We start from the raw sequence: 55,184 nt of genomic DNA, 5'->3' as shown, positions 1-55,184 counted from the left end.
CTTTTTGCCCGCCGACGCCGCGACGAACGTCGTCGAACCCTAGTCGCCGATCCAGTCCGCGAAGCTCCCCTCGAGTAGCGTCTCGGACTGCCGTGTCACGTACTCCTGTTGCATCGCAGCGATCGCGTCGGCGAGATCGGTCTCGTCCTCGAGTTCGGCCCGGACCTGCTCGCGTTTCCAGCTCGCCGGCGTCACGCCCTGGCGGACGCGCCGCCGGAGCGGGTAGAGGTACTTCGCGGCGTCCTCCTCGCTCAGCCCGCGGTTGGTCAGGCCGTCCTCGGCGTGGGCCAGCAGATCCTCGTAGAGCGCGAGGCCATCGGTCGTCTCCTTGCCGTCGTTGGTGATCCAGGTCAGGTCGGCCCCGAGACCGTCGACCATCGCGGCGTAGAAGTTCTCGCGGGCGATCTGCCAGTCGAGCTCGACGACGGGATGCTCGAGCCGGGTCAGACTCTCCATCAGGCCGGCGAAGGCGGCGAGGAACGAGATCGAGTCACGGACAGTCGGCTGGGCGGGGATCGGCCGGAACTCGATGCGGGCGTTGGCGGCCGAGCGGGTCGGGCCCCCGAAGACCGGGCGGATCCACCGCCAGTAGGTGCCGTGTTTGCGGCTGAAGTGGGGGAACTGATCGTCGAACCGATCGCCGGAGCCGACCGGCATCGGGACGATCGTATCGTCGGCAGCGATCCGATCGATGGCTTCCTCGACGGTCTCGAGGTCGTGTGGGAACCGGACCTTTCCCTCCCCCGTAGTTGGGTCGTTGAGGGCGGTCTCGAAGACGCTGATTCGGTGTTCCATCCAGCCGTCACGAAGGATCTCGTCGGCGGTCGCGTCCTCGTCGTACAGGTCGGCAGGGAAGAACGGGGAGTTGACCCCCAGTGCCAACAGCGGCCCCGCGACTCGCAGGGCGTAGTTAAAGTACTCGGGGAGGTCGGGTGCGTGAGCCACCTGATAATGGGGCTGGATCGAGGTGATGAGGCTCTCGGGCATGACGGTGTCGGCCTGCAGCGAGACGTGGGGCGCCTCGATGCGCATTCCCGCGGAGTCGGCCTGATCGGTGTTGGCCATCGCGTGGTAGCGCGCTGAGTCGCTCATGTTCGTCGCGATGCGAAATCGGCGCTCGGTTCCGTCCGGTGCGACCGCGGTTCGCTCGACGCTGTCGGTGAGGTAGGTACCGGCCTCCTCGCCCTCGGGCGGAATCGTCCAGAGCGCGTCGCTCACCAGCCGCATCCGTTCGGACTGGGTCACGTCAAGCGCCGTCTGCAGGCGCGCTTTCACTTCCGATTCCTGCGCGGCCAGCCCGGGGGCGTTCAGCGGCTGCGGACTGGTCACCATCTCCGCGTTGTGCAGGCCGAGTTCCTTCTCGAAGCCGATTAGTTCGAGCAGTCGGCGCGGAACCCGCCGGAGCGTGCAGTCGTCGGCCTTGACGGCGTAAAACTCGTACTCGAAGCCGACGATCGCCTGCGGGTTGTCGAAGACGCCCTCCTCGACGGCGTCTTTGATCACCTCGGCGTCCGCCTCGGCCCGCTCGCGGAAGTCGTCGGCGTCGACCGCCAGCACGTCCGCGACCCGCGCGGCGAGTTCCTCCTCTGGCATACCTCCCTGTGGGGACGCGAGGGCCTTTAAACGCGTCCCTCTGCGCCGGCTCGATCGCGTCTCAGAATCGTTTTACTCCCCGCGGCGATAGAGTCGGCCGATGGAGTTCGCCACGTTCGCCGACCGCGCCGGGACGATCGAAGCCGAGCCCGCCGACCTCGAGATCGTCGCCCACGTTCGGGACCTGCTCGTGGACGCGAGTGACGAGGGCGAGGAGCGACGGTCCTCTGATGACGCGGTGGAACCGCAGACGCTCGAGATCGTCGCCCGCTTCGTTCAGGGACGGGTGTTCCCGGCCTGGGACTCGACGACGCTCGATATCGGCCCGAGCGCGTGTTACGAGGCGATCGCTCGCGCGGCGGGGACGAACGTCAGCGCCGACGACGTCGAGGACCGACTCGCGGAGATCGGCGAAATCGGCGACGTGGCGGCGAGCTACGAGTTCGGCGGCCAGCAGGGGCTGGGTGCCTTCGCGGGCGGCGGATCGGGGAGCGAGGGCGGCGGTGGCGACGACCTGACCGTCCGCGAGGTCGCGGACACGCTCGAGGAACTCGCCCACGCCGAGGGCTCGGGCAGCCAGGACCGCAAGGTCGACCTGCTGTTCGGCCTGTTCAACCGCTGTGCGAGCGAGGAGGCCCGATACCTCGCCCGGCTCGTCCTCTCGGAGATGCGCATCGGCGTCGGCGAGGGGACCGTCCGCGACGCGATCGCCGAGGCGTTCGAGGTGCCCGAGGATCGGGTCGAGCGCGCCCTGCAGGTCTCGAACGATTACGGGCAGGTCGCACGGATTGCGCGCGACGAGGGGGTCGACGGGCTGGACGGGATGGATCTCGCGGTCGGGCGCCCGATCCAGGCGATGCTCGCCCAGGCGGGGACGGTCACCGACGCGCTCGAGGAGTGGGCGGAAGCCGCGGTGGAGTGGAAGTACGACGGGGCCAGAATACAACTCCACCACGAGCCCGGCGATCCGGGAGCGGCCGACGGATCGGTGGCGGAGACGCGCGTCTTCTCGAGAAACATGGAGGACGTGACCGACGCGCTCCCCGAGGTGGTCGAGTTCGCGGAAGAGACGCTCGCGGAACCCGCGATTCTCGACGGCGAAGTCGTCGCGGTCGACGGCGACGGGAGCCCGCTCCCGTTCCAGGAGGTGCTCAAGCGCTTTCGGCGGAAACACGACGTGGCGAAGGCCCGCGAGAACGTGACGGTGCGTCCGGTCTTCTTCGACTGCCTGCACGCGGACGGTGAGGACTTGCTCGCGGAGCCGCTGACGACGCGTCACGAACGGCTGCGGTCGGTACTGGCCGATTCCGGGGCCGGTAGCGACACGGACGACGCAGTCGCAGACGAAGACGTCGAGGGCCTCTCGCTGCTCTGGCACACCGACGATCCCGACGAGATCGAGTCGATCGACGCCGACGCTCTCGAGGCGGGCCACGAGGGGATCATGCTCAAAGACCCCGAATCGGCCTACTCACCGGGCCGGCGCGGGAAACACTGGCGCAAGCGCAAGCCCGACGTGGAGACGCTCGACTGCGTCGTGACCGGCGCTGAGTGGGGCGAGGGCCGGCGCGCGACGTTCCTCGGCACGTTCGAGCTGTCCGTGCAGGCCGACGACCGCTTGGAGACGGTCGGCAAGGTTGCAACCGGGATCACCGACGAGAAACTCGCGGAACTGACCGAACTGCTCGAGCCCCACATCGCTGCCGAGGAGGGCCAAGCGGTCGACCTCGAGCCCGCGGTCGTCTTCGAGGTCGGCTACGAGGAGATCCAGTCCTCGCCGACCTACTCGTCGGGCTATGCGCTACGGTTCCCGCGGTTTCAGGGTGTGCGGTCGGACAAGGATCCCGAGGACGCGGACACGCTGGAACGGCTCGAGCGGCTCCGAGGGGAGTGATACGCGGGGGTCCGCTCGAAGCGCCACGGTTTTGTTCATACGAGACAATATAGTGTCGATGAGTGGTATCCGTCCGGACGAATTGGCCGAGCGGCTCGACTCGGGAGACGACCCGTTTCTGCTGGATATCCGCCCGCGCTCGGCCTTTCAGTCGAACGCGATCGAGAACAGCCACAACGTGCCGGTCTACGGAGCACTGCGACGGGGCGACGAGGAGGCGCTACGCGATCGACTCGACGAGATTCCGGCCGACGAGGAGGTGGTCGTGGTGTGCAAGATGGGCGTGGTCGCCAAGCGGGCGACCGCTCTGCTGGTCGACGAGGGGTACGACGCGGCGACGCTCGCCGGCGGGATGAGCGGGTGGACCGGCTATCAGCGCGGCTCGTTGGGATACAAACTCCGGTCGTTGCTCTGGAGGCTCCGGTAGGCTCAGCGTGACTGTCGAGACGGGAGCATCGTGACGACCGCTCGCGACGGCTCCGCTGGGCTCGAGTCCGTCCCTGAGTGTGATAGCCGAACGCGAGCGACTCACCACATGTAAGCACCCTTAAGAGCCACGGGAAACAGGATTCGCGTATGCAACCGCGCGACCTGTCCGACCACGTCGCCTACGAGGCGGGTCGAGGCATCGAGGAGGTCGCCCGCGAACTCGGGCGCGATCCCTCCGAATTCGTCAAACTCGCCTCGAACGAGAACCCGCACGGGCCTTCGCCGGCCGCCGCCGTGGCCATCCGCGAGACGGCCGCGAGCGTGAGTTCCTATCCCAAAGCCGCCCACGCCGACCTCACGAGCGCCGTCGCCGACCGCTGGAACGTCGCCGACGATCAGGTCTGGCTGGCAAACGGCGGCGACGGAGCCATCGACTACCTCCACCGGGCGACCATAGAGCCCGGCGACGACGTCCTCGTTCCGTCGCCCGGCTTCGCCTACTACGGGATGAGCTCCCGGTTCCACCACGGCGACGTTCGGGAGTACGAACTCTCGAGAGCCGACGACTTCGCCCAGACGGCCGACGCCGTGCTCGAGGCCTCCGACGGCGAACGGGTGATCTGGATTACCAGCCCGCACAACCCGACCGGCTCGACGATGCCGCTCGCCGAAATCGAGCGGCTCGCCGACGAGACCGACGACGAGACGCTGATCGTCGTCGACGAGGCCTACGGCGAGTTCGCCGATCGGGACAGCGCCGTCGCCCTCATCGAGGGCCGGAACGGCTTCGCAGCCCGCGACGACGTGGCCGTCCTCCGGACGTTCTCGAAAGCCTACGGACTGGCCGGTATCCGGCTCGGCTACGCCGTCGTCCCCGCGGAGTGGGCCGACGCCTACGCCCGCGTGAATACGCCGTTCGCGGCGAGCGAACTCGCCTGCCGGGCCGGACTGGCCGCGATCGAGGACGAGGAACACGTCGAACGGACCGTCGAGACGGCCCGCGACTCACGCGCGTATATGCGCGAACACGTCGATACACACGTCTGGGACAGCGAGGGGAACTTCGTTCTCGTCGCCGTCGGCGACGCCACCGCTGTCGCCGAAGAGATGCAAGAGCGCGGCGTCATCGTTCGTGATTGCTCGAGCTTCGGCCTCCCGGGCTGTATCCGAATCACCTGCGGTACCGACGCGGAGACCGAGCGAGCCGTCGAGACGCTCAACGGGGTGCTGGCCGATCTCGGCCTCGAGCCCGAATCCACCGACCCCGACGCGGAGGTGGCCGACACGTGAGAGTCGCCGTCACCGGTACGCCCGGCACCGGGAAGACGACCGCGACGGAACTGCTCGAGGCCCGACTGGCCGACGGATCGGCCGACGCCGACGGGGACGATCAGGCCTCCGGCCTCGAGGTGATCCACCTCAATCGCGTCCTCGAAGACGAGGAACTGTACACCGAGGTCGACGCCGACCGCGACAGCAAAATAGCCGACATCGACGCGTTGCGCGAGTGGGTCGCCGGACGCGATAACGTGGTGATCGAATCACACCTCGCCCACCACGTCGACGCAGATCGGGTCGCCGTCCTGCGGTGTCAGCCCGAGGCGCTCGAGGAGCGCCTGCTCGAGCGCGGTGAATCCGAGGCGAAAGCCGTCGAGAACGCGGAGAGTGAGGCCCTCGACGTGATCCTCTCGGAGGCCGTCGAGGAACACGGCCTCGAGTCGGTCTACGAGATCGACACGACCGACCGCGATCCCGAAAGTGTCGCCGACGCCCTCGCAGCGGTCGCGGCGGGCGAGCGCGAACCGAGCGCCGGCGAGGTCGACTTCGTGGGGTATCTGACGTGACGCTCGACAAGTTCCGCCCCTACGTCTCGCGGTTCCTCGACCCGTTCGTCACGGGGTTCGACCGCATCGGCATGACGCCGAACGGCGTGAGCGTGATCGCGTTCGGGATGGCGATCCTGGCGGCGGTAGCCTTCGCCCTCGGCGGCCTCGAGGATCCGATGTGGTACGCCGTGGCGGCGGCGCTGGTCTTCCTCAACGGCTGGCTGGACATCGTCGACGGGGCGCTCGCGCGCGAACAGGAGGTCGCCTCGGCCGGCGGCGACCTGCTGGATCACGTCCTCGACCGCTACGCCGACATCGTCGTCATCGCCGGGCTGGCAGCGGGGCTCGAGAACTACCTCCTCGGCTTTGCTGCGGTGACCGGCGTCGTGATGACCTCCTACCTCGGGACGCAGGCCCAGGCCGTGGGCCTCGACCGGGTCTACGGCGGGCTCGTCGGTCGAGCCGACCGGCTGGCTATCATCGGGATCGTCGGCTTCCTCGCGTACCCGTTCCCGGGAGAGCTCTTCGCAGACCTCACGCTCGTGGGCTGGCTGCTGGTCTTCCTCGCGGTGGTCGGCCATCTGACAGCGGTCCAGCGCTTCTACTACTCCTGGGTCGCGCTCGAGTGAGCGACCGTTCGCCGGCGCTTTGACGGTTTTCTCCGATCGGGACCGCGCCGCATGCTTTATCCCTCGCCACGATATAGAATCCCACATGGTTCAGTGCGAGATGTGTGGCGCCGAGACGTCGTCCCCGAAGACCATCAAAGTCGAGGGCGCCAAGCTCGACGTGTGTTCGAACTGTACCGATTTCGGCACGGAGGTCAAACAGACCTCGACCTCGAGCACGTCGACGAAGTACTCGACCGGCTCGAGCTCGTCCTCGTCGGGAGGGGGTGGACAGTCCTCCAGTTCGAGCGCGGGGTCTACGAGTTCGGGCGGCTCGAGCCAGCGCCGCCGCTCCGACATGTTCGACGACATGGACGAGTTGGCGACCGACTACGACGACCGAGTCCGCAACGCCCGCGAGAGCAAGGGACTCAGCCAGTCCGATCTCGCGAACGAACTCAACGAGAAGGCGAGCCTGATCCGCAAGATCGAACGCGGCGACACGCTCCCGAGCGACCGCGTCCAGTCCAAACTCGAGAACTATCTCGAGATCGAACTGAGCGCGGAGGGCAGTTCCGGCGGCGACTCCGAATGGTCCGGCGGCTCCTCGACGGGGAGCTACACGCTGGGCGACGTGGTCAAGCGAAAGGACTGACGCCCGACTCGAACGCGCCGTCCCGGACTCGCAAGCTATTTCTTTCGTGCGGGTGCGGATGTCGATATGTTCGTCCTCGTTAACCTGAAGACCTATCCGTGTGATCCGGTCGCCGTCGCGGAAGCCGTCCGCGACGTCGACGAGACCACCGACGCTCGTCTGGTCGTCGCACCGCAGGCAGCCCACCTCGAGCGCGTCGCGGCGACGGGCGTCGAGACGTGGGCCCAGCACGTCGATCCGATCGAGCACGGAAGCAACACCGGCCACACGCTGGCCGAGTCCGTCGCCGACGCGGGCGCGGACGGGACACTGATCAACCACTCCGAGCGACGGCTCAAACTGGCCGACATCGACGGTTCGGTCCGGGCGGCCGAACGAGCGGGGCTCGAGACGGTCGTCTGCGCGAACAATCCGGCCCAGATCGGCGCGGCCGCGGCGCTGGGACCGGACGCCGTCGCCGTCGAGCCCCCCGAACTCATCGGTACCGGAACGCCGGTCAGCCAGGCCGACCCCGATATCGTCGAAGACGCGGTCGAGGCCGCCGAGCGCGTCGATCCTGACGTTTCGGTCCTCTGTGGCGCGGGTATCAGCACGGGCGACGACGTCGTCGCCGCCGGCGACCTCGGTGCCGAGGGCGTCCTGCTCGCCAGCGGCGTCGCGAAGGCCGACGATCCGACGGCCGCGCTCGAAGATCTCGTCGATCCGCTCTGAAGACGGCTCGCCGAGCGGCGGGGACCGCATCGCCGCATCACCGCGGCGACGGCGTGTCTGCCGACCGGCTTTTCTTTGTTCCTGTCGAACCGATTCGTATGGTCGACGAAGGCTCCGGCGACGCGGAACCAGAATCCGGCGAACCGCCCCTACCCGTGGCGCTCGAGAATCGGCTGATGGGCCAGGGCGTCTACGTAACCGGGTTCGCGTGGATGGACGGCCCGGCGGCCGACGAGAGCGCGGAGACGGCCGACTATCGACCGGGCGAGTCACCGATCCAAGACCGGGCCGGAATCGAACTCGAGTACGAAGTCGTCACCGACTCGCCGCGAGTCTCGAACGACGAGGTCGGTACTGTCATCCGGACGCTCCGGTCGGTCGCCGAGGAGCGGGCGTGGACGCCGGGCCGGCTCGAGGCCACGTCGCTGTCGACCGACGGGGCGGTCCGCGGTCGCTGGCACGTCGAAGGCGAGTGGTTCGAACGGCTCGGAACGGGGCTCTCGGAGCTCGAGTTCTCCGAGCGCGTACTACGGACGATCACCGATCGCCCGACGGGACGTGACACTGATTAAACGCGTCTGGGAGATAGATTAATAGGGGTTGCATCACCTCGTAGTCGTAGGTGGGTTCATGACAGGGGAACAGGTGTACGTGTCGCACGCGCCCGGAGATCTCGAACTCGTTCAGGACCTGTTCTCGACGGTCAAGAACTTCCCATTCGGCGTCCACATCGCGCTCGAGGAGATCGAATCCGGCCGTTCGCGGAAGCGACTCGAGGGTCGCCTTGCGAACAGCGACGTTGTAGTCGCCGTGTTGACGGAGTCGGCGGTCGAAAATACGTGGATCAACCAGGAGATCGGATACGCGGTGGCCAAAGGCATCCCTGTCCTCCCGTTGCGTGACGAGGGGATCACCCACCACGGGTTCGTCAGCGACGTCGAGGGGGTGACGATCGATCGGAGCAACCTCTCGTTTACGATCTTTAATCTCCTCTGTCGGTTGCGAAGCGAACTCGCGCCGCTGGGCGCGCTGTCGGTTCCCAACTGGTACATTCGCTTTCCGTGCACCGTCCCCGACTGCGGTCACCCCGTGACGCTGGAACTCGAGCAGGGACAGACGAAGCTCTGGAAACTCCACAGCCACGGCAAACTGCTCTCGACGTCGTGTGAGGGCTGTGGATCGACGTACTACTTCAACCCGGGGACGATCGGCTTCGTCCGCCGCGAGGACGGGAGCGACCGTCAGTCGCCCTCTCGAAGTCGTTCGTAGGCTTCGTTGACGAGCGCGAACGCCGATTTGCTGCCGGTTTTCCGGTCGGGGTGTGCGCGTTTCACCTGTTCGTGATACGCCGTGCGGAGTTCGTCCTCGGTCGCGGTCGCGTCGACGCCGAGCACCTCGCGCGCCCGTCGCTTTCGCATGGCGACTGCAGCGATGATACCGTTCTCCTCGGCGTCGGCCTTGCAGCCGGAACACAGCCGTTCGGTGCGCTCGTCGATCGTCGTAACGCGATACAGTTCCTCGGAAACGTCCTCGCGGCACTGCGTACAGCGCCCTCGCTCGTCCACGTCGTTCGCGGTTGCACGACCGGAACCGCTGGCGGCGTCCGGCTCGGCGGTTCGAGCGCCGCCGACATCATCCGAGCTACGGGTCGGTGCCTCGGCCGCACACGACGGACAACACGTTACCACGGTCCCGTCGTCGAGCACCACATCCTCGAGTTCCGCAACGGGGACGGTGGCGGTACAGCCGTCACACGCGTCGCGGCGCTGGTCGAGTGACCCGCCCTTCCGGGCGGCCGCTCTGGCGTACGGTTCACAGTCCGGACAGCAGACGACTTGATCGCCGTCCGGCATACGTACGGTCGTTGCGTCCTCGAGCGCAACCGTTCGGCCGCACCCGTCACAGCCGGGCCGGCGGTCGCCGACGACAGCCATCACGTGGCCGGTTTGGCGTCGTCCCTCATTAGTATTTCTGCTGACAGTCGGCGCTCCGAACAGTTCAGAACGGTGGTGACCGACGCCCGATTCCGGAACCGCGGTCGGCGTATGATCTGCTTACCGGCTGCTGGTATCTCGGTTGGAAATCGGTCATCCCTGAACGCAATCGATAACAAAGTGGTCGCCCGCCGACCGAGCGGTCGTGCGAGGCGACCCTCGCACGCGGACGCGCTGTCCGTTGGACGGCACTCGGCGACGACTGTCGCCGGGTTCCTCCTCTCCTGTCAGGTCGTTCCGACGGTCGATCCGAACCGGGACACCGATGGTCTCTCGACCGTGAGGTTCGCGTATGGATACGGCAGTACGGACCGGCACTCGCGACGGCTCGGTCGACCGAGAGCGGCTCGCGACAGCGACCGTTGACACCGTTCTCGTTGTCGGGCTAGTCCTCCTCGGAAACGTCGAACACGGCGGCAATCCGATCGCCGACCCGCTGGCATCGCTCGAGACCGTCGCACCCTTCGCGATCGGCTGGGCCGCCGTCTCACTGCTCGCGGGCCTCTACACGCGCGATGGGCTCGAGCCGGTTCGCGACTACCGGTTGCTGGCAATCACCTGGATTGCAGCGGCGAACGTCGGCCTCATGCTTCGAGCATCGTCGCTGTTCGAGGGCGGAGCGACCTGGCCGTTTCCGCTCGTGATAACCGGGTTCGGTCTGCTCGCGTTGCTCGGCTGGCGCGTCGGCTACGCCCTCTTCCGGTCGGCGACGACGTAAGTCGTCGTCGCATCCACGTCCTCGCGTATGTGAACCAGATATTACCTATCCCTTTTCGTAACCCCGGCCCGTCGACGCAGCGAATATTCCCCTTCCGAGGGCTGAAAACGACGACACTGTGCTACCAGTCTCTAGATCATACGTAACTGTAAAGTAACATGATGATATATTGGGGGCTAGATAACACTCCTGTAAGTTATAGGTGGGATTTTCGATGGATCTCTGTCGGAAAGCCATCGCCCACGAGCTAATTATGGGAAATACTTATATACCTATTCCTCCTAGTATAGGACAGATTATGACTGGATATTACGACATTGTTCTCGGCCTCATCCCAGTCGCACTGCTCGGTATCACCGCAGCCCTCACGACCGTCGGGGTGTCGTTGACTGCGGCGGTGCCGCTCGGCGCGCTGGTCGCGATGGCGATCATCGGACACGCGATGTTCGTCAACACGCCCGCAGACGTCTCCGACGAGGCCCGGTCCGCGCGTCCCCCGATGAACGCGGACTGATCGTCTCAGTTCTCGTCTCTATCCCCGCTTTCGATTCCTTTTCCCTGCTTCGTTCCGTTGTGTCGGCCATGACCGACACGCTGTTCCTGACCAGTTCGGACGTCGCAGACCTCGCAACGCCCGCCGAGTACGTCGACGCCGTCCGTGAAGGGTATCGCCAGCGCGGCGACGGTGCACCGGCACAGCCCCGATCGAAGTTCTTCCGTGACGATCCACAGGGGATGCTCACGACGTACGCCGCCGTCCTCCCTGAAACGGGCGCGATGGGCGGCTACATGTACAGCTCCGGATTCGGCGCAGTCGACGCCTGGTTCATGACGCCGCTGTTCGACGCCGAGAGCGGCGCGCCGCTGGCCCTACTCGACGGTGCGAGCATGAACCCCCACAAGACCGGTGCCGCCGGTGCCGTCGCCGTCGACGCCCTCGCCCGCGACGACGCCGACACCCTCGCTGTCATCGGCAGCGGTGCGCAAGCCCGCGGCCAGCTCCACGCGACCGCGACGGTTCGGGACTTCGCCGAGGTCCGGGTCTACTCACCGACGCCCGAGAGCCGCGAAGACTTCGCTGCGGACTTCGACGAATCGCTCGAGGCCTCGGTTCGCGCGGTCGACTCGAGCACGGCCGCCCTCTCGGGCGCCGACGTGGTGATCACCGCCACGCGGGCCAGCGACCCCGTCTTCGACGGCGACGACTTGGAGCCCGGTACCCACGTCACCGCGATGGGCCAGTACTCGCCGGACAAGCGCGAACTGGATACGAAAACGATCGCCAACGCGACCTACGTCCCCGATCTCCGTGAGCGGGCGACGTTCGACGCCGGCTCGTTCATCCAGGCGCTCGAGGAGGGCGCGATCGACGAGGACCACGTCCACGCGGAATTGGGCGAGGTCGTCGCCGGGAACGCGCCCGGTCGGACGAGCGACGACGAGATCACGGTCTTCGACAGCGGCGGGACCGGTATCGAGACGGTCGCCGCGGCGTACCTGCTCTACGAGCGCGCGACGGAGGAAGGGCTCGGCCAGACGATCGAGTTCGCGCCGGCGAGCGAGGCGCTGACGGGGAACTGACCCCTCGAGCGGGATACTGTCGGCTCGAGACGGCTCACGCGATCGCGGCCGCGCCGCCCAGCAGCCCCATCGTCACCACGAGCCGGCCGAGGCTTCCGATAAACGTGGCCACGGCGAATTTCGTCTGGTTCTCCTCGAGGACGGCGAACGCGTAGATCGAGAGCGTATCGGGGAAGAACGGAACGCAGAGCGCGAGCGCCAGTCCGCCGTAACCGTACCGCTGTGCGAGCGTTACCGTTCGCCGTTCCGACCACGCGACGATATCGAACCGGGAGCGGCGAAGCCGTCGGACGATCGGCCCGGCCTGTTTCGCCTCTTGACCGAGACGGAACGCAAAGAGGCTCCCGAGGGTCTTTCCCGTCGCGCTGACGCCCATTATGAGGGCGAAGTGGACCCAGAGCGGGATGCCGAGGTCGAGTGGCGTCGCGAGGACGATCTCGCTGGGGCCGGGGAGCGCGAACGCGATCAGAAACGAGTAGACGAAGACGATGCTCAGCCCCGGCCAGCCTGTCGCTCCGTCGACGACGACATGTGCGCTTTCGATGACACGTGGCAGGAACTCGAGCCCGAGCGAGAGACCAGCCATGCCGCCTATTATCACAGTTGAACGGCGTTTGAACGGCTGTAAGTACTTTCTGTTTCGGAGCCGCAATCGTCGCCAGAAGGCGCTCTTCGAGATGTATGATTACTCGACATTTCGTGAACAGAAGCGCTCTGCTACCGTCGCTGTACTGAGTGGTCACATCTCGTTAACAGTTCGAACGAATTGCGGTTTTTTGGCTATGAAAACCCCCATCTAGAGAGAGGTAGTTGTGGTCGAAGAGTAACCGCGATTACACCACTGCGGATCTCCATAACGGATCCAAACTCTCGGTTGACATATTTGTTATCATTTCATGGGAATGGACAGTAGAGAAGCAGCTCTACGAATCCCTCCTATTGACTAAATCAAATAGCGCAATTCAGTTCTGACTCTCAACGACTCGACCTCGAGCCCGCTACTCGCTCGCGGGCCGGATCTTGAAGCCGTACCGGGTGACGCCCTCCTGCGTGTAGATGCGGCGGATCGTCGTCTCGATCCGGTCGCCGACCGCGAAGTCGGCGGGGTCCGCGTCGGTGCCCATCGCCGGAGCGCTGACGGTTTCGTCGCCGCCATCTGTTTCGAGCGCGACGATCGCGGCCGCGTAGTCGCCGGACTTGGCCTGCTGTTCGGCGAACTCCGGCGGCGCGCCGCCCTGCGAGATGGTCGTGACGGCTTCGATCGTCCCCTCGCCGGCGAGTTCGACGGGCTCGTACTCGGCGAGCGCGCCGCAGTCGTCGCAGGCCCCTTCCGGCGGGAAGGAGAGCGCGTCGCACTCCGAGCAGCGGCCGGCCTCGAGCCGGTAGCGCTGCGGGATCGAGCGCCGCCAGGACGGAACGCTGACGTAGGCGCCGCCGCCCGACGGCGGGCCGGTGGTCACGACGCCGCGCTGGCGCAGGTACTCCGCGTACGAGAGCGGATCGTCGCCCTCGAGTGCGGTGACGGCCGGGACGGCACCGTCGGTCTCGACGACGAAGGCGTCCGCGCCCGCACCGCTGCCCTGGGAGACGGCGAGGACGGACTCGTAGCCGTCCTCGAGGGCTCGCGCGAGCGACAGCGGAACGCTCGCGGCGCCGAGGTCGCCCAGTTCGTGGACCGTCGCTGCGGCCTGGATCTCGTCGGTTCCGACGCCGGCCGCGCCCGCGGCGCGGTAGGGAAGTTTGCCGTCGGGGGCCTGGATTGCGGCCGCTTCGGGCTCGGGATCGACCTCGAGGCCGGAGACCGCGCCGCCGATCGTCTCGGTGAACGCGCTCCGGTCGTACTGAGTGACGCCGAGCCCCTGGGTCTCGTCCTCGCCGGAATTCCGGAACCGGGTCCCGGGATAGGGTGCGGCGTACTCCGCGCGGTCGACGATCTCGGCCGGCCCGTCGCGCTCTACGACGAACGCAGCCCCGCCGGCACCTGCGGCGTGGTCCACGCCGTCGTCGGGATCGCCTTTGGGCGCATCGGCGGCGACGACGAGCGCGGTCGTCGCGTCGGCCTCGAGGGCGTCACCGCCGGCCCAGAGCGCCCGCGTGCCGGCTCGCGTACTGCCGGTGAAGGTCTGTCTGGTCGCCGACGCCGGGAGGGCGAGCATCGCACCCAGCCGGGCGGTCAGGTCTTCCTCGGCCTCCGGCGGCCGCGAGGCGGCGAAGCCGAGCCAGTCGATCTCGGCGGGGTCCGTGTCGGTCGCCTCGAGGGCCCGCGTGGCGGCCTCGTAGGCCATCGTCAGGGCGTCCTCGTCGGCCGAGGGGACGGCCTTCTCGCTCACGCCGGCGGCGTGGAACTGGCCCCAGGCCTCTTCGAAGGCCTCGCTGCTGATGCGGAACCGCGGTGCGTACGCGCCGACGCCGGTGATCGCGCTCATGCTTTCACCTCCTGTTCTTTCTCGAACACGTGGACGACGGCGGCACCACCGCTGCCGCCGACGTTGTGGGTCAGCCCGCGCGTCGGGTTCTCGACCTGTCGCTCGCCGGCCTTGCCGGAGAGCTGTTTGTACGCCTCGACGACCTGTCCGGCACCCGTCGCGCCGATCGGGTGGCCCTTGGACTTGAGGCCGCCGGAGGTGTTGACGGGGAGGTCGCCGCCGATCTCGGTCGCGCCGGAGTCGACGAGCTGGCCGGCCTCGCCCTTCTCACAGAAGCCAAGATCCTCGTACGCGAGCAGCTCCGCGATGGCGAAGCAGTCGTGGACCTCCGCGAAGTCCAGATCGTCGGGCGTCACGTCGGCCATCTCGTAGGCCTGTTCGCCGGCTCGCTGGCTCGCGGGGACGCCGGTGTAGGAGTCGCGCTGGAAGAGCCCGACGGTGTCGCTGCCGGCGCCGACGCCGGCGACGCGGATCGGGTCGTCCGTGTACTCGTCGACCACGTCTTCACTGACGATCAGGGCGCAGGCCGCGCCGTCCGAGGTCGGACAGCAGTGATAGAGGTTCAGTGGATCCGCGACGACCGGCGCGGACTGGGCGTCCTCGAGCGAGCACTCGAAGCCCAGCTGTGCGTGGGGGTTTTTCGCGCCGTTGGCGTGGTTCTTGACGGCGACCTGCGAGAGGTGTTCGCGCGTGGTGCCGTACTGTTCCATGTGGACGCTGGCCATCTGAGCGTAGACGCCGGAGAACGTGGTGCCAGAGAGCCGCTCCCACTCGGTTTCACCGGAGACGCCGAGCCAGTACTTCGTCGCGTCCGAGCTCATGTCGGACATGATCTCGAAGCCGCCCGCGAGGACGACGTCGGCCATCCCAGACTTGACGGCCTGAACGGCCTGTCGAACGGCGAAGCCGCTGGCCGCGCAGGCGTTCTCGACTCGCGTCGTCGGGACGCCATCGAGGCCGACGTGTTCGGTCACCGCCGGCCCGGAGAGGCCGAGCTGGCGGCCGCCGACGCCGAGGTTGCCGACGAACGCCTCGTCGACGTCGTCGGCCTCGATTCCCTTCGGTACGCTGTCGGTCGCCGCGTCGAACGCGGTCCGGAACAGCGACCGGTAGCTCTCCGAGGGGAACGCCCCGTAGTCCGACTGTCCCGCACCGACGAGATATGCGTCGCGCATACTGGCCGTTCGGGTATCCGGGTGAAATAAGTGTGCGTTCTCCGGCTGTGGCACGTCTCAACCAGCTGAAACCGCCTGGAACCTCCGATTCCAGTTCGACCCGGTCGGGAGCGAAATCAACCGCGATCGTCTCAGTAGTCGCGACTTTCCACACTCCCAATTCGTTGTTCTCACTGAGACGCGACGCGGGATTCAAGCTTCTCGTCGCCGTATCACCGGTATGTCTCGCGCGGACGAGCTCGTGTCCGTCCTCGAGGCGACCGAGTCGCTGGCGATCGTCTGTCACGACAATCCGGATCCGGACTGTCTCGCCAGCGCGCTCGCGCTCGAGGCGATCGCGCTCGACCACGACGTCGGGGACGTGACGATCACGTACGGTGGCGAGATCTCTCACCAGCAGAACCGCGCGTTCGTCAACATGCTCGACATCAGTCTCCGGACGCTCTCGGATACCGATATCGACGAGTACGATCGCATCGGTTTCGTCGACCACGCCAGACCGGGCGCGAACACCGAGGCACCGGAGAGCGTCACCCCCGACGTCGTCGTCGACCACCACCCCGGCGACTCGAGCGGCGCCACCTTCGAGGACGTGCGTACTGACTACGGCGCGACGGCGACGATCTTCGTCGAGTACCTGCAGGATCTCGAGGTCGAGCCGACGACGCGACTCGCCTCAGCGCTGCTGTTCGCGCTCCACCGAGAACGACTGGACTTCGTCCGCGAACCCACGCGACGCGAGTACGTGGCTGCCCTCGCGGTCTACCCCGACGCGGACCTCGAGATTCTGGAACAGCTGTACGGCAGCGCGTTCACTCCGGGCACGCTCGACGCCATCGGCCGGGCGATCGCCAGTCGTGAACGTCGGGGATCGTCGCTGGTCGCGAGCGTCGGCAAGACGACCGAGACCGATTCGCTTCCGCAGGCGGCGGACTACCTGCTCAATCTCGAGGGCGTCGATACGGTCCTCGCGTACGGCATCGTCGGCGACGCGATCCGGCTAAGCGGCCGTTCGATCGATCCACGGGTCAACATGGGAGAGACGCTCGAGTCGGCGTTCGACGAGCTAGGCGCAGTAGGCGGCCACCACGACATGGCCGGCGGCCGGATCGAACTCGGGCTGTTCGCGGACGTGGAAGATGACGCCGAAGAACTGCTCGAGTTCGTCGGCAGCCGTCTCAGCCGACGGTTCTTCGACGCGCTGAACCTCGACGACTGACGCCGACGACGCGCGGTCTGCCCGAGCCCGGGGCTGCGGTCACTCGATCTCGATGGAGCGCGACTCCTCGCTCGGCTCTATCTTCGGCAGTCGAACGGTCAGCACACCGTTGTTGACGCTGGCCCGGATCCCGTCGGCGTCGACCGGCTCCGGCAGCCGGACCTGTCGGCTGAACGATTGGGTCTTGCGTTCGCGTCGGATGTAGTTCTCCTCCTCGCCGCCGACTTCCTGGGTGTGCTCGCGGTTGCCCGAAATGGCGAGGGTCTCACCGGTGAGACGCAACTCGAGGTCGTCGCTCTCGTAGCCCGGCACGTCGGCGGTGACGACGAACTCGTCGCCCTCGTCGGCGAGGTCGATGCTCGTCTTCGATCCCCCCATCGAGAGGTCGAGCTGGCTCCGGTTGTCCATCTGCGTTTCCCACGACTGTGTCGCCGTCTCGATCTGACGGTTCAGCCTGTCGAGTAGTTCTTCGATGCCGTCGAACGGACCTGATCGCCGTGACATGCTATCACCTCTCGTAACTAGGCGGTCGACGGCGAAAAAAGCCACTCCCGGGCGCAGTGACGGTACGCGAAGCCGACATGTCCGCGAGTGGACTTGCGGCAGAACCGACGGGTGGGCTGGCCGTTTTTAGGCTGCCGATCGTACGTCGAGATATGACGGAAGCACTGTTCGTCGTTAGCGAGGAAGGCTACTGGGGAGAGGAGTGCGTCGAACCCCTCGAGACGCTCTCGGACGCGGGCGTCGAGATCACCGTCGCGACGCCGTCGGGCGACCCGCCAGTCGTCGACGAGCGTTCGGTCGATCCCGACCAGGTCGGCGAGGAGACCGCCGAACACGTCAAAGAGGTCGCCGAGAACGACGAGCGGCTGAACGACCCGATCCCGATCGCACAGGCCGACGCGGCGGGGTACGACGCCGTCGTCTTCCCCGGCGGCCACGGCACCGAGTGGGACATCAACCAGGACAAACACGCCCGCGAACTCCTCCGCGATATCGTCGAGGGCGACGGCAAGGCGCTGGTCGTCTGCCACGCCGTCGGCATGCTCGGCTTCGCCCGCGACAGCCACGGCGCGTTCATCGTCAACGGCCGCGACGTGACCGGCTTCCCCAACGAGTGGGAGGAAGGCATCGTCGACGAACAGGACCGGATGCCCGACGGCCGCAAACTGCCCTACTGGGTCGAAGACGAGGTGGAGGCGGCCGGCGGCAACTGGGACGCCGAACTCGACGCCGACACCAGCGTCACCGTCGACGGCGATCTCATCACCGCTCGCGGCCCCGGCTCCTCGCACGCAGCGGCCGAAACCCTGCTCGAGGAACTCGGCGTCGAACTCGAGGCCTGATCGGCCCCGGACCGCGATTCGACTATCGAAGCGGGCCGCTGATCCCGAGACCCTGACGGCAAAATCAGTCCCTTTTTACACGCCGCCGGGGAATCACCGGCTATGAGCTTCGAGGAAGACGACCGCGTGGTCCTCCACGACGAGCACAGCGAGTTCGACGGCGAAACCGGCACCGTCACCCAGACGATGGAGTCGATGTTCGGCGACGTCACCTACACGATCAGCTTCGACGACGGCCAGGAGGCCGGCGTCCCCGAGGACGACCTCGAGGCGGCCGACGAAGACGAAGAGTAACGCCGTTCCGGACCGGCCGCGCTCGCCCGAGGCGACCGCAGTCCCGTCACCCCGGTCCGACGACCACACCGACTTTCGACCCGTAGATGCCCCAGATCCCGCTTCACTACGTCGACTTGCGAACGTTTTGCTACGCCACCGAGGACGAAAAGCGCGTCGAGGAGGCGCTCCGTACCTTCCTCCCGGACGGCGACGACGAGCCGTTCGAGATCGAGCGTACCGAGAGCGAGGGCCACTACGGCGACCGCATCCTCGTCCTCTCGGCCCGCGTCGAGAACGCCGACGACGTGCGCCACGTCCTCTCGCGGCTGGCCGACCTCGAGTCCTTCGACGGCCTGATCGACGAGCTCGACGAGCGGGTCACCGAGAACACCGAACTGTTCCTGCGTCTCGACAAGCAGGCCGCCTTCCAGGGCGACGTGCGCCTCGGCGACGGCATCACCTTCCGCGGGAAGGTCGAGGCCTACCCGGCGAAGAAGGAAAAAGCGGTCGAGAACGCCGAGGAAGTCCTCGAGCGGTTGCGCGATCGCGACTGATCGCGCTCGCCCTCGATATCGACCGCTTTCCACATCCAGTCGATCTCGTCAAGCCGTCCGTGAGCATCCGGTTACGAAGCGCTTTTGACTGACCAGTCAGTAAGTCTTCGTAGTACCTTCCTGCATGACGGACGAGACCATCGACGAACTGATGCAGGCGACGTACCAGGCGCTCTGCAAGCACGGCTACGCAGAGCTGACGATGCAGGACATCGCGGCTGAATCGGACAAGAGCAAAGGAACGCTCCACTACCACTTCGAGGGCAAGCAGGACCTCCTCGAGTCGTTTCTGGAGTATCTGCTCGCCAGGTTCGAGGAGCGAACCGAGACGGTCCCGGGTGAGACGCCGGCCGAGCAGCTCCACGAGTTTCTCGACGAACTGTTGACGCCGGCCGACGAGGAGTCCGCCGAGGAGTTCCGAACGGCGATCCTCGAGATCAAGGCCCAATCGCCGTACAACGAGGCCTACCGGGAGCAACTGAGCGAGTTCGACCGAGCGCTCCGCGATCGGATCGCCGGGTTCGTCGCGGACGGCATCGAGGTAGGGGAGTTCCACGACGACGTCGACCCGGACGAAACGGCGGACTTCCTCGTGACGCTGTTCCAGGGGGCGCAGACGCGAGCGGCCGCTGTCGATCGGTCGCCCGAGCGGACGAAGCGGTACGTCCACGAATACATCGACGAGACGCTTCGGACGGACGGCTCGAGCGGTCCGGAGTCGACGTACGCTGACGGCGGGGCGGAGGCCGACAGATGAGCCTGCTGGACCGACTTTCCGCGCTGTTCAAAGGTCGGGAGGAGTTCGACCTCACGTCGGGTGACATCGCACGGCCGCTGTTCTACCTCTCGCTGCCGATCATCGTGACGAATCTGTTGCAGACGGCGTACAACCTCATCGACACGTTCTGGCTCGGGCAGTACAGCACGAACGCGCTGGCGGCGATCAGCTTCGCGTTCCCGATGGTGTTCTTGCTGATCTCGGTCGGGCTGGGACTATCGACCGCCGGGAGCGTTCTCGTCGCCCAGCACGTCGGTGCGGACGAGGAGAGCGAGGCGGAGTACGCCGCCTCCCAGACCGTGGCGCTATCGCTGCTCGGCGCGATGGTCCTCGGCCTCGTCGGCTACGCCTCGGTCGACGAACTGCTCGGCCTCCTCGGTGCGTCAGAGAACGTACAGCTGCTTGCGACCGACTACATGCAGGTCATCTCGCTCGGGATGCCCTTCATGTTCGGCTTCTTCGTCTTCATCGCGCTAATGAGAGGCTACGGGGACACGGTCACGCCGATGCTGGTGATGTTCGGCTCGGTCCTCCTCAACGTCGTCCTCGACCCGTTCTTGATCTTCGGTTGGGGGCCGTTCCCCAGACTCGGGATCGAGGGCGCGGCCATCGCGACGGTCTTCGCTCGAGCCCTCGCGATCGTCGTGGGCCTCGCGATCATGTTCCGCGGGACGAGGGGCGTCCGGATTCGGCTCCGCCAGATGCGCCCGGACCTCGAATTCGCGAAGAAGCTCGTCAGGATCGGGTTTCCCGCGTCGATCGAGGGGATGGGACGGGCGCTGTCGATCAACCTGCTGCTGGTGATCGTCGGCTTCTTCCCGACGTACGTCGTCGCCGCCTACGGGATCGGCACGCGCGTGTTCTCGGTCATCTTCCTGCCGGCGATCGCGGTCGCCCGCGGCGTCGAGACGATGACCGGACAGAACGTGGGGGCCGGCAAGCCGGATCGCGCGAAGGCCGCCGCCGACTTCGCCGCCCGCACCATGTTCGTGGTCCTCGGGGCGCTCGGCGTCGTGGCGTGGATCGGCGCTCGGCCCATCACCGCGGCGTTTACCGACGATTCAGCAGTCATCGAAGTCGGCGTTACGTTCCTCCGGTACGTCGCGCCCTCCTTTGGATTCATCGGGGTGATGCGGGCCTACAACGGCAGCTTCCGGGGGACCGGGAAGACGCTTACCGCGGCCGCGATCGTCCTCGTGATCTACGGCCTCATTCGGCTTCCGGCCGCTTACGGCCTCTCGCAGACGGCCCTGGAGTACCGCGGCATCTGGCTCGCCTTCGCCGTCTCGAACGCCGTCGGCGCTACCCTCGCGTACGGCTGGTATCGCAGAGGCACCTGGCGGAACGTCGACGTCACCGAGGGACCGGCCGGTCCGCCGGTCGGCGACGACATCGAGCCGAGCACCGACGACTGACAGCCCACCTCTCCTCGCTGTGCCGCCAGCGATCGCGACTCGAGCGGGGCGTTTTTGCCCCCCGCCACGGAGGAATGGGGTATGCAGGTATCCGTCGTGGCCGACGACCCGGTCCGCGAGGCGGTCGTCGCCGCGCTCGGCGATGTCGATATCGACGTTCGTGACGCCGACCCGGGGTCGCTCGCCGACGCACGCTTTGCGGTCGTCGGTGATGTCGTGGGGTCGACGACGTTCGATCGGGCGAACGAGGCCACACTCGAGGGCGGGACGCCGTGGATCGCCCTCGAAATCGGCGGCGTCGGCGGCTTCCCGATTCCGACCGTCGACGCGGCCGTGACCGGCTTCGCGCCCGCCACCGGCTGTTTCGACTGTCTCCGCGCACGCGTCGCGTCGAATCTCGAGGAACAGGGCGACGCTCCGCAGGCCGACCGCAGCGCGGCCCGACTCGCTGGCGCGGTCGCCGGCCGGGAGTGCGTCCGCGTTCTCTCGGGCGACGAGCGGTCGATCGTCGGCTCGGTCCGCGAAGTGCCACACGCCCGACGGCCGCTCTTACCGGTGCCGGGCTGTACGTGCGCCGACGCGAGTCGGGATCGGACGCTCGACCGGGACGCCGAGACGCTCGACCTCGAGGCAGCGGTCGAGCACGCGGAGGGGGCTATCGACGACCGTGTCGGCCCCGTCGCGAGCATCGCCGAGGTGGAGTCCTTCCCGGCGCCGTACTATCTGGCGACGGTGGCGGACACGACCGCCTACAGCGACGCGAGCGCGCCGCGACAGGCCGCCGGCGTCGCCGACGACTGGAACGCCGCGCTGATGAAGGCCGTCGGTGAGGGCCTCGAGCGCTACTGCGCCGGGGTCTACCACGACGACGACTTCGTCCGCGCGAGTGAGAGCGACCTCGAGAACGCGGTCGCTCCGACGGCCCTCGTTCGGCCGGACGATGCACCCGCGTACGATGCGAACGACGAGCACTGCTGGGTGCCGGGCGAAAATCTGGCGACCGGCGATCCGGTGTATCTGCCGGCTGCAGCGGTCCAGTTCCCCCAGCCCGGCGACGAACTGGTCCCGGCGATCACGACCGGGCTCGGACTCGGGTCGTCGACGGTCGACGCCCTCGTATCGGGGCTGACCGAGACCATCGAGCGCGACGCGACGATGCTCGCGTGGTACTCGACGTTCGACCCGCTCGGCCTGTCGGTCGATACTGACGCGTTCGACCGACTCGAGCGCCGCGCCCGCAGTGAGAGGTTATCCGTGACGCCGCTACTCGTCACGCAGGACGTCGACGTACCCGTGGTGGCCGTGGCGGTCCACCGCGATCCGGACGCGATGGGCGGTGGGGAGATCTCGCCGACCGACGACGCGTGGCCCGCCTTCGCGGTCGGCTCGGCCGCCGGCCTCGACGCCGCGGCCGCGGCCACGTCGGCGCTCGAGGAGGCGCTGCAGAACTGGACCGAGCTCCGAAGCCTCGGCCCCGACGAGGCCGACGACGCGGGCGGTGCGATCGGCGAATACGCGTCTTTCCCCGAGCGTGCCCGGGAGTTCGTCGACACTGACCGGACAGTTCACGCGGCGAGCGTTGGGCCGGATCCCGTTCCAACGGGTGTCGACCGGCTCGAGACGCTCTGTGAGCGAACGGCCGACGCGGGGTTGACGCCGTACGCGGCGCGATTGACGACGCGCGACGTCGAACAGATCGGCTTCGAGGCGGTTCGGGTCCTCGTCCCCGGCGCGCAACCGCTGTTCACCGGCGAGCCGTTCTTCGGCGAGCGGGCGCGGACGGTGCCGGACGACCTCGGGTTCGAGGCGCGACTCGAGCGTCCGTTCCACCCCTATCCCTGATCGGTCGCGAAAAAGAGCGCTCAGGCGATGTCGTTCGCGTCACTTCCGCCCGTCTCGGCACCGCTCGACTCCTGTCCGGCGGTTGGTCCCGTCTCGTTGTCGTCCCCTCGCTTGATCTCCAGGATTAGATCGTCGTTCGTGACCCGGACGAGGACGAGGCTCGTATTCGGCGTAATCGTTCCGTCTTTGACTGCGAGCGGTTCGCTTCCCTCTCCGAACTTCGTCGCACGGAAGTGCTGTTCGGCCGCGTCGAGATGCGGTGCCGTGGCCCGCTGGCCCGACGTGACGGTGTAACTCTCTTCGTACGTCTGCCGGTCTCCGTCCGCGGCGTAGGCCTCGAGTCGGAGGTCGTAATGCTGATCCGCTTCGTTGTAGAGTTCGACCGGAACCAGCCCTCGAAAACTCCCCTGATAGTGCTCCTGCAGCGCCTCGACGCAGCCCGAGAGACTGACGGTGGCTGCGACCCCGGCGGATCGGAGTACCGTGCGGCGGTTCACGTCCGGGACTCGGGGTCGCACGACCGTAGGCGTTACTCTTCGCACCCCACAACGTGGTAGTTATCCTCAATCACGAGACTTTTGGGGCGGGAGACGAAGGCCAATTTATGGAGAAAGTCGCAATCGACGACGTTGATATCGAAGTCAACCCGATGGACGTCCACTCCGTCAGGCGGCCGGTCTCGGACGCGCTCGGCTTTTCGGACTTCGCGATGAACTACTTCGAACTCGAGCCCGGCGAGTCGTTCTCCGGCGGGCTGCACACCCACCACGACCAGGAGGAGGTCTTCTACGTCCAGGAGGGGACCGCGACCTTCGAGACGAAGGACGACGAGTTGCTCGTCGACGAAGGGGAAGTGATCCGATTCGCGCCGGGGGACTTCCAGCACGGCTACAACGACACCGACGAGATGGTCGTCGGCTTCGCCTTCGGCGCGCCCAAGTCCAAACACGACTGGGACGAGATCGAGTCGATGATTTACTGTCAGACCTGCGAGGACGAGATCGGGCACGGCCTCGAGCTCACCGACGAGGGGAACTTCCGACTGACGTGTACCGAGTGCGGCAGCTCGTTCGTCCCCTGAGTCCCGCTCGGCCCGATTCGCGCCATTCGTTACCGAACGTACTGCTCACGGGTTCGATCGCCGAATCCGAGCCGGAACCTTTTCACGGGGGACCGAGTGGATCAACGTATGGGCACACAAGACAGTTCGACCGAGGGGATCGACACGACGCTTTTCATCACCGTCTCAGGCCCGCCGGGCTGTGGGGCGACGACGCTGTGCGAACGCCTCGCGGACGCGATGGGCTGTCCGTACGTCTCCGGCGGCGATATCTTTCGCGAACTCGCCGAGGACCGCGATATGAGCCTCAATCAGCTCACCGCGAAGGCCGACGAGTCCGACGAGATCGACCGCGCGTTGGACCAGCGCCTCCAGCAGATCGCCGAGAAGTGGGGAATGGCAAACAAGCCGTTCATCCTCGAGTCCCGTCTGGCGGGCTGGCTGGCCGGCGAGCGCGCGGACCTGCGGATCTGGCTCGACGCCCCCGAAGACGTCCGGCTTGAGCGCATCGACGATCGCATCGAAACCGAAGCCGAGATGCGCGTCCGAGAGGTCAGCGAGGCCGGCCGATATCAGTCGTATTACGAGATCGACATCGACAACCGCACGTTCTACGACCTCTACGTCAATACGGCGCGGTGGAGTAAACAGGGCGTGTTCACGGTCGTCCGAGCGGCCATCGAGGAGTACGATCCCGAACTGGACGAGGGCGCGTTCTCGACGCCGACCCTCGATCCCTGAGCGACTCGAGACGGTTTTCGTGCTGCTCGACGAACGGCGACGCGTAGCAACGAACGGGAACGCGGTGGCGAAAGAGACGATTCAGCGGCCGAATCGCACGCCCCGTTACTCGCTATCGGGCGAGTAGTTCGGCGCTTCGTCGGTGATGACGACGTCGTGGGCGTGGCTCTCGGCCTGGCCGGCCGAGGAGACGCGGACGAACTCCGATCGCTCCTTGAACTCGGGAATCGTCTCCGCGCCGACGTAGCCCATGCCCGACTGCATGCCGCCCGCGAGCTGGTGGAGTTCGGACTGCAGCGAGCCCTTGTACGGCGTCGCCGCCTCGACGCCTTCGGGGACGTACTCGTCGTCTTCGTCGGGTTCCTCTTTCAGGTATCGGTCGCTGTCGCCGGATTTCATCGCGCCGACCGATCCCATGCCGCGGTACTGCTTGTACTTCTTGCCGTTCATCGTGACGACGCGGCCGGGCGCCTCGTCGGTTCCGGCGAAGTAGGAGCCGAGCATGACCGCGTCCGCGCCGGCGGCGACCGCCTTGATCGCGTCCCCGGAGTAGCGGATGCCGCCGTCGGCGATCACGGGCACGTCGTGTTCGGCGGCCACGTCTGCGACCTGCGCGACGGCCGTGATCTGGGGCATGCCCGAACCGGAGACGACGCGGGTGGTACAGATCGAGCCGGGACCGATGCCGACCTTCAGACCGTCCGCGAACTCGACCAGGTCTGCGGCCGCCTCGCGGGTACCGATGTTGCCGACGACGACGTCTGCGTCGACGGACTCCTTGATCTCTCGAGCGCCGTCGATCACGTTCAGGTTGTGCGCGTGCGCGGTATCGATGAACAGGATGTCCGCACCCGCCTCGTCCGCGGCGAGCGCACGGTCGGTCTCGAACGGACTGACGGCGACGCCACACCGGAGGCGACCGTCCTCGTCGCGGACGGCCTCTTTGTACTCTCGGCGCTGGAGGATGCCCTGCATGGTGACGAGGCCGACGAGCAGGTTCTCGTCGTCGACGACGGGGACGCGCTCGATCTTGTGGTCGTACATCAGTTCGAACGCATCGCGGGCGTCGATGTCCTCGTGGGCCGTGATGACCTCGTCGGTCATCGCCTCGGTGACCGGGTCGTCCTCGTTGACCTCGAGGTGGGGCCGGATGTCCGTGCTCGAGATGATACCCAGAACCTCGCCGTTGGTGTTGACGACGGGTGCCCCGCCGACGCCCTGGCGGGCCATCAGTTCGTCGACCTCGCGGACGGACATTTCGGGGTCTGCGGTGACGACCTGGTCCAGCGGGATGATGAGTTCGTCGGCGCTCTTGACGCGGCCGATCTCCTCGACCATCTCGTCGATGTTCATGTTTCGGTGGAGAACTCCGAGGCCGCCGTGGCGGGCCATCGCGATCGCCATGTCGCTCTCGGTGACGGTGTCCATCGCCGCCGAGAGGATGGGGACCGAAACCTCGACGTTCTTCGAGACGTTCGAGGTGAGGTCCGCGTCGTCGGGTTCGACGCGACTCTCCTTGGGGCGGAGAAGAACGTCGTCGAACGTTAACGCTTCCGGTACCTGCAGTTTCGAGGAATAGGGCTCGTGCTCGGGAACGTCGTTCGCCATGTAAACCGTCCGGACCCCCGGGCCAAAAGCGTTGCGAGATGAATGCGGTTGTGAACCGTTGTCGAGGCCGTCAACGGCCGATGCCGCTCGTCACTCGACGGTCTATCGTGTCGCCTCGCCGTCTGCACGCGATTCCGACCGGTCAGTTCTCCATCGGTCCTCCTCCGCCGGAGTGACGGTTGGTCACCTTCGGACCAGATCTGGACATTTCTGTACGACTCTATCCGATTCCGTCGAACTTCTACCGACCCGTGAAAGCTCGTCCCACGCAATGTTTATTGACCGGCCATCCGTTTGTTGGGGTATGTACGCTGTGAGTGCAGCCGCAGCCCGAACCGATGGTCGGACGAGCTTCGACTCCGTCGCCACCCAGTTCGGGAATTTTACACAGAAACTCACAGCGCGAGGCCCCAATCCCAATGCGATCTCCCGGTGTGCGGACCGGTCGGTACGGGACTGCCCGTCATATCGCCCACAGGCCTCGGGTCACGGCCATCGGCCCTGACCGATGAGTACGTCACAGCACCCGGTTGCGCTCCGCATGGAGCGCATCGTCGGCGGTGACGCCAGGCTACTCGCACTGGTGATGATGCTCCCGTTAGTCGACGGCGTCTTTCCCGCGCTGATCCTCGCGGGCGCGCTCAACGAACCCCTGGGCGCGATCCAGGTCGGCCTGCTGATCTTCGGCGGGAGCGCCACCGTCGCCGTCATCCTCGCGGACATGGATGGCACGCCCGGCGAGCAGGCGGCGGTCGTCATGCTCATCGGCCTCCCGCTGATCCTGCTCGCGGCGCTCGAGGCGGCACTCGCGCCCACGATCGAAAGCGTCCTCGACATCGTCGTCTTCGAGCGCTTCGCGGCGCTGGTCATCGCCGCCATCGCGGCCAAAACCGCCAGCGCGACCATCGGCGACTACCTCCCTAACCCGGTCGTCGTCATCGGGCTCGGGCTGGTCGCCAGCGTCGACCCTTCGGGCCTGACGGTCCGGGTGATGACCGATCCCGTCCTCGTGGCCCACGCGACGCTGGCGGCGGCCGTCGGGGTCGCCTTCGCGCTGGCGGTCGCGCTGACCGGCCCCTACCTCCGGGAGTACATGGACATCGACCGATTCCGATTCGGCAGCGCGGTCGCACTGGGTCTGCTCCCCCTGTCCCTGCTCGGAATGGCCTTCGGACAGGCACCGCTGGCCGCGCTGGTCGTCGCCGCCCTGTTCGCGATCGACCTTCCGATCGGCGGCGGCACGGACTCAAGTTCCAGCGCCGACGCGAACGACGCGGCCGCCCAGATGGGGGCGGTGACCGACGGCGGCGGCGTGGCCGACTCGAGCGAGCCGGCAGTCGCAAAGAGCGAGGACGATTCGAGTGCGTATCCGAACGACGACGGCACGGAGACGGCGGGTCGGGCCCCGTGGCTGTAGTGCGGTTCTGTACCGAATCGAAACCACTTTAGGGTGGATGGCCCAACTGAGACTCGAGGGGTCGTGGCCAAGCCAGGCATGGCGGCTGACTCCAGAGGCAACGCGCCCGGGACGACACTCCAGACTGATATACTGATCGGGCACCTGATCAGTGTCCGTGTGATGACCCTCTGGAGTTCCGAGGCGCACCGGAGATATCAGTAGATCGGGGGTTCAAATCCCTCCGACCCCATTCACTTCGTGAGGGCTCCAAAACCCGCAGACGGCGGGCCATTCCTTATATACCGTATCAGATTACCGATACGGGAACCCAGTCAATCACCGAACGGTGACCACCACGTATGCCGGTTATCTGCCGGTACCGCAGTGGAAGTGATAAAAATTCCGGTAGGTCAGTCAAAACACTGGAACGAAGCGGGGGCGGGTAAGCGTAGGGGGATACGTGTCTTCTCCATGGTCAGCCGCTTGCTATACGCTCATGTGAATCTACTGTCTTTCGTTATTGAACTCCCTATCCGTTTCAAAGGGGTAGTTCTGGAATCCGGTCTGCTGTGTCGTGTTCTCCGTTATATGGTAGGTGACTGAGTACGTGAACTCCTCCGATTCGGAATAAGTATACTCCCCCGATTCAGACCACGGCGATTCGACGACGGGAATCCCACCCCGACACGCTAAACCGACACGGAACTCATCTGTACTGACGTTCGAGACTGAGATAGCGGTACAGTTGGCTATCACTCTTTCATCGGAATAGAAACTGTAGTTACGGCTCGCAAGGAGATCGTTATAGAACAAGCGCTCTTCGTATTCTGTAGTGTAGTCCACGACATTCGAGGAATTCAAAGGGATCGGTTTCTCGGGACCAAATGGATAGCTATCAATATGCACACCTCCTGTCTGCCCATCTGGTACTACATGAAATACTATGAATATGCCAAGTCCAACAAGAAGTACGAAGGCGAGAAACCCGAGTGGGATAACCGCCCAGTCTGAATCCATTGGATCAAAATCATGCTTCTAACGCAATAGGTGTTATCCACTTGAAAATCGTTATACCGGGTGTTACGTCTATCGCCTGTACTAAGCGGGAGTATCCAGAAGGCACTTATCCTCCTCCCCTCACCTCTTCCCAATGAAACGACGAACACTTCTCACTGTACTCTCTATGGGGACAGTCACAACTGCTGGATGTATAACTGGGCTAAACAGAGGGACCAGTACAAATAACGGAGGAGCCGATCAGAGGGAGTATGAGCGATGTGGTAAGTATATCATTGATGTGAATTCGTTACCGGACACCGCTAAAGATGAAGCGAGAACTGCTATTGAGGACGATCACTACGAGACTGCGGGAGAACTTCTTCTCCCCGAAGTAGTCGATATCAACGGATCATATATTTCACGCCGTAAGGACGGTGAGCGTGTGTATTATGAACTGAGTGTCGAACCTGGCGGAGAGGTCACACGTCTGCGTGCTGAGGAAATGTTACCCAAAACGAGTGCCGTACAAGTTGAAAATGCCACTGAGAGAAATTTGACAGCTAATGTTCGTATTGAACATGAGGGTGATCTGCTTGTTGAGAAGACAGTAGATATTGGCGTGGGTGGAGATGTGGATCTCGATGAGGAGGCAGAGTATAAGTACGGGAGCTATCGTGCCGAAGTCAACGTGCCCAATGAAAAGAAGCTCAAGGCTACAGAATTAACGTGGGGAGTGAATAGTTGGAGTTTCCAAGCGGATATCGTTATTACCTCAGATAGAATTCGCCTAAGGCAAGCCGTGGCCGAGAGTGAATCATGCAAATGGAATCGTGATGGTGAACTTGTCAGCGGCCTCAAGGACACATAACACTACCCTGAGCGATATTCTCAGGCCGAAGGACACCAATCATGTCGTTTTGAGTGGGCCGAACCGACTGCCGGACCCATACATGAGAACGGCAAAGATACCCACTACGCTTGCGAAAGCGAGGTAATCGTTCGCGAACTCTTCCGTTGGAACCACAGGAAGAACCATTACTCGGCCTTCTCCACCGTCTCCTGGCACTTCTCCTTGATCGCGACGCTCGAGGCAACCATCTTCCGGCAACCTCGGGAAGCCCCAGCCCGATCGCCGTACCCAGCACAAGACTCGTCGGTTCAATCAGTACGTTCTAACACTGGTCTCCATACGCCGGAGTTATTCTAACCTGAGTCAATTTTCTGCGCGGTCGGTGTCTATTTTCCCAGATTACAGACGGGAACCCCCGCCGCCGCCATCTTCCGCCTCATCCATCACAAGCGTTTCAGCGTAAGCTTCTCGAAACTGTCGCCGCCACTCCTGTTTTTCTTTAAACCACGCTTCTACATCGTCCCGTGCCCCATCAGCGGCTTCTTCCCACGACGCCGCGTCAACGCCATGAGGGGAGCCCTGTGCGCTTTCAGTAGTTTCTTGGAACTCTGCCGTCGCTTGTGCTACACGCTCTTCACGGCGATCCTGGCGGCGCTGTTCGAACCGGTCAAAAGTTCGCCTTTCGAAGTCGTCGAGGAAGTCGCGCACCGATTCGCCGTCTTTGCTGTATGGGTTGTTCTTTCCACTCATGGAAATGCCCCCGCCGCGTTCTGACTCGCGGTTACACCCTGTTGGGTCGGGGGAAGTCTTTCAGCCAATACCTTCCAAGTGAGCCTCCGGGTCACGAATCCGGGAAATGGAGAGATATTACCCCCGTAAGGGGGATTCCTGTTCCGTAGTGTGATCTACGGTTACACACTATATTTGACAGATCCCTTATTAGGTTCTCAAATCAGAAAATTTCTGAGACGAACCTACGGTACCCTGAAGAGAGTGAACGGTCCAATGTCACAACTGTCACCCCCTCAATGGCTATCAAATAGTGTAACAGGCAGTATAAGCACTCGAAACCAGTAGAGAACGGTTCACTGTTCCTATTTCACAGAGAAAATACCAGAAGCCTCGAGATACTACCCTTATTCTCAACCCCTCCTGAGAATATTTTCTCTGAGGAAGTATTACAGGAGGCGGTTGTTCTACAAGAGAGTAGTCTACTTGATCATGAGCACTTTCGGTAAGACGTTAATCTCGCGCCTTCCGGTGGATTCACAGCAAGTAAGAATACGTAGAGTTGTCTGACTGGTTACTCTGGTAGAGTTACCATCGGTTATTTACAATTCCGAAGAACGATCCTTAGACAGCTCCCGCGCTGGGAACGTTCTCCACCTCAGCCGGCCTGCTTCGGACCTACCTAAGAGGTGTTAGTCGCCATATGCGGTCATCAGTCTCGCCGGGTTGTGTTCCCCAGTCCGACCTGCTCGCACATGGCCCCTCACCATCCGACACAGGGACCGAGACGAGTACCCGATGGATACCCGCCTTGACCTCAATCGTGGAGTTTTGCGTATCCCACTCCCGACGTTCCGCCGGGTGATCCCGTGAGGGCTGAGTGCCGTGGGCGAACACTCTTGAGAAGCCAGTCGCTCGACTCTCTCACTAATATGTTATACTCGGAAGTATATACATCTATCCATTTGTCTCCCGTTTAGGGAGTAGTCAATGGTTCTACCGGCCCTCTACGAAATCAGGGGGAGAGTACTATCAGAATCGTCTCTTTTCCTTGACATAGATGTTTGAGCCTGAGTGCCGACCGATTTGACCTCCCTCACTTAACAGTAATACACAACGGTATATGTACCCTATCGTAAACAAGCTCCTCAGGGCTCCAATCCGCCAAATTCGGGGAATCTACCTTCTATATAAGCGTATCCCTGCCAGTAACACGGTTGTCTGGTCTCAAGCCTCGAGCGGCCAGCCGGTTCAACCTCCCTCACTTAATAGTATAGACAACGGTATATATACCGTGTCGTAAACAAGGTTTTCAGGGCCTCTCCCTGCCGAATTTGAGAAAGCCAACCTCTATATAATTGTTTCTACTTGACTAACACGGTTTGCTAATCTATTCCTTGATAGAGGCTTAGGGACTCTGCGGCCTGATCTACGTCCGTAGTTCGTGGGCGGTCGGTTGTCGCAGGTATGTGGTGCTCGCCTTCCGGTATATTCCCTGAGTCCGTGTCTGGTTCTGAGGCTCTACGTGAGCCGTCAGCCGTGTTCTGGTAGTCAATGGGCGGAACGCCGTAGTACTCACAAAAGGCTGTCCACGAGAAGCACCGTGGCTCCTCTGGCTGTACGACGACTGGTTGTCTAAGCTGATCACTGGTCATGTGTGAGATCGGGTGTGGATGGGGAGATCGGGGTCGGGGGCTTCTCGTTATTACTCGACCTGAGTTGCGCCGAACGGCTAATCCAAGTGGACCTCAGAAATAATAGAAGTAATTCGGTGTCCGTCCTCTTGCTGTTACCTGAGGACCGTTTTAGACCTCATCGTCGAGATTTTGAACATCGTCGAGCCTATTCATGCGCTTCTCAGCGTCCGTCCGAACGTCGTAGTGACGATCGAGTATATCGACAGAGACGTTCGCTCGCTCGGAGACATGTTCTTTCCGCATACCCGTGTTCAGGTGCTCGGTGATTGCAGAGCGCCGCATTGGGTGTGGGCTAACTGAGGACGGGCAACCCCCGGCTTTGGGATAGCGGTAGGCGTCGCACTCAGTCTCTTCGCGACCGTGCGGGCACTCCTTCCCGATATAGCACGGTCGGGTGACCCCGTACATGTTCTTCCGAATCGTTGTCGTGCTGATCCGCCCTTGTCGGGTGGTGAACAGCGGCTCCCGCCCGTATTCGTCGGTCGTGTCGTGGCGCTGTGCGTCAATGTAGTCGTCGAGAAGATCGCACATTCCGTCGAGCAAAGTGATCTGGCGCTCGCCGTCCTTCTTGTTTTTGAGAGGTGTTTCTGTCTCTGGCCGGTGGTGGATCTCGATGTACTGGTGCCGTGGGTGGTAGTCCGTTAGGTCGATCGCTCGGACGGTTCCCATGCGTGTCCCCGTGTGCCAGATGAACGCGAACAGGGTGTGCCGGAGCGTCGCATATTCGTACTTCCGCAGGTACCCGAGTATTTCTTTGGTGCGGTCGCGGGGGAGGCTAACGTCGCTTACTTCGTCTTCTCGTGTGAGGTCTGGGTCCTCGATCTTCTCGTGCATGTGGGTTTCGACCAGCCCGGCGTTTTCGCACCACCGGATGAACACGCGAAGCGAGGAGAGATTGTTCTGTAGCGTCTTCTTCTTGATACCGGAGTTTTGCCGCTGAATTTTGAACTTCTTGAGGTCGTAGGCGGTTATGTCGTTGATGTATTCTATCTCGTTGTCGTTGCAGAACGAGATGAATTGTCTCAGTGGATACTGGTAGTTACGGAACGTTGAGGCGCTGACCTCGGGTTTGCGTTCTGCGTTGAAGTCTTCCAGTGCGTCTGCCGGTGTGATCCGTGGGCTTGATGAAGTCATTAGTTCCTCTTGGCGCACCGGCATATCGAGGTGGCCTCCGCGCAAGGGCGCTCCCTGTGTCGGTGGAGCGGCCTGGAGCGGCGGGGGCAAATCCCTCCGACCCCATTTGAAATAAAACCGCTGAGCGGCTTCTCTATTGTTCTCGATACGTTCTAAACAGGGGGTGGTCGGCGTGACGGTCGCCCCGTGGCCGTCGGTCGACAACTCGACCTGTTGCCACTGCGGAGCTCACGTCACCGACCGGTTCCGTCGCGTCTTCGGCGACGACGACGATCAAGCCCACCGCTGTGGTGACTGCGATACCTACGCGCGACTGAGCCGCGGCTCCGCTGCTGGCGTCGACGTGGCGATCCCCGATCCAGAAACGTCGCTTGGCCGCCACGGGGGTGAAGCCGATGCGTAGCGCGTTCGTCCGGGCGAGTCGGCTTTACGATGTCGAGAGCCGGACGCCCATCGCCCATCCGGCCCATCAAGCGACCGATCCAGACGTTCGTCGGGCACTCGCCGATCGAGAAGTTCGTGCCGACGGTGGGGTCGATCACTCATCAAGTGGTACTGAACGAAATGTTATTCCGAACTCAGTGTGGGAGCTGTATCACCGTCCCAACCCCGGCTTACACTCCCACAGATTCATCCACGGAATCCAGCCGTATAAGGGGGCGGCTCGGTCAGCAAACACGTACGGAATATCCCAATTCGTCCGATCATGCGGTATCGGGACTGATCGTGGGAGGGATACTGAAAGGATGCGGACTACCGGATTGTGGTTGGGCCAAAGATCCGGTAGCCGCCTCTATAGTCAGGGTCCCCAGTCGGATAAGGGGGCACATTGTTCTAATCCCTGCCCTCAATTTGCCAGAATCGGCCACTCATTACAGCTGGATATTGAACACCAAAGTCAGTCGAGTCTGAGGTGAAGGAAAGGCAGTCGTCACGATACTTCCTTTCCCTGTACTTACCGCTGGTTCACGATCTCCTGTCCGCCTTTCATCGAATTCTAGGACAACCACTGCATCAACGTCGATCAGTACGTAAGTGAGTTAGGCGTGTTGCTCTCCTTCACTGCCCAACCGGTTAGTCATCAATGAAACTGAAGTCAGCACCGCCACAATCAGGACAGGAATCCCAATTGCTCGGGATCGGATCAGTGACACTAACAGACCGAAGAACGAATCCGCATGCCGCACACTGAATATATTCACTCAACTCTGTCATATGCTAACAGTCCGACTCCCAATACCCTTGGATCGAGTTAATCTGGTGATGTGATACCCCAGCGATGGTTGTTACTCGATAGTGATTTGGCCGTCTGCAGTAACGGTGACCTGATACCCGTGATAACTGAATACGACTTCTCCGTCGTCTAGTGAGGACTGGAAGAGATTGTCTAGTGCTTCTGGATCAATTGTATTGCGGAGTGGTGGTAACTCAAGCGAATCTTCTCCTTCCTTTTCGGCTATCCGTTCCAGAACCTGAATATATGTGCTATCGGCTTGGCGTTCTGGTGGTGACAACATCATCGTATACCAAGAGCCCGCTATTCATAAGAATGGTCAAACATTCCGGTATCGGCCGTTCTGTAACCGTCATTTCTACTGATTTCGAAGGAAAGCTGGAAATGATTAGCGAAGAAATGACTGAAGGAGGTTATTCATCATCAGTGATTCGCTTTCCGAAGTGATTGAATGGCTGAACAAATTCTTGCTCGAGAACTTCTGAGCGATTAATGTCGAGTCCACATTCTTGTAAATTGTTCGCTATTTCAGAGACGTCTTTGGTACCAGTTCCGATTGCTTCAACGTGGAGGTTTTGATCGCCAGCAAGGAGTTTACGCACAGTTACGACACCGTGCTGTTCGAGGATTTCTTCGACGAATTCGTCGCTTGGCTGTGTTTCTGTCGTACAGGTAAAGAGGACGTGGAGTTCGAATCCAGCGTTTTCGTAGTCGATTTCCGGGACATATCCTTTAATGATATTCCGGTCTTCGAGTCTTTGAATTCGATTTCGGACTGTGCCTGCTGAGACGCCGACTTCGTCTGCGATGTCAGATGTGGGTATTTCGCGTGCGTTTTGCTGGAGCATATAGATGATTCCGAGATCGGTATCATCGAGCACTTCCTGAGCCATGGCTGTCGTTTCTCGCCGGATAGCTATGGGGGTAGTGCCTGACACTGATAGTGGATTATCGCCTGCGTATTTCTTCGAGAGATAGAAAATGAGAGGGAGGAGGAGGAGACCATGAAGAAGGAGGACTAATTATCCTTCGCTGTGGAGTTCTTCCGAGCAACTCGCGCTGAAGTAGTCGATCAGTATACCTGCTTCTTGACCAGAACATAGGAAGACAGTGGTAGATAAACAAATCCTAATTACTCTGTATTTACAGGATCTATTCGGGGCTTCTATTCACTCACTTCATCACACCCTTGCCGAAAGTTCTATAGACGACCATCGCACTCAGTACCTATATGGGGTACGAGTTTCGCAACTGGCTCGCGTGCCCAGTATGTGATGAGAGAGAGGGGGTGTCTCTGCTTGCTCATCAAACGGAAATGGTACTTGAGTGCTATGAGTGTGGAGAGGTATCTGAATTTGTAATTGGTGAGGACATCTCTCTCCAGAACCTTGACATTGAAAAGATAAAAGAGGTCGCTGGAGATTCGATGTCCGACTAAGATGAGCGACCAACCTGCGACGGAAGAAAGTGACAGTACAATGTTCTAATTGTGGGGCTGTGTATCCTGCCCTCCGGTTGCCAAGCGGAAAACTCACCCGTGATAGTAACAGGTCGTCTTGTCGGTGTGGGTCTAAATCGTTCATCGAATTAAGTGATCAGGATAGAAATCCGACAGACTGAATAATATGTATATATCCTGCACTTATCGCTAAGGGGAGTTCGTCTTCTAATCGAGAATGAAGGCTACTCTGAGAGCGACTCTGTCGGCGAATGCCGAACTGTCTCCGAAGAGTCCTTCGAATCGACTACCTGCACACCGCCACCACTATCGACATGAACCGTATATCCATTATATCTAAACTCTAGTTCACTACCTGTTCTATCGCTACGGTTAGTAGATTCGAACAAGGAGTCGAGCGCCTCTGTGTCAATTACTGAGTGAAGCGGTGGAGTCAGTTCGACTGGGTCTACTTCCTCTCGGTCAGCGACTTTGCGAACCACTCGAAGGCTCATTGGTCCCCCATCTTCCATGACATGGCGTGCAATACTCTCCTATAAGAAAATTCGGAAATTGTCGAACACGTGTCAGACATCTATTTAGCAAAATACAGTTCGTCACTCCAGCGAACTATTCAATAAGTACTGACCGTCCACCCCGTACATACGTCATCCCTCACCTTCTCCTCCTGCTCGAGAAACGCCGGCTGGGGGCCGGCGTCTGAGCCCCCCATCCGAAGGTGATCTGATGACCGGATGGGTCTGGGACCGAGTGAGACAATATGGCTATTGGCTTCACGTCGGAACGATCCCAGGGTGGCGAGGGTCCGTCGGTAGTCGACGGAATTCGCACCTCGCCATCTCGCTCTTCGAATCATGTCGGCATAACATTATTGGCTATATGAAATTATCCACAACAATCAATAGTAATATCCAAAAACAACAAACTGCCTCCGGCTCTCTTTCCCTTCCCCCATCCGGAGGTCATCCACCCCATTCTGTCAAAAGATAGTATCGATCGAAACTTTCGCTTGTTGAGTTCCTCGATGGTCGCCGCCGCCGTGCCATCGGAGCAGCGGGAGATCGCTCGAGCGGACCATCTTGTCCTGGAGGATCGTCAATCCCGATCGCCCATGTGGTCGGTAGACAACGAAGCAGTACCAGCCGTCGTGCCGCCGGAGTTTCTCGTGGTACTCTCGATAGACCTTCCAGTTTCCGGGCTGGCCGTCAGCGTGCTCGTGCATCGTCGATTTGATTTCGACCGGCGTTCCGTTCCCGTACCTCCCGTCGTGCCAGCTCGCCCGCTCGAGGTAGAACCGACGTTTCTCGGCCATCCGCTTCTCGACGGCCGTGCCAAAGTGGTTCGCTCGCTTCGAGCGGTTCACGCGGACCACGCGCGTCGCGCGCCGATATATATACTCCTCCGCCGACCCCGAACCGGTCGCCCATCGGTCGCGTCGCTCCCGTCAGGGAGCGGCGCGTGCCATGGGCTTGGAACCATCCTAAAGGGGGGGTTGGTGGAGGTTGGAAGGTTGGAATCCTGCCGCCGTCATGCGATCACCTGTTCGACGCTTTCAACCCAGTCGCGCTTCTCACGGTCGCCCTCGTTGTAATCCTCCAACCAGTTGTAGACGGTCGTGTTGCTGAACGGGACGAACGTCGACGCCTGGTTCGGCGACATCCCCTCGTCGACGCAGGTATTGCTGGTCCACATCGCCACCCGTTTCACGTCGTCTTTCTCGAGAGCATCCTCGTCGACCTCTTCGCCGTCGGGAGCGGTCCACGACCAGTCCGACGCTTCCTCAGTGGCCATGTTCCAGTCGGTCGGTGGGATACCCTCGAGCGGCAGGCCGACGCGGTCGAACGACAGACCCAGGCCCTCGAGGCGATCGCCATCGAGACGCGATATCAGAACGCGGCGCTGGTCGAGATGATTGCCTGTCTCGACGATCTCTCGGCTCGCGTCGACGACCACCACTGTCCGGACCATCCGCCGCACGATCGGTCCGGCCCCGCGCTGCAGACCTGGATTCACGATCGCCTCTTCGAGCGCGACCAACTCGAGGACGATCGCCCCGAGTTCCGCTGGGGCAGTCCGGAGAACTGGGGAGGTGGTCGTGATGAGTGAGGATACTCGTACTGACGGTAGTTCAGGACCGGACGAATCGATACCGTACGTCCGAGAGATGGAAGTCTATGGCGTTGCGGAGGATGTCAAGGCCGTCCGGTTTGCTGGAGATAACAAAACCGTCGAGGTCGGGATCACTGACGATGTGATGGTCGATTTCGCCGAGGCGGCAGAGGACGTCTTCGACCATATCCACGCGGATATGACGGAGATGAACGACCTCCTCGATGGGAATCGTCGGGACTCGAATAGGGACGGTGATCAGCCGTGAGCCGGGATCTTTTCCCACGTGAGGCTCGCGACCGCTTCCTCTCCCGACGGAAGCAGGAGAACACTGCGAAGACGATCCGGAGCTACGAGAACCGGCTCACTCGCTTCGTACACTGGGCCGAAGAGGAAGGCATCGAATCGATGTCGGACCTCTCTGGATGGGACATCGACGAGTACCGCGCTGCCCGAGAGGCCGAGGACATCGCACCCGCGACGCTGAAAGGGCAGTTGATGTCCCTGAAGCAGTTGCTCGATTACTGTGCGTCGATCGATGTCGTCGACGACGATCTCCCGGACAAGGTGAACATCCCGACGCTCACGAAGTCGGAAGAATCGAGCGATGTGATGCTCAATAACGTGACTCGAGCGCCTCAGACAAGCGCCAGCACCACGGAGGAGATGCCCTCCACGATCGTCTCCCACACCGAGAAGCCGGTCAGGAGCTGGAGGATCGTATCGAGCCCGAAGAACAGGAACAGGCCTGCGCCGGCGAAGTGGGCCAGCCGGGCGTCGAACCGGTGGGAGAAGTGATGGAAGAAAAGCGCGTTCGCGATGCTCACGGGGATGATCGCGAGCATTTCGCCGGCCCAGATAGCGGGGCGGGCACCGTACTGGACGGCGAGCCCGATGGTAACGAGCTGTGTTTTGTCGCCGAACTCGCCGGCGGTCATCAGGAGAAAGATCGGGACGAACCCGCGGAGATACGGCGGGACCTCGTAGCCGCGGATCGAGATGTCGACCGACTCGGCCATCGGCACGCCGCCGTTGGTCGCGACAGCTCGCGCGTTTCGGTTCGGTGCGGATCTGACGAGCAACACCGCGAAGATCAGGAACAGCGCGGCCGTGATCGCGTCGAGGTAGACCGGCGCGAGCACGCCCTTGATCGCCGCGCCGAAGAGAATCTCGAGGGCCGTCCACCCGGCGAAGGCACTCCCCGCGGCGGCGACCACGATCCACGGGTTGTAGCGAGTCGAGAGCCCCGCGATGATGAACTGGACCTTCTCACCGGGGAGCACGGAAAGCTGGAGGACGAACGCGATAATCAGTAGCTCGAGCCAGCCGGTCATGGTTCGTCGGCATCCGAGACGAGTACGCGTCGGTCGACGACACTACTCATGCCACGGTTTAGATCCGTCTAACGTATACCATTTGTGGGCCGTCGAGTTCGAGAGGTGACGACTCATGTCTGAAATTGGCGTAATATGTTCGTTCGGACACGTATCTCCGCTTCAATCACTCGTGTTTTGAAGATCAGTCACTGCTTCCTTCGAATCGGTAGTGTGTATCCGACGGCCGGTGGCTGGTGTTCCGAGACGGACACCGCGTCCGCCGCAGTGCGTTGTGGCCGTCTCGAGCACGCGATAGAACCGCTCATATCGTTCGCTGATATCCGCACTGGGGACAGTACAGTTCTCGGTCGCGAACGAACAAGAAGCTCTCGCCACACGAACAGGGGCCCCCGATTGATACGTCGTCCGCGTTCCGAACGACGGCCTGAAGCGTGTTCTCGAGCCGTCGGACGTGCTCTTTCGTCGTCTCGAGTTCGGACTCCAGAGTGTCGATCCGTTGGTGAACGCGCAGGCGGTGCCGGCCCGCACCGATCGATCGCCCTCTGTACGGCATATCGGTACGGAACGTCGGTTCGGGAATAAACGTACGGGGGTGACTTGCAAGGGCGATCGTATGGCGAACGGTCCGGGCTGCAGCCTTTCGAATTCCGGCACTGCGTCCCCGACTGTGGACGGGCAAAACGTGCGGTGCGCGTGGTCGCCTCACTGCTGTTCCGTATCGGTGGTATTGAACTCGTGCCAGATGCCGACGAGGACGCCGACGAAGAGCAAGACGAGGAGGGCGAGGCCGACGTTCTCCACCCAGCCGCCCGTTCCGGCCACGATGAAGCCGCCGAACCACGCGATAATAAGGGTTCCGAGCCCCGCTACGGCGATGAGCAGTATCATGAGGCGGTCTGTGTATTCTCCCATAGCCGGGTGGTAGGACCTGAGTGGAATAAGCGACCAGCCTGAATTGGCCTGATCCGAGCCGTCGATTGCGCCGCCGCGGGAGACACGCTCGACGTTTTCGTCACATCTGGCATCCGCTGAAGGGGGGCTCTCGATTCGCGTTCGACTGGCTCGAGGGTTCGCGGATTTACCAGATGGAAAACATTGTCGATGCTCTCAAATATCTGGCGCTCGCTACCTTTTAGCATGAGCGGGACACGATCCGCCGACGATGCATCGGTACTGGTCGAACGTGCGGCCGGACTCACTGCCGTGCTGGGGGCGTTCATCATGGTTTCGGCGCCGGTATTCACGATTACCGACTTCATGGGGCTCCAGAACGTCCTCGCCGGTGGCGCGGTCGCGTTCGTCGCTTCGCTCCACGCCTACTGGACCAGCGAGAAGGAACCGAGCATCGTCTTCGCGGTAATTCTCCTGTTGCTCGGCGTCTGGATCGCGGCGGCACCGTTCGTTCTCCCCGTCGACCGCGCGCTGGTGGTCGGGATCAACACTCTCGGTGGGGCGATCATCGCGATCCTGTCGATCGTCAGCGCCTACGGTAGCGTCCGAACGTCGGGTAGCACGACGCCCTCGAGCGCGTAACGCTTACGCGACTCTTTCCTTCCGACCGTCGAGTGTGCGAACGTCGCAGCCTCGAGTCGACCATCGCCCGCCGGTGGTCGACCTGCGCAACGACGACGGAGACGAGCCGCTCAAACGGCGAAGAAGACGGCGATCGCCACGAGAATGAACGCGGCTTTGAGACAGACGTTGACGACGATCACCTTCGACCCGAACGTCGCACCCCAGACGCCGAACTGAAACGGAATGGACCGCTTGACCGTTCCGATCGTCAGCGAGACCAGACTGCCCACGAGCAGCGTGATCACCGCCTCGTCCGGCGTCAACACGTCGCCGATCATGGGTGCGACGGTGATCGCGCCCGTCGTCGGATCGACCAGGGAGACGAGGATTACGGGCACCGCCGCGCTCGGCAGCCCTAGCAGTCCGGCGATCGGTGCCAGCAACGCGCCCGGATCGTCGATGCCGACCGAAGCGAACGCGGCGAGGATCCGCTCGGAGTACGCGAGCGCGACGAACACCGCCGAGTAGACGATCGCCAGCCGGGGGACGATCGATCGGAGCCGCTCGAGCGTACTCTCACCGGCGCTGCGGAGCTTTTCGCGAGTCGGCTGTGGCTCATCGTCGGGCGCCTCCGGTTCGACGTCCCGACGGTCGTACTCGTAACCGCGCAGGAGAACGCCACCGGCCAGGAGGCCGACCAGGGTGATCCCGAGCGAGATGCCGGCCCGCGCGCCGACGTACATGAGCCCCACCTGTAATCCCAGGATCGGGACGAGGACGGGGCCGTAGTAAGTGAAAATGTGCTGGACGAATCCGAAGAACGTGTTGATGACGACGGCGATAAGGGTGGCCCGATCGTCGAGCAGGCCGTCCTCGCGGAACTCCGCGAGCATGCCGTAGCCAGCCGTCACCGAGACCGCGTTCGTGAGGACGGCGGTCCCCACCTCCGGTGGGAGGTTCGCAGGCTCGGTGAGATAGCGGCCGACGCGGGCGACGACCGCGACGAGGCCGAACTCCACTGCGAGATTCGCGAGTCCCACGCCCACACCGATCAGTAGTGAGATCGTCACGACGCGCGGCAGGGCTTCCTCGAGCACGACGGAGACGAGCGACTGCACGCGAATCGGTTCGAATTCCTGTACGATAGGGCCATCGAATGCGGCGAGGCTACGATCGCGGCCGCCTGCGGTCGTGTTAGACACCGTGACTTTCGGACAGCTTTTCCCGCTTCCGCCCGTCCGAACGCCTATGAGCGACAGCGATGTTCACGTCGCCGCACTCTGTGGCAGTCTCCGCGACGGTAGCCACACCCGGACCGCCCTCGAGCGCGCGCTCTCGGCCGCCGAACAGGCTGGAGCGACCACGGAACTGCTCGATCTCCGGGAGTACGAACTGCCGACCTTCGACGCGGATCGGGACCGCGAGGACGCGGGCGAGGCCGACGAGTTGGCGAGGCGCGTGCGCGAAGCCGACACGATTCTCCTCGGCTCGCCGATGTACCACGGCTCGTACGCCTCGCCGCTGAAGACCGCGCTGGACTACTGCGGGTTCGACGAGTTCGAGGACAAAACCGTCGGGCTGCTCGCGGTCTCGGGCGGGGCCTTCCCCGTGACGGCCCTCGAGCACATGCGGTCGGTCTGTCGGGCGCTGAACGCGTGGGTGATCCCCCACGAAGCCGCGATTCCGAACGCCAGCGCTGCCGTCGAGAACGGCGAATTTACCGATCCGAAACTCGAGAAGCGGGTCGCGACGCTGGGTCGGCGGGCGGTACAGTACGCGGCCATCGAGCCGGACCCGGACTCCTTCGAGAGCGATCAGAACGTCGGGGCGGCAGGACGGTAACGGGCCGATCGCGACCCGTGGGGCTCAGGGCTCGAGGATCCGCTGGAACCGACGCTGATGGGCACAGAAGACGAAGAGGCCGAAGACGATGGCGGCGATCTGCAGCGCCTCGATCCGGAAGACGATCGTCGTCGAGCCGAGCGGGAGCGGTGGCGAGGAGACGCCCCAGTCGACGAACCAGGTAGCGACGAGCAGCGTCGACGCGCCGAGGGCCATCAACAGCCCCGGGACGACCGGCGTGAACGCGATTTCGTGGCGAACCGGCTGTCTGAAGACGCGTCGCTCGAGGACGAACTGGCCGGTAAGGACGCACGTCAGGACGGCGGTCGCGACGACGACACCGGGGACGCCGCCGAACAGCTCGGCCACCAACAGCCAGACGACCCAGCCCGCGGTGAGCACGAGGGCGACACCGAGCCGGCGGGGCTGCAGGAGGTCGCCGAGCGTACTGACGGTCGCACCCACGACCCCCGCCCTGAGCAGCGAGCCACAGAAGAGCAGACCGAGGCCGGCGAGTGCGGTCGATGCCGTCGGGTCGCCGACGACGAGGCCGAACCAGAGTCCGACTGCGACCGTCTCCACAGCCGCGGCCGACAGCGCGGCCGTGACGCCCACGACGCGACGGTGGGCCGTTCGGCCGAGCACTCCCGGCTGACGGAGCACGCTCATATCCGATTCCGTTTCGGTGGCATCCCTTTCGTTATGGAACGCATTCTGTCTCGACGAGGGGCGCTCCTCCCGCCGTCGAGACCTTATAGTGCGGAAACAGGTGGTCTGTATCGCGGTCGAACAGCGCCGGCATCGCTCGTCATCGACGGTCGGTCGAATCGAAGTTCGTTATCGGCCACGCAGACGAACGAGGCGATCACAGCGAGCGACCTCGACTCGAGTAGATACCGGTTGAAACGACGGGTCGAATTCCGTCCCGGCTCAGTCGATGCGTTCCGGCGCGCGTGATACGGCCCCTGCCGGACCGTACGTCACGTCGTGCTGTCGGCTGCTGCCCTGGTGGCTATCGGGTAAATATCTCGTTTTGACCGTCACCGGGCCGATTAGTTAGGGAATAACCTGCGGCGATCAGTTGCCGTAGATGGAAACGGTGAATAGAACTATGTATGGCGGTGTGGTCGTGGCGGATTATGCCCGAGATGGAACAACAGGACAAGACGCTGTCGGAGCTTATCGTCAAGGAAGCGGTCGAACGGGGGATGGACTCCCCGATGCGTGACTCGATCCTCGAGGCGGTCGAGGAGTCGGGCGAGTCCGGATCCGGGGGCCGACTCCCGCTCGCGGGGATGCTGTTCGGCCTCGGTGCGGCCGTCGGGTTCCTCGCGGGACGGCAGTCCGAACTCGAGGAGACGTCGATCGAGGACATCGAGGAGCCGGAGATCATCGAGAACGTCCGCGAGACAGCCGAGGAGGCCACCGAGACCGAGGAGGTCGAGGTCGACGTCGAACCGGATTCCGGCTCGCGACTGCCACGGGCCCTGCTCGCGCTGGGCGTCCTCGCGGGCGCCGTTTTCCTCCGGCGTCGCCTCTCGAGCAGCGACGAGGAGGAGTGGGAACCGATCGAGGAGTTCGAGCCGGCGACGGGCGCGGAGGGTGAGGAAGAACTCGGCGAAACAGACGAGGAGGACGTCGAGGACGTCGGGGAGATGGAGGGCGAGCCCGAAGAACTCGGCGACGAGCCCGAGGAGTAACGACACCGTCTGTCGAGCGGTTACACGATACTATCGCCGTCGTATTTCCTGTCCGCTGGCCTGGACAATCCGTCAGACCGGCGTCCGTCGAGACGCTGACGAAGGAGCTAAGGGTGCCACGCCGACAGTGTCCATTCAATGGAGACGACCCACCGCGTGTTCGTCGGTGACTCTCGCGACCTCTCGCGGGTGGCCGACGACTCCGTCGAACTCGTCGTCACGTCCCCGCCGTATCCGATGATCGAGATGTGGGACGACCTTTTCACCGAGCTCGACCCCGCCATCGGCGACGCGCTTGCGTCCGGGGACGGCCGCGGCGCGTTCGAAGCGATGCACGCCCAGCTCGAGGCCGTCTGGGACGAACTCGAGCGGGTGCTGATCGACGGTGGGATCGCCTGCATCAACGTCGGGGATGCGACCCGCTCGGTCGACGGCAGCTTTCGGGTCTACCAGAACCACGCCCGCGTCCTCGAGGCGTTCGAGGAGCGCGGGTTCGAGCCGCTTCCGGACGTTCTCTGGCGCAAGCCGGCCAACAGCGCGGCCAAGTTCATGGGAAGCGGGATGATCCCGCCGAACGCCTACGTCACGCTGGAACACGAGTACGTCCTGATCTTTCGGAAAGGCGGAACGAGCCGCACGTTCGAGCCGCGAGCCGACCGGCGGTACGAAGCGGCCTACTTCTGGGAGGAACGCAACCGCTGGTTCTCGGACGTCTGGACCGACGTGACGGGCGAGCTACAGGCGATCGACATCGTCGACGACGATCTCCGGGAGCGCTCGGCGGCCTACCCGCTCGAGATTCCCTATCGCCTGATCTGTATGTACTCGGCCTACGGCGACACCGTCCTCGATCCCTTCTGGGGGACCGGCACGACCACGCTCGCGGCGATGTGTGCCGGCCGGCACTCCGTGGGCATCGAACTCGAGGACGGACTCCTCGAGCTGTTCGACGACCGCGTCGACGAGATCCCGGCGCTGTCGCGGTCGGTCGGCCGCGCGCGCCTCGAACGCCATCGCTCGTTCGTCGAGCAGCGCCGGGCGGAGGGCGGGTCCCTCGAGTACGAGGCCGATTACTACGAGACGCCGGTCGTGACGAAGATGGAACGCGGGATACGGCTTCGTCGGGTGCAGTCGGTCGACCGGACCGACGACGGCTATCTGGTCGAACACGCGCCGCTGGCGTGTGAGCGATAGCGCTCGACGCCGTGATGCCGACAGCGATGCTCTCTATCTGCGACCGGTTTCGGTCGCTGAAACTGAAACCGACGCGAACTTTTTACCCGTGCCGACCGCAGCAGGGGTATGGTTCGCGGTCTCGAGGAGTCCGAAGCGATGCCAGTGTCTGCACTCGCCGTCGGCTCGTCGGAGTGGATCCGGACGGCGACGGCGGGGCTCGCGGACGGGTCGGCGACCGTGCTCGAACCCGTCTCGACCGCAGCTGAACTGACGGCGGAACGACTCGACGCGGCTGACTGCGTTCTGACGGACGATCGGGACGTGCTCGCGGCCGTCGAGGGGGCATGTCCGATCGTCTACGCCGTCGATCCAGCGGCCGACGAGTCGATCGACCGACTCCGTAGCGACGGTGCCGACGACGTGATCGCAAAGACGACGATCCAGGAACCTCCGTTGCTGGCCCACCGGCTTCGGCAGACGGTTCGATGCGCGTCGGTACAACCGGCAACCGACCGCGATGCGGAGTGGTACCGGACGTTGATCGAACAGTCGTCAGATCTGCTCGTCGTCATCGACGATACCGGCGAAATCACGTACGTCAGTCCGGCCGTCGAACGCGTCGGCGGGTTCGATCGGGATGAGCTGTGCGGCTCGAACATCCTCGACTACGTCCACCCGGACGACGAGGAAACGGTAACCGGCGAGTTCGACGCCGTCCAGTCGGGTGGGCTGGGAACGACGCGGACCGTCGAGTACACGTGCCAGCACGGAGACGGCTCCTGGTACGTTCACAAGGCCGCACTGACGAACCGGCTCGACGATGGCCTCGTCGACGGCGTCATCGCCTCTATTCGGGATATTACCGAGTACCACCGCATCGAACAGGAGCTGACCGAGTCGTTCAAACGGGTAACCGACGCGTTCTACGCTCTCGATCGTGACTGGCGCTTCACGTACGTCAACGATCGTGCGCTCGAGCACCTCGACGTCGAGCGATCGGAGCTGCTCGGGCAGCATATCCTCGACTTCTTCCCCGAAATGAAGGGAACGAAGTTCCAGTCGAAAGCCATCAAAGCGATGGAAGAGCAAGAGCCCCAGACGGTCGAGGCGTACTTCGAGTCCTACGACGTGTGGATCGAAGCGCGGATCTACCCCTCTCCGTCGGGGATTTCCGTCTACTGGCGGGACGTAACCGACCGCATCGAACGCGAACAGAATCTGGCCGAGCGGACAGAGCGGTTACAGACCCTCGTCGAGAACGTCCCCATCGTCATGTTCGTCCTCGACGAGGACGGGACGGTGACGCTCCTCGAGGGGCGCGGACTGCAGAATCTCGGCGTCGACTCCACGGATGCCGTCGGCACGTCGTTTTTCGATATCCTCGACGATTATCCGGAGGTCTGTGCGAACGCGAGGGCGGCGCTCGACGGAGCGCAGGTCCACTCGCAGAGTTACATCGGCGACCACGTCTTCGAGACCTGGTACCGTCCGATCGTCGACGATGGCGAGGTGGACCGCGTAATCGGGGTCGCCAGCGACATCACCGAGCGGGTTCAGTATCAGGAGGCGCTCAACGCCCTCCACGAGGCGACCAGCCACCTGCTATCCGTCGAGTCGAAGCAGGCTGCCTGCGAGTACATCGTCGACGTCGCGACCGACGTCCTCGACCTCGATAGCGTCGTCTACCGGTTCGACGATCGGAACAACGAACTCGAGCCGGCGGCGCACTCGCCGGCCCTCGAGTCGACGTTCGGCTCGCCGCCGCGACTCGGACCGAACGACAGCATCGCCTGGGAGACGTTCGTCACCGGCGACGCGGCTGTCTTCGACGACATCAGAACCAAAGACGCCGTCTACGACGAGGCGACGGCTGCCCGAAGCGGTCTCTACGTCCCACTCGGCGAACACGGCGTCCTCGTTGCGCTCTCGACCGACGCCGGTCGATACGACACGGATACCGTCGAACTCGCACAGTTGTTCGCGACGGCGGCGGAAGCCGCGCTCGATCGGATCGGCCGCACCCGCCGGCTCCACGACCGCGAGCGGGAGCTCAAGCAACAGAACCGCCACCTCGAGCGGCTCAACGACGCCAACGAGGTGCGCCAGGAGATCGAGCAGCTCCTCCTGATGGCCGATTCCCGTGCCGAGATCGAGCGCGGCGTCCCCGAACTCCTCGCCGACCTCGAGGCGTGTTCGCTCGCCTGGATCGGTGAGCCCGATCCGAGCGGCAACCAGTTGCAGCCGCGGTCACACGCCGGGCTCGATCGGGGGTATCTCGACGCGGTGACGGTGACGACGGTCGACGAATCGGCCGCCGAACCGACCGGGCGGGCGGCTCGGACGCGGACGCCGGTCTCCGTCGAGAACATCGCGGAGTCGGTCCACGACGGCGAGTGGCGCGGGACGGCGCTGTCGCGGAACCTCCAGTCGGTGTACGCGGTGCCGCTCGTCTACGACGGGTTCCTCTACGGCGTCCTCTCGATCTACGGCGAGGAGCGAAACGCGTTCGACGAGACGCTCCGGTCGACGCTTTCGGAACTCGGCGAGACGATCGCGTACGCGATCGACGCCGTCAAGCGAAAGAACGCGCTGGTGGGCGACAACCGAACCGAAGTGGAACTCGAGGTTCCGGCCGACGCAACGCTGTGTCGGCTCGCTGCCCATCTCGGCGAGCCCGTGACTTACGAGGGAGCGACGACGCGGGCCGACGGCTCGCAGATCGTCTTCGCCGCGGTCGAAGGGCCGGTCGACGACGTGGCCGGCACCGTCGACCACACGACGATCGAGGGGATCAGCGAACTGTCCACGATCGCCGAGCACGAGGGCGAGACGTTGCTTCAGCTTCGACTGAGCGAGCCGTTTCTGGGGTCGATCGTCGATACGCACGGCGCACTGTTGCGGGAGTTCGTCGCCGACGAAGCGGACGGCCGCGCGATCATCGACGTACCCGACGCGGTCGAAATTCGCGAGGTTCTCTCCGGTATCAACCGGACCGGGCCATCGGTATCGATGGTCGCCCGTCGAGAGCAGGCGACGGCCGACCGCTCGATGCTCGGCGGGCCCGCGCGCAACGCGTTGCTCGAGACGTTCACCGACCGCCAGCGCGAGGTCGTGCAGACGGCCTACCACGGGGGCTTCTTCGAGTGGCCGCGACAGGCGACCGGCGAAGAGATCGCCGACTCGCTGTCGATCTCCTCGCCAGCCTTTCACAAGCACGTTCGGTCCGCAGAGCGGAAACTGTTCGCGGCGCTGTTCGAGGGTTCTGCCGCTGCCGAGGTTAACTGATTAACCCCGGTCCGAATCGGCTGTTACACAGTTAACGATCAGGCTCTTTGCAACAACTCATGAAGGAAGGAGTGACTTCCCACCGAACGTACTGGGGGTACGTAGAATACATGACCGAGATGAGTCCACGATCACCGTCAACAGAGATGGGGGATCACTATACCGTGCAGTACGATCGACTCGACGACGAACCGCTCAGCGTTGCCGTAGCGGACGCCGTCGCAACATTCCGGAACGAGGACGTCACCGAACTCGAACCACTTCATTACTCGATCAACGCCGACGCACTCGAGCGATTGTTCGAACCCCGGCCGAACGGCCTCCGCTCGAGCGGTTCGATAACGTTCGAGTACAGCGACTGTCTGGTTACGATCGCCGCCGACGGCGAGATCCGCGTCGAATCGGCCTGAAGGCGTTACAGCCTGTACTTCGGTCGATACTCATTTCTTCGGCTACGGCTTCCGGAGAGCGGTCGCGCTCGGTCGTCGGTTCGCGTCATCCCACAGACGTAAGCGCCTTGCCGTTGAACGCCGGGGCATGCTCACTCGGATACTCGTTCCGGTAGACGGGAGCGACCCCGCGACGGCGGCCCTGGAACACGCGGTGGACGTCGCCGCCGAAGTGGGGGCCACGATCCACGTGCTCAACGTCGCCAACACGAACGAGCCCAGTCTCACGCGACTCGGCGGCGAGGTCGTCGACGTTCTCGAGCAGGAAGGAAACGAGATCGTCTCGGAGGCCGCCGAACTGACCGAGCGGCGGAACGTTCCGGTCGTAACGGACGTGGTGCAGGGCGATCCGCGGGAGGTACTCGTCGAGTACGCCGCGACCGACGACTTCGATCTCGTCGTGATGGGTGCACACGGTCGGCGCGGGCTCGGCGAGTACGTCCTCGGGAGCGTCACGGACCACGTCGTGAACCGAAGCGACGTGCCGGTGCTGACGGTTCGACCGACCGACGGCGGACGACCGGCCTACCCCTACGCGGACGTGCTGGTCCCGACCGACGGGAGCGATCACGCGACAGCGGCGCTCGAACTGGGTGCGGCGTTCGCCGCCCACCACGGCGCGCGACTCCACCTCCTCTCCGTCGTCGACGAACTCCCCGAGGTGGGCGACGCCGGGTCGGTACAGCTCTCCGAGCAACTCGAGGCGAACGTCCAGGAGATCCTCGACGAGGCAGCGGCAGTCGCCAGGAATGACGGCGTCGACGACGTGTTGACCACGCTCACGACCGGTTCGATGCCGCGAGAGGTCACGTCCTACGCCGATGCCGAGGGGATCGATCTCATCGTGATGGGAACGCACGGCCACACCGGTCTCGACCGTCACCTGCTCGGGAGCTTTACCGAGCGCGTGATCCGAACGGCTCCGGTCCCCGTCCTCACGACGAGACGGGCCGACGAGGCGGACCACTGAAACGGGTCACCGGGTCGGATTGTCTCAGCGACCGTGATGTCGTTAGAAAAAGTACTAGTAGTACGATCCGGAACCGACAAAAGATGATTACCCAGACGGTGCTCACGTATTCGATGGTGATCGATCCGTGAACGCAGAGTCGCTCCCGTCGATCGATCGCGTCCGGTCGGAGATCACGCGAAACCGACTCCGGGCCGCGTTCGCCGTTCTCATTCTCATCTCGGCGGCCGTGGTCGCCAGCGCGGCGGCGTCGGGCGGCCTCTCGACGGCGTCGAAAGAAGACGTCCCGAACGCGCCGCCGACGGAGAATCACACTGTCGTCACCGAATCGGGGCGTGCGGGGACGATCACCGCCTACGCGCCCGACGGCGAGGTCATCTACTACAACAACACGCGCACGAAGTACTTCGATGCCGATCCAGTCGAGGGCGACCCTCTGACCGTCGAATACGCCGCGACGGACACGATCCACACCGAGAAGCCGTACTGTGGTTCGCCGCCGTGTACTCGTAACGTCATCGAGCGCGCCAACCTCACGACCGGCGAGGTCGAGGTGCTCTACGAGCGCTACGATCCCAACGAACTCGCCGCCGAGTGGCACGACGCGGATCGCATCAACGAGACCCACTTCGTCGTCGCCGACATGGTCCACGATCAGGTGTTCATCGTCGACACCGAGACGGAGATCGTCGACTGGCTCTGGGACGCCCAGAGCGACTTCCCGCTCGAGGGCGGCCACGAGTGGCCGCGCGACTGGGCCCACATCAACGACGTCGAGTACATCGAAGAGGGGCAGATGGAGGGCCGAATCATGGTCAGTCTGCGGAATCAGGACCAGGTCGTCTTCCTCGATCAGCAGCAGGGACTGCTCGAGGACTGGACGCTCGGATCCGAAAACGAGTACGACGTCCTGAACGAACAGCACAACCCCGATTACATCCCCGAGAGTCAGGGCGGACCCGCCGTCCTCGTCGCCGACTCCGAGAACGCACAGATCAAAGAGTTCCAGCGCGAAGACGGCGAGTGGAACCAGACCTGGGTGTGGGAGGACGACCGGATTCAGTGGCCACGCGACGCCGACCGACTCCCGAACGGCAACACGCTCATCTCCGACACCCACGGCAACCGCGTGATGGAAGTCAACGAGTCCGGCGCGATCGTCTGGCAGGTCGGGTCGTCGCTACCCTACGAGGCCGAGCGCCTCGAGACCGGCGACGAGAGCACCAGCGGTGAGAGCGCGGCCGCGCTCGGCCTCGAGTCGCGTACGGCCGCCGAAACCGGCGGCGACGGTGGCGGTGGGAGCGACGGGCTGTTCGGCTTCGAACCCCTCGAGTTCCTCGGCGACCTCATCGAGACGATCCTTCCGCATCGGATCTACAACGGCCTCCTCTTCGTGACCCCGGTCTGGATGGGGTCCTCTGAGTTCGCCGCCATCGGCGTCGCGCTGCTGGCCGGGCTGGCGTGGGCCGGCTCGGAGATCCGGTGGCAGCTTCACGACGCCGGCGTCAGGCTTCGCCTCCCGGTCTACCGGCAAGGCGACTGATCGGCTCGAGAACTCGTTTCGTCACCACGAAGCGTCCTTTTGCTCCCGTTCCCCCTCCAAGCTCACGCCAGCAGGTGGCCGCCGAACAGGTAGAGCCCGGCGAGGATCGACTGAAACGACAGCGAGCCGGCGGCCGACAGCGCGACGAACGTCCGGCCGTCCATCTCCGACAGTCCGGCGGGAACGGTCAGCAGGCCGCGAACGAACAGCATCGTGTTACTCACCGGGACGGCGATCGCTCCCCACCGATCGAACCAGCCGTCGAACCGCTCGAGACGCGACTCGGAGATGGGAAACCAGCGCGTCTGCAGGACGTACTCCCGCCCCCCTCGACGGACGACACAGAAGAGACAGAACTGGCCGATCGTCGTGCCGACGACCGCGAGGGCGACGATCGCGACCGCCTTCGAGACCGTCGACCCGATCAGCGCCAGCGCGGCCGGCACGACGAGTTCGCTCGGCATAAACCGCAGGAGCATCGCACCCTCGAGGATACAGATCCCGAAGAACACCGCGAACGCGACCTCCGACGTGAACATCGACTCGAGCCAGGGCGGCGTCCCCTCGAGTTGCAACGGATCCATGCGCCGAGCGTAATCCGTCCTGCCTGTAATTTGTGTTGGTTCGGCGGGCGGAACTGCGAATCGAACCGGAAGGTATGTCAATCAGTTGGGCGAAAGTGCGACCCATGGTACCGGGCCGAATACTGTTTCTCGCGGGCGCGTTCGCGACCCACGCCGTCGTCGGCTACGCGCTGGTCGCCGGCTTCACCGAGGCCGATCCGCGACTCGGGATCGTCTTCGGCCTCCTTCCGGACGCGGACTTCCTCTTCCCGTCGGCCCTCGATTGGCCGTTCGTCCACCGCGGGATCACGCACACGCCGCTGTTCGCGCTAGCGGTCGTCGTCGGGGCCTACGCGGCGACGCGCGATCGAACCCTCGTGGCCGGCGTCGCGCTGGCGATCGGCTCGCACCTCGCGATCGACTCGCTCTCGCCGAAGGGGATCGACTGGTTGTTCCCACTCGAGACGTCGTGGAGTCCCGGGCTGGCGGTTCACAGCCCCGCTGCGACGACGCTGCTCTGGACGGCGGCGATCGGGATCCTCGTCTGGCGGGCCGACGGTCGTCCGGTCGTCGGCTGACGAGTCCGTCCTCAGAGACTCCCAACGGGCCACCCGATCGTTAGCGAAAGCGACGCGGCCAGCGCGCTCGAGCCGACGAGCAACACGGCGCGGTTGATCCGCGCGTTCTTGGATTTGAACAGATCGAAGGTGACGTGTCGCCGCCAGACGGGCGCGAACGGCGTAATTCCCATCGGCGTCACGATGTCGCCTGCGAGATGAGCGAGGACGCCCCACGTACCGACGACGAACCCGAACTGAAACGCCCATGGCGTCGCGGGGGCGGCGAGAGCGGTCCCGCCGCCGGCGGCCAGTCCGACGAGGGCGGCGAACCAGACGGTGTGGGTCGGACCCCGATGCTCGATCAGCGGGAGCCGCTGATCGATATCCGGCACGTTGGCGACGCCGACGGCGAGCAACGCTCCCAGAAGGGCTAGCTCGAGCGACGCGGCGCCGGCGACGACCGGCAGAAACGGGGCGTACAGCAGGGCGTTGAAGCCGGAGTGGCCTTCCTGGTACATCGGTCGCTGCCCGATCGTCGGGGGCCCACGGGGATGACGCTGTTGGACGATTCGGGCGGCGCTGGCGTGCGGGGCTTATCGGACCGCCCGGACGCCGAACGCCGAGACCGACACGCCGCCGATCAACACCGGCATCCAGTAGATCGCGCCGCGGAAGATGAGGACCGCTGCGGTGACCGCCGACGCCGGAACCCCGGTCGTCGGCACGAGCAGGGTGACGAACGCGGCCTCGATTCCGCCGAGACCGCCGGGGAGTGGAGCCGCACCTGCCAGATTCGCGAGCGGGATCACGAACAGCAGGACGTACGGCGCGACGTCGTACCCCAGCGCGGCGAACGCGACCGTGAGCGCCGCCGTCTGGAAGAGCCAGCCACAGAGCGACAGTCCGACGACGGCGGCGAGCCGCCAGCGGTCGGTCGCGACGCGCTCGATGTTCTCGAAGAACCGTCCCAGTCGGTCCCGGAGGTCTTCCTCGAGCGTCTCGGATTCGAATCGCTCGAGGCCGAGCCGGCCGAGCCGGGGGGCGACGACAGCGGGGAGCCGTTCGACGAGTCGGTCGTGATACCGCCAGACGAGCGCCATGACGATCACGATGGCGCTGATCAGCGCGACCGCGGAGCCGACGGCCGTCTCGAGGCGGCTGCCCAGGGCGGCGGTCGTCGCGTAGTAGGCGACGCCGACGAGGATGAGCGAGATCGAGGGGACGACGTTGATGACGTCGACGCTGGCGATGCCGACGAGGCCGGTCTCGTAGCGGGCGTCGGAGACTTTCGAGATGAGCAGCGCCGCGACCGGCTCACCGCCGGCCTGCCCGAACGGGGTGACGTTGTTGGCGAAGACGGCACCGGCGTAGACGAAGAACGACCTGACGACCGGCACGTCGACCCCGAGGGCGGCGAGGACGGTTCGGAGCATTAGGCTCCAGGCGGCCAGCCAGCCGAGCGCGAGAGCGAACGTTCCGGCGACCAACGACGGATCCGCTGACAACAGCGAGTCGACGACGCCGCGGGCACCGACCGCGAAGAACAGGACGGCAAAGACCGCGATCGCCCCGAGGCCCCCGATGATAAATGCGCGCCGGTTTCGCTCGTCCATAACCGGTATCGATCGTCAGCAAACTTGAAACGTCTGATCGACGCTCGCAAGCAGCGGCGTCCGGTAGCGCCGCCTTCGCCACCGTTCAATCGATTTATTGGCGTGGAGCCGAGTGTCGTCAGTAATGGACAGGACCCGTCAGTCGAACGTCCTCTTCGTCGTTCTCGATACGGTCCGGAAGGACCACCTCGGCCCGTACGGCTACGAGCGGGAGACGACGCCCGAACTCTCGCGGTTCGCAGAGGAGGCGACTGTCTTCGAGTCGGCGATCGCCCCTGCGCCGTGGACATTGCCGGTGCACGCTTCGCTTTTCACCGGTCGCTATCCCAGCCAGCACGGGGCCGACCAGGGAAGTCCGTACCTCGAGGACGAGACCACTCTCGCTTCGACGCTGTCGGCGGCCGGCTACGACACGGCGTGTTACTCCTCGAACGCCTGGATCACGCCCTACACCGGGCTCACTGACGGCTTCGACGCGCAGGACTCGTTCTTCGAGGTGTTGCCCGGCGACGTCCTCTCGGGGCCGCTGGCGAGCGCGTGGCAGGCGATCAACGACAACGACTACCTCCGAG

General features: G+C 63.8%; 59 protein-coding genes, 1 tRNA gene and 2 pseudogenes (1 of these 62 cut by a window edge). 39 read left to right on the top strand and 23 right to left on the bottom strand.

Annotation, left to right across the window (positions count from 1 at the left end; genetic code table 11):
- Positions 1–39: 39 nt before the first annotated feature.
- Complete coding sequence (locus NDO75_RS24050; RefSeq protein WP_310909165.1) at positions 40–1,593, bottom strand: hypothetical protein; 1,554 nt, start codon at positions 1,591–1,593, stop codon at positions 40–42.
- A gap of 100 nt (positions 1,594–1,693) precedes the next feature.
- On the opposite strand from NDO75_RS24050, the gene ligA reads away from it, so the two are divergent.
- From ligA to NDO75_RS24005, 9 genes are all read left to right on the top strand, one after another.
- Positions 1,694–3,487: an ATP-dependent DNA ligase LigA gene (ligA, locus tag NDO75_RS24045; RefSeq protein ID WP_310909164.1), complete on the top strand. Its 1,794-nt coding sequence runs from the start codon at positions 1,694–1,696 to the stop codon at positions 3,485–3,487.
- 58 nt (positions 3,488–3,545) lie between these two features.
- Positions 3,546–3,914, top strand: coding sequence for a rhodanese-like domain-containing protein (locus NDO75_RS24040; protein WP_310909163.1), 369 nt, complete (start codon positions 3,546–3,548; stop codon positions 3,912–3,914).
- Positions 3,915–4,063: 149 nt separating this feature from the next.
- Complete coding sequence (gene hisC / locus NDO75_RS24035; RefSeq protein WP_310909162.1) at positions 4,064–5,206, top strand: histidinol-phosphate transaminase; 1,143 nt, start codon at positions 4,064–4,066, stop codon at positions 5,204–5,206.
- The gene (locus NDO75_RS24030; protein WP_310909161.1) at positions 5,203–5,760 is read left to right on the top strand and encodes an adenylate kinase family protein; all 558 of its coding nucleotides are present in this window, start codon (positions 5,203–5,205) and stop codon (positions 5,758–5,760) included. The genes hisC and NDO75_RS24030 overlap by 4 nt, the downstream gene beginning before the upstream one ends.
- The gene (locus NDO75_RS24025) at positions 5,757–6,371 is read left to right on the top strand and encodes a CDP-alcohol phosphatidyltransferase family protein (RefSeq protein WP_310909160.1); all 615 of its coding nucleotides are present in this window, start codon (positions 5,757–5,759) and stop codon (positions 6,369–6,371) included. The genes NDO75_RS24030 and NDO75_RS24025 overlap by 4 nt, the downstream gene beginning before the upstream one ends.
- A gap of 85 nt (positions 6,372–6,456) precedes the next feature.
- The gene (locus NDO75_RS24020; protein WP_310909159.1) at positions 6,457–7,005 is read left to right on the top strand and encodes a multiprotein bridging factor aMBF1; all 549 of its coding nucleotides are present in this window, start codon (positions 6,457–6,459) and stop codon (positions 7,003–7,005) included.
- 66 nt (positions 7,006–7,071) lie between these two features.
- Positions 7,072–7,716: a triose-phosphate isomerase gene (gene tpiA / locus NDO75_RS24015; protein ID WP_310909158.1), complete on the top strand. Its 645-nt coding sequence runs from the start codon at positions 7,072–7,074 to the stop codon at positions 7,714–7,716.
- Positions 7,717–7,814: 98 nt separating this feature from the next.
- Complete coding sequence (locus NDO75_RS24010) at positions 7,815–8,288, top strand: hypothetical protein (protein ID WP_310909157.1); 474 nt, start codon at positions 7,815–7,817, stop codon at positions 8,286–8,288.
- Positions 8,289–8,346: 58 nt separating this feature from the next.
- Positions 8,347–8,985, top strand: a complete 639-nt coding sequence (locus NDO75_RS24005; RefSeq protein ID WP_310909156.1) for a toll/interleukin-1 receptor domain-containing protein — start codon at positions 8,347–8,349, stop codon at positions 8,983–8,985.
- Here the strand turns inward: NDO75_RS24005 and NDO75_RS24000 are convergent.
- Complete coding sequence (locus NDO75_RS24000; protein WP_310909155.1) at positions 8,958–9,650, bottom strand: J domain-containing protein; 693 nt, start codon at positions 9,648–9,650, stop codon at positions 8,958–8,960. The two genes, NDO75_RS24005 and NDO75_RS24000, sit on opposite strands and share 28 nt — an antisense overlap.
- 352 nt (positions 9,651–10,002) lie before the next feature.
- Between NDO75_RS24000 and NDO75_RS23995 the strand changes: the two genes are divergently transcribed.
- The 3 genes from NDO75_RS23995 to NDO75_RS23985 all read left to right on the top strand — a co-directional run bounded on the left by NDO75_RS23995 (position 10,003) and on the right by NDO75_RS23985 (position 12,009).
- Positions 10,003–10,428 carry a DUF3054 domain-containing protein gene (locus tag NDO75_RS23995; protein WP_310909154.1) on the top strand — a complete coding sequence of 142 codons (426 nt, stop codon included), beginning with the start codon at positions 10,003–10,005 and terminating at the stop codon, positions 10,426–10,428.
- A gap of 298 nt (positions 10,429–10,726) precedes the next feature.
- Positions 10,727–10,942, top strand: a complete 216-nt coding sequence (locus NDO75_RS23990) for a hypothetical protein (RefSeq protein ID WP_310909153.1) — start codon at positions 10,727–10,729, stop codon at positions 10,940–10,942.
- A gap of 68 nt (positions 10,943–11,010) precedes the next feature.
- The gene (locus NDO75_RS23985; protein ID WP_310909152.1) at positions 11,011–12,009 is read left to right on the top strand and encodes an ornithine cyclodeaminase family protein; all 999 of its coding nucleotides are present in this window, start codon (positions 11,011–11,013) and stop codon (positions 12,007–12,009) included.
- Positions 12,010–12,043: 34 nt separating this feature from the next.
- Here NDO75_RS23985 and NDO75_RS23980 read toward each other — a convergent pair whose 3' ends face one another.
- The 3 genes from NDO75_RS23980 to NDO75_RS23970 form a co-directional block, all read right to left on the bottom strand.
- Positions 12,044–12,595 carry a VTT domain-containing protein gene (locus NDO75_RS23980; RefSeq protein WP_310909151.1) on the bottom strand — a complete coding sequence of 184 codons (552 nt, stop codon included), beginning with the start codon at positions 12,593–12,595 and terminating at the stop codon, positions 12,044–12,046.
- A 412-nt stretch (positions 12,596–13,007) separates the two neighbouring features.
- On the bottom strand, positions 13,008–14,435 hold the full coding sequence (locus NDO75_RS23975) for a zinc ribbon domain-containing protein (RefSeq protein ID WP_310909150.1): 1,428 nt from the start codon (positions 14,433–14,435) through the stop codon (positions 13,008–13,010).
- Positions 14,432–15,610: a thiolase domain-containing protein gene (locus NDO75_RS23970; protein WP_310909149.1), complete on the bottom strand. Its 1,179-nt coding sequence runs from the start codon at positions 15,608–15,610 to the stop codon at positions 14,432–14,434. Before NDO75_RS23970 ends, NDO75_RS23975 begins: the two co-directional genes overlap by 4 nt.
- Before the next feature lie 220 nt (positions 15,611–15,830).
- Between NDO75_RS23970 and NDO75_RS23965 the strand changes: the two genes are divergently transcribed.
- Positions 15,831–16,829 (top strand): bifunctional oligoribonuclease/PAP phosphatase NrnA, encoded by a 999-nt coding sequence (locus tag NDO75_RS23965; RefSeq protein WP_310909148.1) that lies wholly within the window; start codon positions 15,831–15,833, stop codon positions 16,827–16,829.
- A 39-nt stretch (positions 16,830–16,868) separates the two neighbouring features.
- On the opposite strand, the gene NDO75_RS23960 is transcribed toward NDO75_RS23965, so the two are convergent.
- Complete coding sequence (locus NDO75_RS23960; protein WP_310909147.1) at positions 16,869–17,333, bottom strand: Hsp20/alpha crystallin family protein; 465 nt, start codon at positions 17,331–17,333, stop codon at positions 16,869–16,871.
- Between the two features lie 152 nt (positions 17,334–17,485).
- On the opposite strand from NDO75_RS23960, the gene NDO75_RS23955 reads away from it, so the two are divergent.
- The 6 genes from NDO75_RS23955 to NDO75_RS23930 all read left to right on the top strand — a co-directional run bounded on the left by NDO75_RS23955 (position 17,486) and on the right by NDO75_RS23930 (position 23,040).
- Positions 17,486–18,175 carry a type 1 glutamine amidotransferase domain-containing protein gene (locus tag NDO75_RS23955; protein WP_310909146.1) on the top strand — a complete coding sequence of 230 codons (690 nt, stop codon included), beginning with the start codon at positions 17,486–17,488 and terminating at the stop codon, positions 18,173–18,175.
- A 102-nt stretch (positions 18,176–18,277) separates the two neighbouring features.
- Positions 18,278–18,469, top strand: a complete 192-nt coding sequence (locus NDO75_RS23950; protein ID WP_310909145.1) for a DUF1918 domain-containing protein — start codon at positions 18,278–18,280, stop codon at positions 18,467–18,469.
- Positions 18,470–18,555: 86 nt separating this feature from the next.
- Positions 18,556–19,005, top strand: a complete 450-nt coding sequence (locus NDO75_RS23945) for an RNA-binding protein (protein ID WP_310909144.1) — start codon at positions 18,556–18,558, stop codon at positions 19,003–19,005.
- 124 nt (positions 19,006–19,129) lie between these two features.
- On the top strand, positions 19,130–19,762 hold the full coding sequence (locus NDO75_RS23940) for a TetR/AcrR family transcriptional regulator (protein WP_310909143.1): 633 nt from the start codon (positions 19,130–19,132) through the stop codon (positions 19,760–19,762).
- On the top strand, positions 19,759–21,198 hold the full coding sequence (locus NDO75_RS23935) for an MATE family efflux transporter (RefSeq protein WP_310909142.1): 1,440 nt from the start codon (positions 19,759–19,761) through the stop codon (positions 21,196–21,198). Before NDO75_RS23940 ends, NDO75_RS23935 begins: the two co-directional genes overlap by 4 nt.
- A gap of 81 nt (positions 21,199–21,279) precedes the next feature.
- Positions 21,280–23,040 (top strand): YcaO-like family protein, encoded by a 1,761-nt coding sequence (locus NDO75_RS23930; protein WP_310909141.1) that lies wholly within the window; start codon positions 21,280–21,282, stop codon positions 23,038–23,040.
- Positions 23,041–23,060: 20 nt separating this feature from the next.
- On the opposite strand, the gene NDO75_RS23925 is transcribed toward NDO75_RS23930, so the two are convergent.
- Positions 23,061–23,537, bottom strand: coding sequence for a hypothetical protein (locus NDO75_RS23925; protein ID WP_310909140.1), 477 nt, complete (start codon positions 23,535–23,537; stop codon positions 23,061–23,063).
- 107 nt (positions 23,538–23,644) lie between these two features.
- Here NDO75_RS23925 and NDO75_RS23920 point away from each other — a divergent pair, with 107 nt between their 5' ends.
- Together NDO75_RS23920 and cmk are read left to right on the top strand one after the other, a co-directional pair.
- On the top strand, positions 23,645–24,121 hold the full coding sequence (locus NDO75_RS23920) for a cupin domain-containing protein (RefSeq protein ID WP_310909139.1): 477 nt from the start codon (positions 23,645–23,647) through the stop codon (positions 24,119–24,121).
- A 108-nt stretch (positions 24,122–24,229) separates the two neighbouring features.
- Positions 24,230–24,841 (top strand): (d)CMP kinase, encoded by a 612-nt coding sequence (cmk, locus tag NDO75_RS23915; protein ID WP_310909138.1) that lies wholly within the window; start codon positions 24,230–24,232, stop codon positions 24,839–24,841.
- 105 nt (positions 24,842–24,946) lie between these two features.
- Here the strand turns inward: cmk and guaB are convergent, their stop codons facing one another.
- The gene (gene guaB / locus NDO75_RS23910; RefSeq protein WP_310909137.1) at positions 24,947–26,449 is read right to left on the bottom strand and encodes an IMP dehydrogenase; all 1,503 of its coding nucleotides are present in this window, start codon (positions 26,447–26,449) and stop codon (positions 24,947–24,949) included.
- Positions 26,450–26,957: 508 nt separating this feature from the next.
- Here guaB and NDO75_RS23905 point away from each other — a divergent pair.
- The gene (locus NDO75_RS23905) at positions 26,958–27,866 is read left to right on the top strand and encodes a DUF5794 domain-containing protein (protein ID WP_310909136.1); all 909 of its coding nucleotides are present in this window, start codon (positions 26,958–26,960) and stop codon (positions 27,864–27,866) included.
- A 57-nt stretch (positions 27,867–27,923) separates the two neighbouring features.
- Positions 27,924–28,098 (top strand) — tRNA-Trp (locus NDO75_RS23900).
- A 254-nt stretch (positions 28,099–28,352) separates the two neighbouring features.
- On the opposite strand, the gene NDO75_RS23895 is transcribed toward NDO75_RS23900, so the two are convergent.
- A complete protein-coding gene (locus tag NDO75_RS23895; RefSeq protein WP_310909135.1) occupies positions 28,353–28,865 on the bottom strand; it encodes a hypothetical protein in 513 nt (170 codons plus the stop codon).
- Positions 28,866–28,998: 133 nt separating this feature from the next.
- Between NDO75_RS23895 and NDO75_RS23890 the strand changes: the two genes are divergently transcribed.
- Positions 28,999–29,715, top strand: a complete 717-nt coding sequence (locus NDO75_RS23890) for a hypothetical protein (RefSeq protein ID WP_310909134.1) — start codon at positions 28,999–29,001, stop codon at positions 29,713–29,715.
- A 381-nt stretch (positions 29,716–30,096) separates the two neighbouring features.
- Here NDO75_RS23890 and NDO75_RS23885 read toward each other — a convergent pair whose 3' ends face one another.
- On the bottom strand, positions 30,097–30,447 hold the full coding sequence (locus NDO75_RS23885; RefSeq protein ID WP_310909133.1) for a hypothetical protein: 351 nt from the start codon (positions 30,445–30,447) through the stop codon (positions 30,097–30,099).
- Between the two features lie 1,784 nt (positions 30,448–32,231).
- The gene (locus tag NDO75_RS23880) at positions 32,232–33,281 is read right to left on the bottom strand and encodes a site-specific integrase (protein ID WP_310909132.1); all 1,050 of its coding nucleotides are present in this window, start codon (positions 33,279–33,281) and stop codon (positions 32,232–32,234) included.
- Positions 33,282–33,420: 139 nt separating this feature from the next.
- Between NDO75_RS23880 and NDO75_RS23875 the strand changes: the two genes are divergently transcribed.
- On the top strand, positions 33,421–33,660 hold the full coding sequence (locus NDO75_RS23875) for a hypothetical protein (RefSeq protein WP_310909131.1): 240 nt from the start codon (positions 33,421–33,423) through the stop codon (positions 33,658–33,660).
- Positions 33,661–34,543: 883 nt separating this feature from the next.
- On the opposite strand, the gene NDO75_RS23870 is transcribed toward NDO75_RS23875, so the two are convergent.
- Both NDO75_RS23870 and NDO75_RS23865 read right to left on the bottom strand, forming a co-directional pair.
- A complete protein-coding gene (locus NDO75_RS23870) occupies positions 34,544–34,774 on the bottom strand; it encodes a HalOD1 output domain-containing protein (RefSeq protein WP_310909198.1) in 231 nt (76 codons plus the stop codon).
- A gap of 130 nt (positions 34,775–34,904) precedes the next feature.
- A complete protein-coding gene (locus tag NDO75_RS23865; protein ID WP_310909130.1) occupies positions 34,905–35,384 on the bottom strand; it encodes an Lrp/AsnC family transcriptional regulator in 480 nt (159 codons plus the stop codon).
- Positions 35,385–35,722: 338 nt separating this feature from the next.
- Here NDO75_RS23865 and NDO75_RS23860 point away from each other — a divergent pair, with 338 nt between their 5' ends.
- Positions 35,723–35,929: a hypothetical protein gene (locus NDO75_RS23860; RefSeq protein WP_310909129.1), complete on the top strand. Its 207-nt coding sequence runs from the start codon at positions 35,723–35,725 to the stop codon at positions 35,927–35,929.
- 245 nt (positions 35,930–36,174) lie between these two features.
- Here NDO75_RS23860 and NDO75_RS23855 read toward each other — a convergent pair whose 3' ends face one another.
- Both NDO75_RS23855 and NDO75_RS23850 read right to left on the bottom strand, forming a co-directional pair.
- Positions 36,175–36,444 carry a HalOD1 output domain-containing protein gene (locus NDO75_RS23855; RefSeq protein WP_310909197.1) on the bottom strand — a complete coding sequence of 90 codons (270 nt, stop codon included), beginning with the start codon at positions 36,442–36,444 and terminating at the stop codon, positions 36,175–36,177.
- Between the two features lie 485 nt (positions 36,445–36,929).
- Positions 36,930–37,313, bottom strand: coding sequence for a hypothetical protein (locus NDO75_RS23850; protein WP_310909128.1), 384 nt, complete (start codon positions 37,311–37,313; stop codon positions 36,930–36,932).
- 452 nt (positions 37,314–37,765) lie between these two features.
- On the opposite strand from NDO75_RS23850, the pseudogene NDO75_RS23845 reads away from it, so the two are divergent.
- The 3 genes and pseudogenes from NDO75_RS23845 to NDO75_RS23835 form a co-directional block, all read left to right on the top strand.
- A pseudogene (locus NDO75_RS23845) lies at positions 37,766–38,056 on the top strand (hypothetical protein); the annotation flags it as partial.
- A complete protein-coding gene (locus tag NDO75_RS23840) occupies positions 38,049–38,327 on the top strand; it encodes a hypothetical protein (protein WP_310909127.1) in 279 nt (92 codons plus the stop codon). The pseudogene NDO75_RS23845 and the gene NDO75_RS23840, both read left to right, overlap by 8 nt.
- Positions 38,324–38,572 (top strand): annotated as a pseudogene (locus NDO75_RS23835) (site-specific integrase); the annotation flags it as partial. The gene NDO75_RS23840 and the pseudogene NDO75_RS23835, both read left to right, overlap by 4 nt.
- A gap of 125 nt (positions 38,573–38,697) precedes the next feature.
- On the opposite strand, the gene NDO75_RS23830 reads toward NDO75_RS23835, so the two are convergent.
- The 3 genes from NDO75_RS23830 to NDO75_RS23820 form a co-directional block, all read right to left on the bottom strand.
- Positions 38,698–39,393, bottom strand: a complete 696-nt coding sequence (locus tag NDO75_RS23830) for a TMEM165/GDT1 family protein (protein WP_310909126.1) — start codon at positions 39,391–39,393, stop codon at positions 38,698–38,700.
- Between the two features lie 304 nt (positions 39,394–39,697).
- Positions 39,698–39,949, bottom strand: coding sequence for a hypothetical protein (locus tag NDO75_RS23825; RefSeq protein ID WP_310909125.1), 252 nt, complete (start codon positions 39,947–39,949; stop codon positions 39,698–39,700).
- Between the two features lie 149 nt (positions 39,950–40,098).
- Positions 40,099–40,308: a hypothetical protein gene (locus NDO75_RS23820; protein ID WP_310909124.1), complete on the bottom strand. Its 210-nt coding sequence runs from the start codon at positions 40,306–40,308 to the stop codon at positions 40,099–40,101.
- Between the two features lie 225 nt (positions 40,309–40,533).
- Here NDO75_RS23820 and NDO75_RS23815 point away from each other — a divergent pair, with 225 nt between their 5' ends.
- Positions 40,534–40,929, top strand: a complete 396-nt coding sequence (locus tag NDO75_RS23815; RefSeq protein ID WP_310909123.1) for a hypothetical protein — start codon at positions 40,534–40,536, stop codon at positions 40,927–40,929.
- 110 nt (positions 40,930–41,039) lie between these two features.
- Here NDO75_RS23815 and NDO75_RS23810 read toward each other — a convergent pair whose 3' ends face one another.
- Positions 41,040–42,029 (bottom strand): nucleoside recognition protein, encoded by a 990-nt coding sequence (locus tag NDO75_RS23810; RefSeq protein ID WP_310909122.1) that lies wholly within the window; start codon positions 42,027–42,029, stop codon positions 41,040–41,042.
- A gap of 130 nt (positions 42,030–42,159) precedes the next feature.
- Here NDO75_RS23810 and NDO75_RS23805 point away from each other — a divergent pair, with 130 nt between their 5' ends.
- The gene (locus tag NDO75_RS23805) at positions 42,160–42,753 is read left to right on the top strand and encodes an NAD(P)H-dependent oxidoreductase (RefSeq protein WP_310909121.1); all 594 of its coding nucleotides are present in this window, start codon (positions 42,160–42,162) and stop codon (positions 42,751–42,753) included.
- A 24-nt stretch (positions 42,754–42,777) separates the two neighbouring features.
- On the opposite strand, the gene NDO75_RS23800 is transcribed toward NDO75_RS23805, so the two are convergent.
- Positions 42,778–43,422, bottom strand: coding sequence for a hypothetical protein (locus NDO75_RS23800; RefSeq protein WP_310909120.1), 645 nt, complete (start codon positions 43,420–43,422; stop codon positions 42,778–42,780).
- A gap of 470 nt (positions 43,423–43,892) precedes the next feature.
- Between NDO75_RS23800 and NDO75_RS23795 the strand changes: the two genes are divergently transcribed.
- The 6 genes from NDO75_RS23795 (at position 43,893) to NDO75_RS23770 (ending at position 51,876) form a co-directional block, all read left to right on the top strand.
- The gene (locus NDO75_RS23795; RefSeq protein ID WP_310909119.1) at positions 43,893–44,453 is read left to right on the top strand and encodes a hypothetical protein; all 561 of its coding nucleotides are present in this window, start codon (positions 43,893–43,895) and stop codon (positions 44,451–44,453) included.
- Positions 44,454–44,591: 138 nt separating this feature from the next.
- Positions 44,592–45,647, top strand: coding sequence for a site-specific DNA-methyltransferase (locus tag NDO75_RS23790; RefSeq protein ID WP_310909118.1), 1,056 nt, complete (start codon positions 44,592–44,594; stop codon positions 45,645–45,647).
- A gap of 108 nt (positions 45,648–45,755) precedes the next feature.
- Positions 45,756–48,914, top strand: a complete 3,159-nt coding sequence (locus tag NDO75_RS23785) for a PAS domain S-box protein (protein WP_310909117.1) — start codon at positions 45,756–45,758, stop codon at positions 48,912–48,914.
- A 146-nt stretch (positions 48,915–49,060) separates the two neighbouring features.
- A complete protein-coding gene (locus tag NDO75_RS23780; protein WP_310909116.1) occupies positions 49,061–49,324 on the top strand; it encodes a HalOD1 output domain-containing protein in 264 nt (87 codons plus the stop codon).
- Positions 49,325–49,451: 127 nt separating this feature from the next.
- Positions 49,452–50,333 carry a universal stress protein gene (locus NDO75_RS23775; protein WP_310909115.1) on the top strand — a complete coding sequence of 294 codons (882 nt, stop codon included), beginning with the start codon at positions 49,452–49,454 and terminating at the stop codon, positions 50,331–50,333.
- Between the two features lie 127 nt (positions 50,334–50,460).
- Positions 50,461–51,876: an aryl-sulfate sulfotransferase gene (locus tag NDO75_RS23770; protein ID WP_310909114.1), complete on the top strand. Its 1,416-nt coding sequence runs from the start codon at positions 50,461–50,463 to the stop codon at positions 51,874–51,876.
- 62 nt (positions 51,877–51,938) lie between these two features.
- On the opposite strand, the gene NDO75_RS23765 is transcribed toward NDO75_RS23770, so the two are convergent.
- Entirely contained in the window at positions 51,939–52,460 is a 522-nt protein-coding gene (locus NDO75_RS23765) for a VTT domain-containing protein (protein WP_310909113.1), read from the bottom strand.
- 104 nt (positions 52,461–52,564) lie between these two features.
- On the opposite strand from NDO75_RS23765, the gene NDO75_RS23760 reads away from it, so the two are divergent.
- Complete coding sequence (locus tag NDO75_RS23760; protein ID WP_310909112.1) at positions 52,565–53,017, top strand: metal-dependent hydrolase; 453 nt, start codon at positions 52,565–52,567, stop codon at positions 53,015–53,017.
- Between the two features lie 11 nt (positions 53,018–53,028).
- On the opposite strand, the gene NDO75_RS23755 is transcribed toward NDO75_RS23760, so the two are convergent.
- The gene (locus tag NDO75_RS23755; protein WP_310909111.1) at positions 53,029–53,517 is read right to left on the bottom strand and encodes a metal-dependent hydrolase; all 489 of its coding nucleotides are present in this window, start codon (positions 53,515–53,517) and stop codon (positions 53,029–53,031) included.
- Between the two features lie 75 nt (positions 53,518–53,592).
- Positions 53,593–54,612 carry a flippase-like domain-containing protein gene (locus NDO75_RS23750; protein WP_310909110.1) on the bottom strand — a complete coding sequence of 340 codons (1,020 nt, stop codon included), beginning with the start codon at positions 54,610–54,612 and terminating at the stop codon, positions 53,593–53,595.
- Between the two features lie 124 nt (positions 54,613–54,736).
- Here NDO75_RS23750 and NDO75_RS23745 point away from each other — a divergent pair, with 124 nt between their 5' ends.
- Positions 54,737–55,184: the 5' portion of a sulfatase gene (locus NDO75_RS23745; protein ID WP_310909109.1), read on the top strand. Its footprint extends 1,142 nt past the window's final position; 448 of the gene's 1,590 nt are visible here — the first part of the coding sequence; its start codon is at positions 54,737–54,739; the stop codon falls past the right edge of the window.

Origin of the sequence: Natrinema sp. 1APR25-10V2 (assembly GCF_031626495.1) — an archaeon.
GTDB lineage: Archaea > Halobacteriota > Halobacteria > Halobacteriales > Natrialbaceae > Natrinema.
Note: the sequence above shows the minus strand (reverse complement) of the source record. Positions and strands in the feature narration are given on the sequence as shown.

Coding starts and splice junctions, on each gene's coding strand:
- NDO75_RS24050 (WP_310909165.1), bottom strand. CDS start 1,593: ATGCCAGAGGAGGAACTCGCCGCGCGGGTCGCGGACGTGCTGGCGGTC.
- ligA (WP_310909164.1), top strand. CDS start 1,694: ATGGAGTTCGCCACGTTCGCCGACCGCGCCGGGACGATCGAAGCCGAG.
- NDO75_RS24040 (WP_310909163.1), top strand. CDS start 3,546: ATGAGTGGTATCCGTCCGGACGAATTGGCCGAGCGGCTCGACTCGGGA.
- hisC (WP_310909162.1), top strand. CDS start 4,064: ATGCAACCGCGCGACCTGTCCGACCACGTCGCCTACGAGGCGGGTCGA.
- NDO75_RS24020 (WP_310909159.1), top strand. CDS start 6,457: ATGGTTCAGTGCGAGATGTGTGGCGCCGAGACGTCGTCCCCGAAGACC.
- tpiA (WP_310909158.1), top strand. CDS start 7,072: ATGTTCGTCCTCGTTAACCTGAAGACCTATCCGTGTGATCCGGTCGCC.
- NDO75_RS24010 (WP_310909157.1), top strand. CDS start 7,815: ATGGTCGACGAAGGCTCCGGCGACGCGGAACCAGAATCCGGCGAACCG.
- NDO75_RS24005 (WP_310909156.1), top strand. CDS start 8,347: ATGACAGGGGAACAGGTGTACGTGTCGCACGCGCCCGGAGATCTCGAA.
- NDO75_RS24000 (WP_310909155.1), bottom strand. CDS start 9,650: ATGGCTGTCGTCGGCGACCGCCGGCCCGGCTGTGACGGGTGCGGCCGA.
- NDO75_RS23995 (WP_310909154.1), top strand. CDS start 10,003: ATGGATACGGCAGTACGGACCGGCACTCGCGACGGCTCGGTCGACCGA.
- NDO75_RS23990 (WP_310909153.1), top strand. CDS start 10,727: ATGACTGGATATTACGACATTGTTCTCGGCCTCATCCCAGTCGCACTG.
- NDO75_RS23985 (WP_310909152.1), top strand. CDS start 11,011: ATGACCGACACGCTGTTCCTGACCAGTTCGGACGTCGCAGACCTCGCA.
- NDO75_RS23980 (WP_310909151.1), bottom strand. CDS start 12,595: ATGGCTGGTCTCTCGCTCGGGCTCGAGTTCCTGCCACGTGTCATCGAA.
- NDO75_RS23975 (WP_310909150.1), bottom strand. CDS start 14,435: ATGAGCGCGATCACCGGCGTCGGCGCGTACGCACCGCGGTTCCGCATC.
- NDO75_RS23970 (WP_310909149.1), bottom strand. CDS start 15,610: ATGCGCGACGCATATCTCGTCGGTGCGGGACAGTCGGACTACGGGGCG.
- NDO75_RS23965 (WP_310909148.1), top strand. CDS start 15,831: ATGTCTCGCGCGGACGAGCTCGTGTCCGTCCTCGAGGCGACCGAGTCG.
- NDO75_RS23960 (WP_310909147.1), bottom strand. CDS start 17,333: ATGTCACGGCGATCAGGTCCGTTCGACGGCATCGAAGAACTACTCGAC.
- NDO75_RS23955 (WP_310909146.1), top strand. CDS start 17,486: ATGACGGAAGCACTGTTCGTCGTTAGCGAGGAAGGCTACTGGGGAGAG.
- NDO75_RS23950 (WP_310909145.1), top strand. CDS start 18,278: ATGAGCTTCGAGGAAGACGACCGCGTGGTCCTCCACGACGAGCACAGC.
- NDO75_RS23945 (WP_310909144.1), top strand. CDS start 18,556: ATGCCCCAGATCCCGCTTCACTACGTCGACTTGCGAACGTTTTGCTAC.
- NDO75_RS23940 (WP_310909143.1), top strand. CDS start 19,130: ATGACGGACGAGACCATCGACGAACTGATGCAGGCGACGTACCAGGCG.
- NDO75_RS23935 (WP_310909142.1), top strand. CDS start 19,759: ATGAGCCTGCTGGACCGACTTTCCGCGCTGTTCAAAGGTCGGGAGGAG.
- NDO75_RS23930 (WP_310909141.1), top strand. CDS start 21,280: ATGCAGGTATCCGTCGTGGCCGACGACCCGGTCCGCGAGGCGGTCGTC.
- NDO75_RS23920 (WP_310909139.1), top strand. CDS start 23,645: ATGGAGAAAGTCGCAATCGACGACGTTGATATCGAAGTCAACCCGATG.
- cmk (WP_310909138.1), top strand. CDS start 24,230: ATGGGCACACAAGACAGTTCGACCGAGGGGATCGACACGACGCTTTTC.
- guaB (WP_310909137.1), bottom strand. CDS start 26,449: ATGGCGAACGACGTTCCCGAGCACGAGCCCTATTCCTCGAAACTGCAG.
- NDO75_RS23905 (WP_310909136.1), top strand. CDS start 26,958: ATGAGTACGTCACAGCACCCGGTTGCGCTCCGCATGGAGCGCATCGTC.
- NDO75_RS23895 (WP_310909135.1), bottom strand. CDS start 28,865: ATGGATTCAGACTGGGCGGTTATCCCACTCGGGTTTCTCGCCTTCGTA.
- NDO75_RS23890 (WP_310909134.1), top strand. CDS start 28,999: ATGAAACGACGAACACTTCTCACTGTACTCTCTATGGGGACAGTCACA.
- NDO75_RS23885 (WP_310909133.1), bottom strand. CDS start 30,447: ATGAGTGGAAAGAACAACCCATACAGCAAAGACGGCGAATCGGTGCGC.
- NDO75_RS23880 (WP_310909132.1), bottom strand. CDS start 33,281: ATGCCGGTGCGCCAAGAGGAACTAATGACTTCATCAAGCCCACGGATC.
- NDO75_RS23870 (WP_310909198.1), bottom strand. CDS start 34,774: ATGTTGTCACCACCAGAACGCCAAGCCGATAGCACATATATTCAGGTT.
- NDO75_RS23865 (WP_310909130.1), bottom strand. CDS start 35,384: ATGGCTCAGGAAGTGCTCGATGATACCGATCTCGGAATCATCTATATG.
- NDO75_RS23860 (WP_310909129.1), top strand. CDS start 35,723: ATGGGGTACGAGTTTCGCAACTGGCTCGCGTGCCCAGTATGTGATGAG.
- NDO75_RS23855 (WP_310909197.1), bottom strand. CDS start 36,444: ATGAGCCTTCGAGTGGTTCGCAAAGTCGCTGACCGAGAGGAAGTAGAC.
- NDO75_RS23840 (WP_310909127.1), top strand. CDS start 38,049: ATGAGTGAGGATACTCGTACTGACGGTAGTTCAGGACCGGACGAATCG.
- NDO75_RS23830 (WP_310909126.1), bottom strand. CDS start 39,393: ATGACCGGCTGGCTCGAGCTACTGATTATCGCGTTCGTCCTCCAGCTT.
- NDO75_RS23825 (WP_310909125.1), bottom strand. CDS start 39,949: ATGCCGTACAGAGGGCGATCGATCGGTGCGGGCCGGCACCGCCTGCGC.
- NDO75_RS23820 (WP_310909124.1), bottom strand. CDS start 40,308: ATGGGAGAATACACAGACCGCCTCATGATACTGCTCATCGCCGTAGCG.
- NDO75_RS23815 (WP_310909123.1), top strand. CDS start 40,534: ATGAGCGGGACACGATCCGCCGACGATGCATCGGTACTGGTCGAACGT.
- NDO75_RS23805 (WP_310909121.1), top strand. CDS start 42,160: ATGAGCGACAGCGATGTTCACGTCGCCGCACTCTGTGGCAGTCTCCGC.
- NDO75_RS23800 (WP_310909120.1), bottom strand. CDS start 43,422: ATGAGCGTGCTCCGTCAGCCGGGAGTGCTCGGCCGAACGGCCCACCGT.
- NDO75_RS23795 (WP_310909119.1), top strand. CDS start 43,893: ATGCCCGAGATGGAACAACAGGACAAGACGCTGTCGGAGCTTATCGTC.
- NDO75_RS23790 (WP_310909118.1), top strand. CDS start 44,592: ATGGAGACGACCCACCGCGTGTTCGTCGGTGACTCTCGCGACCTCTCG.
- NDO75_RS23785 (WP_310909117.1), top strand. CDS start 45,756: ATGGTTCGCGGTCTCGAGGAGTCCGAAGCGATGCCAGTGTCTGCACTC.
- NDO75_RS23780 (WP_310909116.1), top strand. CDS start 49,061: ATGGGGGATCACTATACCGTGCAGTACGATCGACTCGACGACGAACCG.
- NDO75_RS23775 (WP_310909115.1), top strand. CDS start 49,452: ATGCTCACTCGGATACTCGTTCCGGTAGACGGGAGCGACCCCGCGACG.
- NDO75_RS23765 (WP_310909113.1), bottom strand. CDS start 52,460: ATGGATCCGTTGCAACTCGAGGGGACGCCGCCCTGGCTCGAGTCGATG.
- NDO75_RS23760 (WP_310909112.1), top strand. CDS start 52,565: ATGGTACCGGGCCGAATACTGTTTCTCGCGGGCGCGTTCGCGACCCAC.
- NDO75_RS23755 (WP_310909111.1), bottom strand. CDS start 53,517: ATGTACCAGGAAGGCCACTCCGGCTTCAACGCCCTGCTGTACGCCCCG.
- NDO75_RS23750 (WP_310909110.1), bottom strand. CDS start 54,612: ATGGACGAGCGAAACCGGCGCGCATTTATCATCGGGGGCCTCGGGGCG.